Genomic DNA, 57,671 nt, shown 5'->3' with positions numbered 1-57,671 from the left:
CCAAACGATAAACGCTTTTATATCAACGATACCGGCTGCGGCAATACCTTAAACCTCAACCATCCACGCATGTTGCAGTTGGTGTTAGATTCGCTGCGTTACTGGGTCGAAGTGATGGGCGTCGATGGCTTTCGCTTCGATTTAGCCGCCTGTCTTGGCCGTGAAGCCTATGGATTCGACCCAGGTTGTGGTTTTTTCGATGCGCTGCTACAAGACCCTGTGCTATGCCGGGTGAAGCTGATTGCCGAGCCTTGGGATATTGGCCCAGGTGGGTATCAGCTGGGTAATTTTCCGGTGGCCTTTAGCGAGTGGAATGACAGATACCGTGACACTATGCGGCGTTTTTGGCGGGGTGACCACGGTATGTTGCCCGAGTTTGCGCGGCGATTTCATGGCTCGGGGGATTTCTTTGAGCATAGCGGCCGGCCTCCTGCCGCCAGTATCAACTTTTTAACCAGTCATGATGGTTTTACTCTTAAAGATTTAGTGAGTTATTGCGAGCGGCACAATTGGGCCAACGGTGAAGAAAACCGCGACGGCCACCATGAGAACTTCAGCCATCACTACGGAGTAGAAGGCGACACCGATGACGCCACCATTCTCGCGCTGCGCGCCCGCCAGCAACGTAATCTATTGACCACATTATTCCTCTCCCAAGGGGTGCCCATGTTACTCAGCGGCGATGAGACTGGCCGCACCCAAGGCGGGAATAATAACGCCTATTGCCAAGATAACCCCTTGAATTGGTTAGATTGGTCAGCGGAGGGCATAGATAGATCATTGCTGAGTTTCACCTCACAGTTGATTGCCTTGCGTAAACGCTTTCCGCTCTTGTGTGCCAAACGTTTTATCCATGAGCAGCTAGTGGCCAATGCCTTCGATTGGTCGTCTGAGTCATCTTCAACTCAAGCAGCAAGCCCTGTATCAACCCCATCGGGGGCGAGGCTGGATTGGTTTAGTCGCCAAGGTGAACCTATGAGCAAAAGCCTGTGGAGTGAGTCCATGGGCCGCAGCCTTTGCGTGGTGTTATCGGGCAATTTAACTGCCAGTCAACCACAAACTCAGGCTGACACACTCCAAGCGCTGCTGTTGATGGTCAATGCCGATGAGCATCCCTTGGCTTTTACCCTGCCAGTTTTTGACGGTTTAGGGCCGTGGCAATGCCTGCTGCATACCCAAACCGACCCACAATTTTTAACTCCCACTGAGCCGCTGGATGCTCAGTCCTCACCGACGCGGTACTTGCTACAGGATCGCAGTCTTATGCTGTTTCATGCTGATTTTATAAGGAATTAACTATGAGTCATAACAGTGAGCTGAGCCCAAATACCAGCGGCGTTCCCCCAAAAAAACGTGCCACTAAGGCCGCGCCGAGTAAGCCAAAAGCGACACTCGAACCCTGCGAGCCCTGTGATGCCCTGCCCGCGACCTTTAATCGCCATGTACGTTACGGATTAAGCCGCGGCGAAGTGGCTCACGGTGAGTTATTTCAAGCGCTGGCACTCAGCGTTAAAGAGCAAATGTTGGATGAGTGGCGTGAGACGCGCATCAAAGATAGCTGCTATGACAACAAGCAAGTGGCCTATTTATCGCTGGAGTTTCTGATGGGCAGGGCATTAGGTAATGCCTTGTTAAATCTAGATTTAGAGCAAGATAGCCGCGAGGCGCTTAGCCAATATTCCGTGTCTCTTGAGGAGCTTGAAGAGGCCGAACATGACGCAGGATTAGGTAATGGTGGCCTTGGGCGGCTCGCCGCCTGTTTTCTCGATAGCTGCGCCAGCATGGATTTATCCGTCACGGGTTATGGCATTCGTTACGAATACGGCATGTTCGCCCAGAAGATTGTCGATGGCTATCAGGTAGAGCGTCCAGACCGTTGGCTGCGTGAGGGCAACCCGTGGGAGGTGCGTGTTCCGCACCATAATGTGACGGTAAAATTCTTTGGTCACACCGAATCCTATGTGGATAAACAAGGGCGCAGGCACATGATTTGGGTCGATACTCAAGATGTGCTCGCCGTGGCCTATGACATGCCCGTGCCCGGTTATCGCAATGGCCGGGTGAATAGCCTCAGACTTTGGAAGGCCGAGGCGACGGATGACTTTGATTTAGCGGAGTTTAACCAAGGGGATTACACAGAGGCGGTGGCGTGCAAGAACCTCGCAGAACAGATCACTATGGTGCTGTACCCCAACGATGCCAGCGAAAACGGTAAGGAGCTGCGACTGCGTCAGCAGTACTTTTTATCCTCCGCCAGCCTGCAGGCGATTTTAAAGCGTTGGGTGCATCACCACGGCCATGACTTCAGTGAGTTTGCCGCGAAAAATGTGATCCAACTGAATGACACTCACCCGAGTATTGCCGTCCCCGAATTAATGCGGCTGCTGGTGGATGAATATGGCCTCGAATGGGACGCCGCTTGGGCGATTACCAGCCACACAATGGCCTATACCAATCATACATTGTTGCCCGAGGCGTTAGAGCGCTGGCCCGTGCGTATGATGGCGCTGATGCTGCCGCGAATTTTAGAAATCATCTATGAAATCAACGCCAGATACCTAGATTTAGTTGCCCATCATTGGCCGGGAGATGGCGCTAAACTGGCCAGCATGTCGATCATTCAAGATGGCCCCGATCCCCATGTGCGCATGGCGTACCTAGCCATAGTGGCGAGCTTTTCGGTAAACGGTGTGGCGGTGCTGCATACCCAATTATTAAAATCGGGTCTGTTTAAGGATTTTTATAGCCTGTGGCCGGAGAAGTTTAACAATCGCACCAATGGCGTGACGCCAAGACGTTGGTTAGCCCACTGCAATCCCGCGCTCGCCAAACTGTTAACCAGCCATTTAGGCAAGGGCTGGGTGACGGATTTAAGCCAGCTGACGGCGCTCAATGCTTTAACCCAAGACACCAGCTTTATTCAAAAGTGGCGTGAGGTGAAACAAGCCAACAAGGTGCAACTCGCTGAGATGATAGCCAAGGAATGTGGCGTCGAGTTTGACCCTGCGATGCTGTTTGATGTGCAGGTTAAACGGATCCACGAGTACAAGCGTCAGTTACTCAATATTCTGCATGTGATCCATCTGTACCATCAAATCCAGCAGGGGCACACGGAGCATCTAGTGCCACGCTGCGTATTGATTGGCGGTAAAGCGGCGCCCGGTTACTTTATGGCGAAACTTATCATCAAACTCGCCAGTAATGTTGCCCATATGGTCAACTGCGATCCTGTGGTGGCGCCTTACCTGCGCTTTGCGTTTCTGCCCAATTACAACGTCAGTGCCATGGAAAAAATCTGTCCCGGCACCGATGTCTCCGAACAAATCTCCACCGCGGGTAAGGAGGCCTCTGGCACGGGCAATATGAAGTTCATGATGAACGGCGCACTCACCATAGGCACCTTAGATGGCGCCAATATCGAGATGCTTGAAGAGGTGGGCGAGGATAACTTTTTCCTCTTTGGCCTCAACGCCGAGCAAGTGACCCAAATGCGCTGCGATTATCAACCGCAACGGATTATCGCCGAGTCCCACGCCTTATCCGAAGTCATGGCCTTACTCAAGAGTGGCCATTTTAACCTCCTAGAGCCAGGGATTTTCGACCCCATTATCGCCTCGATTGAAAGCGCGGATGATCAGTGGATGACGGCGGCGGATTTCGACAGTTACCGCCTCGCCCAAGAAGCAGTGGCTAAGGCCTATAAAGATCCGAAAAAGTGGACGCAAATGAGTATTCGCAACACGGCGGCCAGTGGTCGCTTCTCCAGTGATGTGACGATTGCTGGCTATCGAGATGATATTTGGAAACTGTAACGGAGAGGTTAATGAGCAAAGGAATGCGCAGTGGTATGCAATCCTGCGGCCTTAGGGCGGCAGGGAAGAGTGGTTGTGAAGCAATCGGCACTGATGTGCTATTTGGGGAGTAGAGCCTATGTCTAATGTACGTTATATCAGTAATTTAACTCGTGAAACCTATGCATTGATTCTGGCTGGTGGCCGAGGCTCGCGTTTACATGAACTCACCGACTGGCGTGCTAAACCCGCGCTGTATTTCGGTGGTAAGTTTAGGATCATCGATTTTCCGCTGTCGAATTGCATCAACTCGGGGATCCGCCGCGTTGGGGTGGTGACCCAATATAAGTCGCACTCACTAATTCGCCACGTGATGCGTGGTTGGGGCCACTTTAAAAAGGAATTAGGTGAGTCTGTGGAGATCCTGCCCGCCTCACAACGTTACTCTGAGAATTGGTATCAGGGCACGGCTGACGCAGTATTTCAAAATATCGACATCATCCGCCATGAGCTGCCCAAGTACGTGATGGTGCTCTCAGGTGACCATGTATATCGCATGGATTACGCTGGCTTACTGGCCGCCCATGCCGAGTCCGGCGCCGATATGACAGTCTCCTGCCTCGAGGTGCCTGTGGCCGAAGCGGCGGGCGCATTTGGGGTGATGGAGGTCGATGACGAGATGCGCATCCTAGGATTTGAAGAAAAACCTAAGCATCCTAAACACTCCCCTGGCAATCCCGAGAAGTGCCTCGCCTCGATGGGCAACTATGTGTTTAACACTGAGTTTTTGTTCGAACAGTTGAAGAAAGATGCGCAAAACGCCAATTCCGATCGCGATTTTGGCAAAGATATTATTCCCTCGATCATAGAAAAACATAAAGTGTTTGCCTATCCCTTTAAGAGCGCCTTCCCCAACGAGCAAGCCTATTGGCGCGATGTGGGCACCTTAGATTCCTTCTGGCAGGCCAATATGGAATTGTTATCGCCCACGCCCGCCTTAAACCTCTACGATGCCAAATGGCCGATTTGGACCTATCAGGAGCAATTGCCCCCCGCCAAGTTTGTGTTCGACGATGACGATAGACGCGGCATGGCGGTGGATTCGATTATTTCCGGCGGCTGTATCATCTCGGGCGCGACCGTGCGCCGCAGCGTATTGTTTAACGAGGTGCGGGTCTGTTCCTACTCAGTGGTTGAGGATTCAGTAGTGCTGCCCGACGTGGTGGTGCTGCGCCACTGTAAGATTAAAAACGCCATCATCGATAGGGGCTGCATCATCCCCGAAGGCACAGTGATAGGTTATAACCACGACCATGACAGGGCAAAAGGCTTTAGGGTGTCCGAGAAAGGCATCACCTTAGTCACCCGCGATATGCTAGGGCTGCCCGTGGGCTATGAGTAAGGCCAAGTCGATAATCTGCTTGAATATTAACCCTGTTGGAGTATGAAGTTAGGTGAAACGCATATTAATGGTCGCGGCGGAAAATGGGGCGCTGAAAGGGGCGAAAGTGGGCGGTATGGCGGATGTGATCCGTGACTTGCCCCACGCGCTTGCGGGTGTTGAGATCCAAGCCGATGTAATTATGCCAAGCTACGGATTTTTAACGGGCCTTGGGGCCAAACTTATCCATGAGTTTGAGGTGAGTTTTGCCGGGCGACAGGAGCCGATTAAGTTGTATTGGCTGACGCACCCCAAGGTGCAGGGCGCCAATATTTATTTGCTGGAGCATGGGCTGTGGCAATCCAGTCCCGGGCAGATTTATAGCCAAGGCACGAGTGACCGCCCCTTTGCCGATGATGCGACTAAGTTTGCGCTGTTGTGTGCAAGCGTAGCCAAAGCCTTAGTGGCGGGGCTTGTGCCTATGCCTCAGCTTTTACATTTGCACGACTGGCACACTGGATGTTTAGCCATGCTGCGGGCGCTGGCGCCCGAGTATCAAGCATTGCAAAGCATAGAATGTGTGTTTTCGATTCATAATCTTGCGCTGCAGGGGATAAGGCCGCTGAGCCATGATACCTCAAGCTTTGCGGCTTGGTTTCCTCAATTATTCGCCCAGTTAGATGAGGGCCAACGCGCCCAGATTATCGATCCCCGCTATCCCCATTGCATCAATCCGATGCGGATGGGGATAACGCTGGCGGATAAGGTGCATCTCGTCTCACCGACCTACGCCAAGGAAGTGTTGTTTCCCTCCCGCCCCGAGTTGGGTTTCTTCGGTGGTGAAGGCTTGGAGGCGGATTTACAACGCAAAGCTGAGCAGGGGCGAGTGCTTGGCATTTTAAACGGTTGCGAATACCCAGAGGCTTTAGCGCAAAGCTCCCTCGAACGTATGGGATTAACTGAGTTTAAGGCGTTACTGAGTTGCATCGAGTCGGCCTTAGTGCAGTGGCTGGGTGGGCGAACTCGGGTGAGTGGCGTCGATATGATTGCCTTTACGCGGCTGCAAGCCCTGTGGCGCCAAGCCTCTGTGGGGGAGTATCCGGACTTTCTGTTGACCTCGGTTGGTCGGCTGACCGATCAAAAAGTGTTGATCCTGCGGCATATTTTACCTTCTGGCTTATCGGTATTAGAGACATTGCTGCAACAGCTGCAACAGCTGCAACAGCTGCAACAGCTGCAACAGCTGCAACAGCTGCAACAGTTGCCGCAAACGCAGCCTAAGGCTCTGTTTGTGTTACTGGGCAGTGGCGACCCTGAGATAGGGCAGTTTTTTCAAACTCTTGCGGCTAAGTATGCCCATTTTGTGTTTCTGCAGGGATACCATGAGGAGCTCTCACAGTGTCTTTATCAACTGGGTGATTTATTCCTGATGCCAAGCTCCTTCGAACCTTGTGGTATTAGCCAAATGCTCGCCATGCGTAGCGGTCAGCCTTGCCTAGTGCATGGTGTGGGCGGATTGCGGGATACGGTCGAGGACAATGTCGATGGCTTTGTGTTCTATGGCGAGGATATCAAGGCGCAGGGTGAGGCGTTACTAGCAAAGCTTGCCGACGCATTGGAGACATTTGGCGCTGGTGATTGGATGCAATTCAAGCGTAATGCCAAAGCGCGGCGCTTTGATTGGCGTAGCATAGCCCTCGAATACAATAAACAACTCTACAACATTTTGTGAGTTACCCCTTGTAATTAGACCATGATTTGTAAGCAATTCTGCTACACTTGTGAGGGAGAGTTTTCGTAAGATAATCCGTTCCCTCATTTTTGGAGTTGCTTCCACATCCATGGATAAAAGCATTTTCTTACCCTTAGTACAAAATGCGGCGTTATTGCTCGCCTTGGTGTTTTTGTACGATGCGATTCCTAAAAAGCATCAGCGGCAGTATTTTTTGCTGTGGCGGCTGGGGATCGGATTACTCATAGGTGGCATTGGCGTCACTATTATGAGTACCCCATGGATGTACGAACCCGGCATTATCTTCGATACCCGCTCTGTGCTCCTATGTGTCACCGGTCTGTTTTTTGGCGGTTTGCCCACCGCCATCGCCGTTGTGATGACAGCCATTTATCGGATCAGCATTGGCGGCGCCGCCATGTGGGTTGGCTTAGGGGTGATTATTTCCTCAGGCTTGATTGGGGTGATATGGCGCCAGCAACGTAAATCTTACCTTGCCAATATCTCTGGCAGAGAAATCTTCAGCTTTGCCTTCGTCGTGCATATCGTCATGTTATTGTGGTTCTTTTTGCTGCCGGACAAGGTTGCCATTCCCGTGCTGCAAAAAATCATGTTGCCTGTGCTAACCATTTATCCCCTCGCGACTTGGCTACTGAGTCGTTTGCTGTCCCGCCGTTTTGAGCTCGAGCGTGACGAGCAGATCCGTTTGCAGGATGATTTTCTATTCCGCAGCCAATTTAACGTCGGCAACATCGGGATTGCCATTACCGGCGTCGATCAAAAGTGGATCAAGGTGAATCCCAGGTTGTGCCAGATGCTGAAATACTCAGAAGATGAGCTGCTGCATATGACCTGGAAACAGCTCACCCATCCCGATGATGTCGAGGCGGACATAGTCAAGTTTGAGCTGATGCTGGCGGGTAAAATCGATAACTATGAAATGGATAAACGTTTTATCGCCAAAGATAACTCGATTGTATATACCCATATGACGGTCGCCTGTAAGCGCGCGAATCATCAAGTGTTATTGGTGATTGCGGGTTATTTGGATGTCACCGCCCAGACTCTGGCCGATAGGGAAGTGCTCGCCAGTCGTGAGCAACTCGAGCTGGTGTTAAGCAGTAGCGATCTGGGCGTTTGGGACTGGGATATCCGTAATGACCATATCGAGCGTAACGCCCGCAGTGCCGATATTTTAGGTTGCGATATTGATATGCTCAACGCCAATAGTCGCCAATGGATGGACTCGATTGTCGCCGAGGACAGGCCCAAGGTGCTGCACTCGATTGAAGCCCATATTCGCGGAGAAACGCCGCAACATAAGATGGAATATCGCTTAAAAACCCTTAACCGCGATATCCGCTGGATTTTAGATACGGGCAAAGTGGTGAGCCGCGATGCCAACAACAACGCCTTAAGAATGTGCGGTACCTATACCGATATCACCGAGGCCAAGCTTATTGAAGAATCCCTAAAGCTGTCGGCGCTGGTCTATGACAACAGCTCCGAGGCCATGAGTGTGCTCGATGAAACGGGGGTGATCATCACAGTCAATGCCGCATTTACCGCGATCACGGGTTATAGCGAGTCAGAAATTCGTGGTCAGCATATTCGCCTACTTTATTGCGATCTCAACGGTCACGGCTTTTATACTGAGATGAATAATGAAATTCGCGAGAAGGGCGAGTGGCAGGGGGAGATGCGCCAGCGACGTAAGAACAATGAAGAGTACGTCATTTGGCTCACCATCAACACCATCAAAGATAAAGATGGCCAACCTTACCGGCGTGTGGCGCTGTTTTCTGATATTACGGATAAAAAGCAGAGCGAGCATTTGATCTGGAAACAGGCCAACTACGACACGCTAACGGGCTTGCCGAATCGGCGCATGTTGCTCGAATATTTAGGCGCCGAGATCAAGAGTGCCGACCGCAATCGCAATCATTTTGCCTTGATGTTCCTCGATCTGGATTATTTTAAAGAAGTGAACGACACCCTAGGCCATGCGATGGGGGATCTATTGCTGATTGAAACCGCCAGTCGCTTAAAATCCTGCGTGCGGGATGCCGATGTGGTGGCGCGCCTCGGCGGGGATGAGTTTACTGTGGTGCTCAGTTCAATGGTGGATCACAAGGGGATAGAGCGGGTTGCCGAACATATCTTAAGGCGCATTGCCGAGCCCTATGTGCTGGGGGAGGAAACCGCCTATATCAGCGCCAGTATTGGCATCACTCTGTATCCCGATGATGCGACTAGTATCGAAGGTCTGCTCAAACATGCGGATCAGGCCATGTATGCGGCGAAAGATCAGGGCCGCAATCGTTTCAACTATTTCACTCCTTCGATGCAGGAATACGCTAAGTATCGGATGCGCTTAATCCAAGATTTACGCCAGGCAGTGGTGAGCAAAGAATTTGAACTGCACTATCAACCCATAGTGACCATGACCACGGGCGAGGTGCTTAAGGCAGAAGCGCTATTACGTTGGTTTCATCCGGAGCGGGGTTATGTTTCCCCTGCGGAATTTATTCCGGTTGCTGAAGATACTGGGCTGATTGTCGAGATTGGCAACTGGGTCTTTGAGCAGGCGGCGCGGCAAAGTGCCCTGTGGCGTAAAACCTTTGGAGTCGATATCCAGATCAGCGTTAACAAGTCACCCATCCAGTTTCGCGATGAGGGTACACTGCTGCACAATTGGCTGGAATTACTGCAGAAATTAGATGTCACCGGCACGGGCGTATGCGTCGAAATTACCGAAGGGTTACTCCTTGATGCCAGTATGGGCGTCACCGAAAAACTCTTGGCCTATCGGGATGCGGGCGTACAAGTTTCCCTAGACGACTTTGGCACAGGTTATTCGTCCTTGGCGTATTTGAAGAAGTTCGATATCGATTATTTAAAAATCGATCAATCCTTTACCCGCAATATCGACACCGATGAAAGCGACCAAACCCTGTGCGAAGCCATTATCGTTATGGCCCATAAGCTGGGAATGAAAGTCATCGCCGAAGGGGTCGAAACCGAGGCGCAGCGCCAAGTGTTGCTGACTGCGGGTTGTGACTATGGTCAGGGCTATTTATTCTCTAAACCCGTGAGTGCCACAGAGTTTGCGAGCAAGTATTTGGTTAAAGAGGCTTAGTTGATAGCTGTGTAACTATTCTCCTGCACTTATGGTTATCTTTTGCCTATAAATGCGCCGCAAATTTTGCTAGACTCCGCGGCCCCGTAAAGGGCTATATGGCGGCTGATTCGAATAGCAGTTGATTCGTGTAGCGGTTGATAAAGCCGCTAACAACGCCGCACTTTATGGAACCAAGCTGTACTCAGCGGTTTTGCATTCACACTTCGCACTAACAAAAAGAGCTTTTATGAAATTTGACACACTCGGCTTATCTTCCCCTATTTTGAATGCGATAGCTGAGTGTGGCTATCAGCAGCTCACGCAAGTGCAGCAGCAGGTGATCCCCCTCGCGCTCGAAGGAAAAGACATTATGGCCTGCGCCCAAACGGGCACGGGTAAAACCGCATCCTTTGCCTTACCCGTACTTGAGCAACTGTCAAAGCAGCCAAATGATAAGCCTCTGCTGCGTGCGCTAGTGATGACACCTACCCGGGAACTGGCGATTCAAGTTTGCGCTAACATTCAGAAATACAGTCAGTTTTTACCCCTGAAAACCTTAGCCGTTTATGGCGGCGCGAACATGAATCCGCAGCGTAAAGGGGTGGAGCAGGGGGTGGATATTTTAGTGGCAACACCAGGGCGACTATTCGACATTATTGGCCAGTTCCATTTAGATCTCTCGAGTGTGACCACCTTAGTGATCGACGAAGCGGACCGCATGCTCGATTTAGGCTTTGTGCGCGACATTGAAAAGGTAAAACGCCTTATCGCCACTGAGCATCAAACTATGTTGTTTTCAGCCACCTACAGTGATGCTGTAAAGCAGCTTTCCCATAAGATGCTCAATCAACCCGAGTGGGTGAATGTGGCCGAAAATACCACGGCATCCACGGTTGAGCAGCTAGTTTATCGAGTCGATAAACGCCGCAAGGCCGAATTATTGTCTGAGCTTGTCGGGCGCAACAATTGGCGTCAGGTGCTGGTATTTGCCAGCACCAAGGAATGCGCCGAACATCTATTACAGGAACTCACCCTCGATGGGATCAGCGCAGGCGTGTTCCACGGCGATAAAACCCAAGGCGCGCGTAATCGCGTGCTCGATGATTTTAAAGCGGGCAAACTGCGGGTGCTGGTGGCGACCGATGTGGCGGCGCGCGGCTTAGATATTCAAGCGCTGCCCTTAGTGATTAACCTCGAATTGCCATTCCTTGCGGAAGACTATGTTCACCGAATTGGCCGCACCGGCCGTGCGGGACTCTCGGGGCGCGCGATATCATTTGTGTCTCCAGCCGATGATGAGATGCTGGCTGAGATTGAGGCCTTGATTGGCCAAACCCTGCCAGTGACGGTACAGCCCGGTTACGAGGAAGGCACACCGTTGCCTGCCCGTTACCGTGAGGCGCCGACGGCCACCACTAAGACTGCTAAGTGGAATTACAAGAGCAGTCGCAATACGGGGGCTAAGGGCGCGGGCGGTAATGGCACTAAAGGTCATGGCTCGAAAGGCAGCGGCGCGCGGGGCAAGGGCGGCTTTGGCGGCAACGCCGGATTTGGTCAATCGAGCGAAAGCCAAGCGCGGGCGCGTAAATCGCCAGCCCGTGAAGGTAAATACGCTAAAAATAAGCCGAATACTCAAAAGGGTAAATAATCCCTCAGCTTCTACTTATCCATTTATCAGCGCGCCATTGGCGCGCTTTTTGTTGAGCTTTTACGGGATAATCCCTACACTCGAGTGCCCTCAATTCTGTTCGTTGCCATGAGAGTGTCGTCCATGATAGTCAAAGCCATTCCCACCAATATCATCACAGGTTTTTTAGGCGTCGGTAAAACTAGCCTGATTAAACAGCTCCTTAAAACCAAACCCGAAGGCGAAACTTGGGCGGTATTAGTGAATGAGTTTGGTGAAGTCGGGATTGATGCTGGGTTGATGGATGCCAGCGACAGCGGCGTGCAAATTCGTGAGGTGGCGGGTGGCTGCATGTGCTGCGCCGCAGGTGTGCCGACTCAAGTGGCCATTAATCAACTGATCGCCCGTGCTAAGCCCGACAGATTACTGATTGAGCCAACGGGGCTTGGGCATCCCAATGAGATTATCAAAGTGCTCAGTGCGCCCCATTATCACAATGTTATCAGCTTGCAGAGCACACTATGCCTTATCGATGCCCGCAAATTACGGGATGAACGCTACCGTGGGCACGACAATTTTATCCAGCAGTTGCACGTCGCCGATGTGATAGTCACCACGAAAACCGACTTGTACCCCGAGTTTGAAGCGGTAGAGGGCGGACACTTGGTGGACGACTTAAGCCAATATCTGAATGAGTTACAGCTGAGTGATACTCGCGTGATTGAACATAATACGTCACAGGGATTATCCACAGCCTTGATAGACAGCCTTAAACAGCCACGTCGTCAAAAGGCATCGATGGGAAAATCCGCAGCTTTTACACCAGTGGTAGCAGCTTCAAGTCTTTTGCGTAATAGCCGCGACAATTTAGGATTACAGGGCGTTTTTGCCGAGGAGGCGAGCGAGCAAACATTTCAATTCGATGCGCGCGGCCTAGTGCGTAAACACAATCAGGGCGAAGGTTGTTTTAGTTGCGGCTGGGTCGTTGAGCCAATGCAAGAGTTTGATTTTGATAAACTCATGCAGTTTATCTCGGCGCAGACTCAAGGTCATCCTGCACTTTTGCGGTTAAAAGCGGTGATGATCACCAGCGATGGTATTGCCGGGATCAATTGGAGTGATGGCGATATGGCGGTGACTGAGCTGGACGATAGCCTAGATTCGCGCTTAGAAATGATCGCGACCCAAGCGCTAAATTGGGATGAGATTGAGCAAGGCTTGTTGGGTTGCTTAGCGCACTAGGCTAAGTGAGCCAGTTAATCTGAAGTTGGGAGTCGTGTTACTCGGTCAGCATAGTATCTGGGATAGACACGCCTCTTGCCTTTGCGAGGTTCGCTAATTCACCGCTTTGCACCATATCCTGCAAAAACAGATCGAAACTATCCAGAAGCGGTTGAAATTGTGCGTATTTTGGAAATGCCATAAAGCCATCTTGAGTATCAATCGTGGGTGAAAGTGGCGCGATAGCCTGTGGGATCTTGATTTGTGCCAGTAAGGCTTGAGTGTTACGCACATTGCTGGCGAGCAGGTCGAGATCGCCACGGGATAAGCGCTCTATACCACTCTTAAGATCGGTAAATTCATTGACGGTGAGCGACTTAGTACGCTCGTTAAACAGATAGCCGTAATTCCAGCCCTGCATCTTACCAATTCTTAATCCACGGATACTGGCGTAGTTACCATCCCAAGGTGTGGGATTGTGGGTTCTGGCGTAAAAGACAATGTCATCGCGGTAAAAGGCGAGGGAGGAAAAGGCTAAAACTTTCTGCCGAGCCTCGGAAATGTAGGGGCCAATCAGAATATCCGCTTGCCCTCGTTCGACCATAGATTGGGCGCGGCGCCAAGGCGCAAGTTGATAGTGAATCGTCACTTTTTGCTGTTCGGCAAAGCGATTCAGAATGTCCACCCCTAAACCGCTGTATTCACCTTTGGCATTCTGTTCAAAAATCTGGCTAAACGAGGTACCGACGGCAAGCAGCTCCTCTGCCTGTGCGGGCGGGCACAGGCTTGAGAGGATAAAAAGGCTGTAAGCGATAAGCACTCTTTTAAATGCCATTGACGGTTCCTTTATGACTACTATAGGAATTTAGTTCAATTTCGAGGTAGTTATTAGGTAAATGTTCTTTTTCCTCAATACTGGCAAATTGTACACCGATTTTTATGCTTATTCGCAGTTTGCAAAGCGACATTACAGAATAAGAGTGTTTATTTAAATGGAAGATAAGCGAATCAATTTATTAGTATTTTACGAGCTTTTTAATCTGGCTATACCTGTTTCAATTTGTATCTTACCAAGTTTGATAACGGGTTTAGGATGTTGATATTCAGGCAGGCTCAAGCAAACTGAGTTATGCTGCGCCGCCAATAGGTATTTTTCGATAAGAAGTGAGCCAATGAAATTACAGCAAGTAGATAAAACGGTTTACCGCAGCAATATGAACCTGTTTATGGTGGCCTTAGTGCTGGGGCTGATTGTTTTGTCCATAAGTTTTGGGGCGGGATTGATTGCGCTTTTTGGCGTAGAGGCTGTGCCCGGTGAGCCGACGGGGAATTTCCATTGGAATCTACTCGGGGTGATTTTGGCGGTGTTACTCTGTAGCGCCATAGTGTATCAGCTTAAGAGTAAACCCTTCTTTAGAGAGATTTATTACGTTTGGCAGTTAAAGCAGCTGCAAAATCGAATTTACCGTAAGCTGAATAAAATTCGGGCCGCGGCGGCGACTAATGATGTAAACGCCTTGATTACATTGCTGTTTTACTTCACCAGTTTACGCCAAGTCTATCTGCTGGATGATAATACTTTGACCTTATCCAGCGTTGATAAGGAGTTAAACCAACTGCAAGAGCAGTGCAACGCCTTGGGGTTAACGCTCTCGGCCGAGCAATTTGAAGTAGCGCTGTTAGCGGGTTTTTAGTGGCATTTGTGCCAAGCATTGTCACATCCAATAAAAAAGTGAGTGCCTACACACTCACTTTTTTCGAACTTACTTTTTAGATAAGCCTATTGGGGTAAGAACTTACGTCTCTTATTACGCCCTAGAAGACCCTGCCCATTAGTGTGCGGCTTGCTGCGCCCGTTGCAGCGTCAGTAACCACTTACCATAGATATAAATCCCCACAGCCGAAATGGTGCCGATCGCGGCAATAATATACCAAGCCATGCCGATATTGTGGCTGTGGTAGAGCAGCTGAGTCAGATCATGGGCGTTTTCGCCAGTAAAGCTGACTAAGGTGGTAAAGGCTTCCCCTTGCGGGATAGCGTTCACATCCGCTGAGCTCATGCCGCGCTCGAGTAATAACTCGCGTGAGAACAATTCTTTCGAGGCAAAAATCTCATAGAGTTTTGGGCCGAAATAGCCTTCTAAGCCCCAACCAATCCCTTGCGGTAGCATCACAAAACCAAGGTACATGGCTTTTTTACCTTCGGGGGCAATGTTACCCATAAACTCGTTTTTCTTCGGGCTAATCATCATCTCGCCGATGGAGAACATGGCAATGGCAAGCACAATAAACCAAGCGGCATGGAAGGCGCCGATAAACACAAAGGCTAAGATACTGAGTAAGCAGCCAATTAGCATTGCCGTGGTGATGCGGTACTTGGCGGTAAGGGCGGCAATTAAAAAGCAGCTGGTCATAATCAGGCCGGCGTTGAGGTTCAGCATGCCTTCTGGCATCACCTTAGTACCTTCGTTATTTAACCCGAGCCAGAATTGTAAAATACCGTTGCTGGTGCCTTCGCTGCCAAACAGGCTGGTCACAATCACGCTGGTATCGACCCACTCCGAAATATGGATGGGCAGTACGTCGAACAGGGAGTTATACAAAAACCAGAAGCCTGCAAACACTAACATGTAGTAGATGACGATAGGTTTTTTCAGTTCATGCCAAGCGTCGCGCCAGAGCGCTTCTTGTTTAATTTCGCCGGATTTAATTTGCTGATTACGGGCGATGCGCTCGGCCTTACCCGGCTCGGTATAGGTCAATAAGAACAAGAAGTTTAACGAGATAATCGCGGCGCAGGCGTAAAACACATTATCCCAAGAAAGCTGGCGCATATGCACAGCAACCAATGGGCCTAAGAAGCCACCGATATTCACCACTTGGTAAAATATCCCCCAGGCCATGGAGGTGTTATTACGATTGGTTGAGAGTACTAAGGTGCCTTGAATGCCGGGTTTAAATATCCCTGTGCCGATGGCGAGTAACAATGCCCCCGATAAGAAGCCCCAAAAGGTGGGGAAAAACGCCATGGTCAGATAGCCCATGATTTTAATCACGGTTGAGCCGAAAATGGTTTCCTTGTAGCCGACCCTATCGGAAATCCCGCCAGTAAACACGGGCACAAAGGTCTGCATGATGGCCCAGAGCGAGATAATGATGCCATAGTCGCTGAGGCTGATCCCCAGACCGCCCGCCGACTCGGGGGCTTTGGCATATAAACCCGCACTGGCTTTGACACCGTAATAGGCGATACGCTCGACCAGCTCCATGCCGCCCACTAACCAAAAAATATAACTTAGGCTAGTGATCGAGGCCCACATGCCTAACTGCTTGACTTCGCGCAGATCATTCTCTGCATTTGGACTATTGTGACTCATGTCCTTCCCTTTATTATTGTTATTGAATTTAATTCCACTAATTCATTATTAATTAAATGGTTAACTCAATTGTTTAGGCAAATAATGCCTAGGTAATTAACCGATTTCGGGCAATTTAAGCCTACACTTTACCTAATTAAGGGTTAAATACCAAAAAAGTAGTGAAAAATGATGAGTTTCGCCACATCTGTTATTAAGTGATGCTCGCTTGTTGCAATCACGGAATAAATGTGTGCAAGCAGTAAGGTATTGTGCTGATTAGTTTTTGTTACAAATCCTCCTCATTCAATCCCTTTGGTATTAAGGCAAAATTTAGGTACAATCTTCTGCCGCATTTTTGTTCATCCACTATTTTATCTGTGCGAATACAGCTTATCTGTGTGAATACAGTCAGAATAATGTGAATGCGAGCCCTGCCTTTATTTTTGTGAGATTAGGTTATGACTGCAATTTCCCATAGCGCAACGGACCAACGCCTGCTGCAAGAGCCGATTGCTAAGCTTTTCTGGCGCTATACCATTCCAACGATCGCCTCCATGTTGGTGACTGGGGTGTATGTCACCATTGATGGTATCTTCGTTGGCCATTATCTCGGTGAAACCGGATTAGCGGGTATGATGCTGGCCTATCCCGTGGGCGCGATACTCTATGCTGTCGGCGCCATGATAGGCATGGGCAGCGCGGCGTTAGTCTCGATTAACTTAGGGCAAGGTAATGTCGCCAAGGCGCGTAAGTTGCTCGGCAATGCCTTTAGTTTATGTTTACTGGCGGGGGCATTTTTTGCCTTAATCGGCGGGATCTTTTCTCGGGATATTTTAATTGCCCTCGGCGCCGAGGGGGAGATACTCGAAAACGCTAACGAATACCTGTTCTGGTATTTTGCCTTATGTCATTTCCCTATTATTTCAATGGCATTTACCACCTTGCTGCGTAATGACGGTCGCCCCTCCATGGTGACCTTTGTGCTGATCTTAGGTGGTGTGCTGAACACCTTTTTAGATTGGCTGTTTATTGTGGTGTTTCCCTTTGGTTTGGCCGGGGCGGCGATTGCCACCATGTTGTCCCAGGCCGTGACTGGTTTACTCTGCCTGCAGCATTTTTTTGGGGCGCGCACTCAGCTCAAAATCAATCTTGAGCAGATGAAGCTAAAGCTCGATAACTGCCTCAATATTGCCCGTGTTGGCTTGCCAAGCTTTTTAATGAACCTGTATTTATCGATTGTATTGACCCTGCATAACACCGCCTTTTTATGGGTCGGTGGCCCTCTGCATGTGGCGGCATACGGGGTGGTGAGTTACACCGAAGCATTCTTCTATCTGATTTTTGAAGGCATTGCCCTCGGCACTCAACCGATTTACAGCTTTAATGCGGGGGCAGGGCGCTTCGACAGGGTTAAGCAGGCACGCAATATCGCCTTTGGCATGACCTTACTCACCGCCGCACTTGGCTTAGTGTTGATTTATTCCCGCCCCGAATGGTTGGTATACCTGTTTGCCGGTGACAACCCAAGCTTAACGCCGGTCGCGATTGAAGGCATGCGTTGGTATTTCTGGGGCTTACCGATGGAAGGCTTGATTCTTGTGGGCGCCAGTTTCTTCCAAGCGATTAATTGTTCTAAACAGGCCTCGATACTCACAGGGGCGAAACTGCTGCTTATCGCCGCCATTATCTATTGTTTTGCCTGGGCCTTTGGCGTGATTGGCGTGTGGGTGTCGCTCGCGACCTGTAGCACTATGCTGGTGATTTGGATGTGTATTGCTATGGAGCGGCTTCAAGTGAACGCTAAAGTCTGATGCTGTTTACGCATTATCTTTACCTTCGAAACCGACTTAGTACTGGCGTGTCGGCATGCGCTCTGTTACATTTCGCTGGTTTAATCCCAGCTTAAATTTAGCGCAGTTTTTAGCGTGTTTTTTATACTAAAATACGGCGGCCGACTGACGGTAAAAGCGTGCGGATAGGATAGAATTCTGGGCCTTTTCAGGCTCGTCGTTTGTTATTTATGTTTTATGAGGCTCTTATGCGCACCGCTGCAGTCATCTCTATGCTGTTGTTTGGCGTGTTAACCAGTGTTAATGCCAGTGCCAAGGATAATGAGCTAGTGTTTGCTAGCGATTTTGAGGGTAACCGCTTATCCCAACCTTGGTCTTGGATCATGGGCTGCCAATTTGAGGGCGCGGAGCCCCACAGTGGTGAGAGCGCATTGTTATGTGCCGAAGGCAATAGCAGTATCGTCAGTAAATTCCCTGTCTCCGAAGCGGGCCTGTTGGAGTTTTGGGTTAAGACCCAAAATATCCAAACCCAATATCGGATCAATGTACTCACATCGCCGGTATTAAAACTGGATGCCCAGTGGCAGCATGTGGCGCTAATCGATATTACTCCTGCGACTACCGAATATTTGGCCCACAGGGTGTCGATTGACGACCCGAGCCGCCAGTATATTCGCCTCGATATCGAAGCCATCAATGGCCCCATCAGTTTGGATGACTTAACCCTAGATAAAATTCGACTCGATATCGCGCTGCAAAAGAACGAGCAAAAAATCATTGGCGGCATTTTAGATAAGCTTAAAGAAGACAAAAACTACGAGGTTCAAGCCGAATCCTTTAGAACTTTGGGTAAAAACTACGCTGCCCAGCTCGAAAGCCAAAGACAGTACCTCGAATATTCCAATGCGATTTACTCGAGCATCACCTTTGTATTGGCGACTTCTGAACGTAATAAAATGTCTAACCCATTGGGTTATAACACCTTTAGGTCAGTCTTAACCGATGCTAAGCGGGTGGCATCGCCGATTCAACAGGCGCGTTTAGGCTCTATGGTCAAACCCTTTGGTGACTTAGCTACGGCTACCTTAAATGTGGTGAGTGCGGGCGCTTATTCGGCATTTGCCGAGCCCTTTAAATCTTTCCTCGCGGCCACTTTTGACCGCTCAAACTATGACAACAGCGACTTAAGCCGCAGTGATAAAAAGTTTGCCGAGGAAAACGGTCTTAAGATTTATCAGCAGGCCGAACGCTTTATGGCTGAAATCGAAAAAGAGTTGCAACAGGTGACGGCGCTCGATAACGATTTAGTCAATATGCAGAAGAACTTAGATACTTTCCGTAAGGATTTAGATAAGCATCTGCGCAGTTACCTGCAGCATGCCAGCATTGCCCGTACACCCGAAAACTACAGTAAGGTGATGAGCAAAGATGAGCAAACGCGGGCGCAAATTATGGCCGATGTGAATGCCAATATCAGCGCCAAGGCCGACGCCTTATTAGCCGCAAATAGCAATGCTGAGTTGGTGCAATACATGATTAAAACTACTGAAAAAATGGATGAGTTTCAGGAGTTTAAAGAGCGATTCAATCAAATTGCTTCGGCGATGTTAACCTTCTACGATCGCTTCGAGCGCTCGATTGCCGTCGAGCAAAATCCCTTCACCGACCCAAGCGATAGGGCGGTATGGGAACAACATGCCCAAAGTGCGCGCAACTATATTCGCCAATCGAAGGAAGCCTTTACTAAGGCCTTTATGTAGCGGATGCTTATCGCCAAGTGGTCGTAATGGTCTCAGTCACTTGGCTTTTTCGATTTTTCTTTGGGGTTATTAAGGATATAACAGGACGTCAGAAGCATATTCGGTTCGTTGGCAAGGATGATGAGTAAACCCTATACAAGCACTCGATTTGACACAGATACCGCCACCATGGCGGTTTTCGATCCCGCGGCATTAGCCCATCGCTGCGAAGATACGGCCGATTGGTGGTCTGTGCCGAGTGATGAAATTTCAGAAATCAATCAAGGTCATGTGCTATTCGTCGGACTCGGTGCCGATGGCAGTTATGAGGTCGAAATTTTCCGCAAGTTAGGTGAGGCAGGACTTCATGGGAAATATCTTTGTGCAAACTTAACCGTATTGTCTGGATGTTTGTATATAGGCGCTGCTGAGCAAGTGCCTGCGGGAAATTTAGGCCCTGAAACGACCTATGGAGGCGCGTTAATTTATGCCATGCGAGGCCATATTGAGGTGAGAGTTTACCGGCAGGCTCCCAACAAATTGGTCGTGGAATTTGAGTCAACCTCAGATGCTGTGCTGAATAAGTTTACTTCGAGTCCAACGCTTTAAGCGCAGACTTAATTGTTTCGTCTAAGGTTCTATCCAATAGAAAAGCCGCCTAACAAGGCGGCTTTTTTGTAGGTGTGTTGGGTCATTACTCCCATGGATATTCGCAGTCACTATAGACTGTGTTTACATTGAGGCATCGTCGGTTATTTTTTCTGCACATATTGCTGTAGCACAGCCAACATGGATGCGCCCGATAAGCCGATCATTAGGGCGCCATTTACCGCTTCGATTGGGCCTAATAATTTCCATTTTTCACTCATCACAATATCGCCATAGCCTAAGGTCGCGAAGTTGACCCCAGAATGATAAATCGCATCATGCAGGTTATTGAACTCGCCGAGAAAGAGAAACAAACTGCCCCAAGCGACGATTTGTAAAAGGTTACCCAGCATTACTATGCTGGTGATACCGAAGAGTCCTAATACTCCTGCGACTAAACTATCGTGGTCTAGTAGCCGTTTATTGTAGAAACGGATGCACCACATAGTGGCAAGAGATTGCAGTAACATATTGATTAATATGATAGGTAGGCCAACCACTAATGCTGATAACATTCTATTCTCCTACGGGGGCTTCTGAGGCTGGGCGGCCTGCTGGCCATTTCTGCTCCAGTGCGATAAAACACAACCAACCATAACCAGCGACCAATAAATAGAGGCTGCAACGCATGGCGGCCGCTAGCCATACATCTTTACCATTCGCGCTGTCGGCAATGGCGGGGCCAAATAAGATGAGGGCGGTGATCCAACTATTGCTCCAAAAGGAAGGGGGAAACCCCGTTGGCACTAATTGAATAAGCCGGCGAGTCAGCCACATGGTCATTAATCCTAGCATCAGCACTAACATCAATAACGAAGGCCAAATACTGAGTCCCATCCACAGGGCGAATGCCAACAAGGCGCCCATTAAGGTAGAAAGCACTAGCTCTCTGCCTGCTTGTTTGGCGTTTAGCAGAGTACTTTGCTGCGCTAACATCACTGTCTTCATCACGGCGGGAATATAAAACGCCGGATCGCTTAGCGCCAGCAGCCATACAGGGATCACTATGATGGTGGCGCGTAGGGCCAACCGCTTGGGATGCTCAGGGGGCAATAGGATAGGTTTTTCTGCTGCGGTCACGGGGGCTGGCGGGAACAAGGCATGGGCGATGCCATTCACTAACGTGCCAATCAATACCCCGATGGCGATGAGCTGTGCGATCGCCAGCGCCACGGCTTGCTCTATTAAGCCTGCAATCGGAATGAGGGTAATCGCCATCGTCAGCAACATGGCCAATACGCCTTTGCCTGTGACCGAAATAAGCATTAAAAAGTACAGCAGTAATGCGACTAACAGCACCGCGGCTAAGGTGTAATAACTCAATAAGGGGACTAATAAGACGCCCGCAGTCATGATAAGCGACAAGAGTACACCGCCAATAAGGCCTTTTTTTAAGCTGAGCGCTTCGCCGGGCATGCATAGGATGACCCATGCCATAATGCAGCCCAGGTGGGGCATGGGCAGGGCTAGACCAAAACACACAAACGCCGCTAATGAGATGCCAAGGCTAATTCTGAGTACTGTACTGTCTGCGTGATGCATATCAGGCCTCAATACAGGTAGGAGAAGAGGCTCATTACCCGAATATACAGCGCACCGAGCGGGTTCATCAGGCCATGTTCTTCGGTATAAACCAAGATGTCGGCTTGGCCTCCCACACGCAGGTTAGCTGCAGGTGGCATATCGTCCGCTGAGAACGACACTTTAACGGGGAAGCGTTGTGCTTGGCGCAGCCAATCGCGGCTATTACTGACAGTCGGCAGTGAACCGACGGCCTGCTTTTTACCATCATCCACACCATAGCCAATACTGCGTATTTGGCCGCTAAACAGTTGTCCAGGCATGCTGTCGAGCAGGATAGAGACTCTGTTCCCCACTTTAATATTGCCGAGATTGTTTTCGGTCAGATCCGCCGAAATCCACACATCGTGGATAGCTATCAGGGTCATTGCGGGGGCGCCCGCGTTGATAAACTGCCCTACATCGGTGTTTAAGTCAGTGATCACTCCACGGCTTGGGGCGACGACATGGGTATTTTGTCTATCGCGATCGGCTTTATTCACCGCCGAACGAGCACTTAATAGTTGTGAGTTGTTTTCACCATTCACTCCTGCGGCCTCAATGGCGCGCCTAACATCGGCTTCGGCGGCTGTGACTTGGCTGCTGGCAGTTTCTCGCGATGCTTGTGCGATTTCGAGTCGGCGTACTGAAATAGCCCCCGGGTCTTGGCGATAGAGGCGTTCTTGTCGCTCGGCATCTTTCACTGAATTATTGTAAGACGCGCGCATGGCTTGTAATTTCGCTTCCGCCGCCTTAACGCCTTCGTTATTGGCTTTAACGCTATTTAGTACTGTTTCATAGTCCGACTTGGCTTTGGCAAGGGCAATATCATAGGGCTCAGGATCGATATCGAATAAGGGATCACCCTCGGCGACATCTTGATTATCCTGCACATAGACTTTCAAAATCTGCCCCGTGACTTCGGTGGCAATCGGCACCACAAAGGCTTGGACCCTTGCTTGTGAGCTATAGGGGGTCATTCTGTCGGCCAAAAGGTACCAAAGCAGTAATATTACTATGAGTGCCAGAAGGCCAAGGGTGGCATATTTACTCGCCTTTCCCGGAGTCGCGGTACTGTCAGTCATTCACAATTCCCTTTTGAATAGTCGATGTAGGCTGGGCATTAGGTTGAGAACCCGCTTGGGGCTGATTTGCATCGAACCGTGGGTTATCGAGATAGGGCACCCATTCATCACGCGTGCGAAGTTTTTGATCAACAGCGGGAGTCACTAACGGACGCTGCCGCCCTAGTTCCCATCCACCACCAAGTGCTTTGTAGAGGGTGATGAGATTGCCAATATGGGCGCCGCGACTGTTAACGAGCCGTTCCTGTTGGCTAAAGAGGGCGCGCTGCGAATCGAGTACACGTTGAAAATCCGCCATTCCTTCACGGTATTGGGTGTTAGCAATTTCGAGTGAACGACTCGCCGCTTCACCTGTTTGTGTCAGTAAGGTAATTTCGGTTGCGCTGTTGGCATAAGCGATGGCGGCATCATCGACTTCCCGCGCGGCCTTAAAAACGGTTTCACGGTAGCGTTCGTGTAACTGCTCAAAGCGCGCATCTTCCACTAAGATTTGGTTGGTTAATCTCCCGCTGTCGAGGATATTCCAACTAATGGATGGCCCAGCCCCCCAAGAGAAAATGCTATGGCCGCTGCCCGTTGCACTTATCCCAAGCGTGCCAGCTAAGGTGATGGATGGATACAGATCGCTCTCGGCAATGCCAATCAGCCCCGATTGGGCGGCAAGTTGACGCTCGGCGGTTCTGACATCGGGGCGGCGACGTAATAAATCGGCTGGCATTTCAGCAACTAAGGCCAATTTCCCCTGGGGGAGTACGCCCGTATTGCTCGCCATTTCGGGTAATGCCCCAGGCGCCCTTGCCAGCAGGGTGCTGAGTGCATTTTGGCTTTGGCGCAGGTTCGTTTCTAGCTGAGGGATGGTCGAGAGCGTACTGAGATACTGCGTCTTGGCCTGCTGCACATCCAGCTCGGCGGTATTACCGCTGTGAAACTGGTGCTGAGTGATTTCTAAGCTGCGCTTTTGGATCTGCGCATTCTCATGGGCAATTTGCAGCCGCGCCTCTAAGGTGCGAATGCTCACGTACAGCTGTGCCACTTGCGCAATCATCAACACTTGCACATCGTCATATTGGGCGATAGTGGCAAAGTAGTTGGCATCGGCAGACTCGATACTGCGTTGAAACTTGCCCCAAAAATCCAGTTCCCAGCCCAGATTAAATGCCGCGCCATAACTGCTGCCTGAGGTGCTGTTACCGCTTTGGGTTTGGCCTGCGCCCAGCCATTGGGCTGTGGCTTGGGTTAACTGGGGATTTTTAAGGCTTTCAGCGATACCCAACTGGGCTTGCGCTTCGAGAATGCGCAGCCCTGCGATCCGCACATCGGGATTTTTCTGCAAGGCCTCGTCAATCAAGCTGCTTAGCACTGGGTCGTTCAGTTGCGACCACCATTGATGATAATCGCTGGCCGCTGTCGCACCGCTAAAGAGGCGTGAGCTCGCGCTCTGCCAGCTTTGGACTTCTGGCACATCGGGCCGTTGATAATCAGGACCGAGCACAGTACAACCGCTGAGCAGAGCACATACCCCGCCTAACACGAGGCGGGGAACAAAGTGATCAATTGTCATCTTGCTCTCTCAATCCCTCTTCGAGACCTTCATCTACCCACATCATAAAGATGCGGTAGCCGATAGACAGTAGCGTGGCGCCAATAAACATCCCTAAAATACCGCTGGTGGCCATGCCGCCTAAGGCGCCGATGAGCACCACTGGCATGGGAGCATCGACCCCACGGCCGAGGAAAATAGGCTTGAGTACGTTGTCCACCGCACCCGCAAGGATCAGCAACACGGTATAAATGATACTGCCGACTGTGCCGTTATCGCCCGCCATCCAGATATAAGCAATCGCTGGAAGCGTCACTAATAGCGCGGGGATTTGGGCAATCCCTAATATCAAGACCAAGATAAAGAAGATACCCACCAAGGGGATACCCGCGAAGGTCATCACAATGCCGATTAACAAGGCTTGAATGAAGGCCACACCAATAACGCCTAAGGCGACGGCACGAATGGTTGAAGAGCAGATATTGACCAGTTTGGCGCCGCGCTCAGGACCTGCAATCCGAGTGGCAATCCGAGCCGAACTTTGTGCACCGGCGTGGCCATAGGCCATCATTATGCCTGCGATGATGAAGGAAAACATACTCATCAACAGACTGGCACTGATGCTGGCTAACGTATGAATGACTTGCTTGGCAGCATCCCCTAAGTGCGGTTGTAAGCTTTTGACTAACGAGGGTAAATCGGTCGATGCTTTCAGCCAAAAGTCATAAATCTTAGCGCCAACAAAGGGAATATTGGCAATGCTTTCCTTTGGAGTAGGGACTTCAAGGGTGTTTTGATTCACGCGCTCAACCAAGCTACCCATATTATCGGTCATGGAGCTAACCATCATAATGGTCGGTAAAACTAATATCATTAACCCTATAACAATCAGCAAAGTAGCGGCTCGACCTTGCTTATCACTCAGCCGTTTAGCGATACGCTGGTGAAAGGGATAAATGACCACGGCTAAAATCACTGCCCAGAGCATGATATTTAAAAACGGGGAGAAGATGGTGTAGCAGAAGGACGCTAGCGCGAGGAGCATGCCAAACTTGATAAACATGTCCATAAATTTAGTGACGATTCGATTTTCAACCGCGATTAGTTCGTTGTTTTCCATTCCGTTGTTACCTCAACGAGTTATAAACCTATAACTTGAATCATCTGTATTGCTACAGAACGGCAGATCCCTGATGTTACTGTGTTGGTGAAGACGATTTAGTACTTTATAGCGGCCCGCTAACCGTAACGCTATTCAAGGTGGCAGACTGATAAATCCCCTGTATTTAGTAGAGTGAGCCCTCATTCCAGCTCTCGATATTTTGGTAAGTTACATATTAGTTCATGTTTGTGAATTATTTGGTAAATTTCACCATTAAAGTGTGATGACCATCTAATAAAACGTCCTGTTAGTCAGCAGGTTGGCAAGTCAGTTATAGATTATTGATTGCTCATTTACGCTGCGAATGTATACAACATCTTGAGGCCAATATAGCCGTGATTGCCTCGCTGAGTGATAGATACCAGCGGAAAATACCTACTTAAGAATGTTAAGAGTACTGAGATGAGTTATCTAAAATAATAATGACTGAATAAGTTTTGAGACTTGAGTCGTTTTAATTTAAGCAGAGTTTTAAATCTTTATCTAAGCGATCTATTTTTTCGCTCATGCCCCAAAACTAGTAAGTTTGTCGTCAGGTGTGCAGGATGAATTGTCATTGTTTCCCCAGTGACACGCCGCCCTTTTATTTTACAAGAAGTATCCCTATAGGCTCGACGGCGGCATTTGCAATACATGGAAGTGTAAATGCCGCGTTCACATGGCCGATGATGTTCCCAACATCATAGTGGCATTTCCCATATCCCTATGGGTCAGATGTGAAAGAGCGGCCATGCCGCCAACGGTCACTGTTGCAACAATGCCAATCTTAACGACCATTGAACTGTTCATTGGCTAAAAGCTTTTTGCCCCAAAGCTTGTTAGCACACGTTCGCTCTGGACTTTACGAACGAGTTACCTTACAAAATCTCATCTATTAGCCCTTCACTTTAGTGCTTCTCTATAACAGCCCAATTATACAGTCATATTGTATTACGCTAGTTTTTGAGGGTTTTGAGAGCAACATCCGTACGTGTTTTTTCGGATGGTGTATTTGTAAAAAATCTGATAACTTCTTTACATACAGATAGTTAACTGTACGCGTTTTTACTGCTCTAACGTTATAAACGCGCATGCGCAAGAATAAAATGTTATAAGTTATTAATAATTAGGAGTATCCATGAATCAATTAGAGTTAAAGGAACTTTATCTTGGTCAGAATGATGGTAAAAAAGAAGCAATATACAAAGATAATTTTGAGGAGTTTTTCATAAACGAAAATGGGATTTTTGACCAGATCCAAAGGAAAGAAAAATTTCTTGTTTTGGGAAGAAAAGGATCTGGGAAAACATTTTTGGCCCATTACATGAAAAAAGTTTCAAGCAAGAATAAAAGCTGGAATTGTGAAATTAGATCATATAAAGATTTTAAGTTTCAAGAGTTAGTTAATTTAAAAACAGAGGATGTAAAGCCGAATGAGTACTATGAAATTTGGCGATGGATGCTCCTTTTAGATTTATCTCGTTCAATTCTAAAAGATTCTAATATGAAAGAAAATGAGCATAGAGATAAGATTGAAAGCTTTTTTGAAGAAAACTATAAATCTATTGATATAGATAGTAAAAGAATAATAGAGATAACAAAAGCTAATAAAATTAGAGGGAGTGTTTTTAGATCATTCATTGAATCGAATTTCGGTGACAAGATTGAAACTGGAAGTTATTTAGACTACATAGAAGCTTTAGAGTATTCTGTTGTGCAAGCATTGAAGTTTAGTGACACAGTTCATAATATACTCTATGATGAATTGGATGATAGATTTAGGAATGATGACTATTATAAAAATTCAATTCTTAGTTTGATAAAATCCGCTGATAACCTTAACCTAAAGCTTATAGAGAATGGAATAGATGCTAAATCTATAGTGCTTTTAAGAACAGATATATTTTCTATTCTTAATGACCCTGATTTGAATAAAATTAAGCGTATTAACACAATCACAATTGAGTGGGATGCTAAAATTAGCAAATCTTCTCCTTTGATAAAGATGATAATAACTAAAGCAAAAAAATCAAGTGCTTTACTTAGTTTTGCATCAGATCATGCAGTATTCGATATATTATTTCCTGACAATGTCAACAATATCCCTACAGAAAAATTTTTATTGGAAAGGACTTTCTTTAGGCCTAGGGATATAATCACATTTTTAAACTCTATAATCGAGAAATATCCATCCCATAGCTCTTTTAAGTTTCAGACTCTTGCCAATGCTAGGGCTGAGTATTCTGAATATTTGCTTGATGAAGTTAGAAATGAAATGTCAGGTCATATGCCAGATGTTGAAATAGAAGAGTCACTGAAGTTATTAAAGAATTTTAATCGGCATTATTTTTATTTTAAAGATATAGTTAAGTATTATGAAGATAATGTTTTTCATTATAAAAACATAAAGATTGAACAGTCATTAATACATCTATATAAATTTAGTGTATTGGGCAACGTATGGAAAAATAATGATAGAGGTGGTAAGACATATCAATCATGGGCACATCGTGAAAATAACTCTGACTTAGATTTTAGTAAACGTATGGTAGTACATATTGGTTTACGAGAGGCATTATCGATGTAATAACTTATAACTAACGCCTCAAGAGGGACTGTCAACGCATGGCGTTTCCAGTCCCAATGAGTCGCAGTGATAACGACTGTTGTGTTTGAGTTTAGTGGTAACGCGTTGCCAGCCCCTTAGGCGGGCGTTATCTCCATAGAAATTTGAATCCGAAAGAGCAAAGGGGCTATCACGTTTATGTCCCAAAGCATGCTGTGTATTTCTTTAAAACTTACAGGTTACACTGATACCAAATAGGTGAACCATGGTGATTAGCGAGACGACCGTCCGCCCCATGGACGGGGCGGTCGAGCATCCACGGATGGACTTGCTGCGTGTCGGTGAGTGAACACCATGGCAAGCCTGAGTTAGCGCATTAAATCCAACGCATTTTTGTCCCAAATCGTGCATCCCAATAAAAAGCCGCCTATTAAGGCGGCTTTTTATGGTTTAGCGCGCTAGCAATTAAACCAGATACACATTTAAGCTGCAGGCACCGTGGGCGCCGACGACTAAGGCTTGTTCGATATCGGCGGTTTTTGAGGGACCTGCGATAAACACACCAAACTCACCCGCATCTAAGGTAATGTCCTTCGCGGCTTGATGCATGTTGGGCACAATTTTTGTGGTTGGTAGCGCTAAGATCAGGTTTTCACAGATAAAAGGCGTGACTCTGTGGCCTAAATTCTTATTGTTCACCCAAATGGCGCCATTTTCGGCAACGCCTACATCCCCAGGAATTACCGCATAATCGATATCCCTAAGCTCGTGTGCCGTTGGAGGTACTTCACGATTTGCCGTGACGCCTTCAACCAATGAGATAACCTGTAAGCCTTGGGCGACAAGCTCATCCACTTTGGCTTGCAGTGCCGCTAGGCCGCCTTCACGGTGCAGTGTGCCCGCCACGGTTTTAAGATTGGTTTCAAACTGACCTACCAGATCTTCAACCCGCGGGGCGACATCGATGCTTGGCATAGGGTGGTTTGTTAAAGCCGACAGTTTGAGCGCATTGAGAATTTCGTGCTTACTAGACATCTTATAGGCTCCTGTGTTTCTTAAACCAAGCTTCGAAGCTGGAGTTGGGGGCAACGGGCAGTTCACGGTATTTACCCCAGGCACCGCTAAAGGGCTTGAGCAGACTGCCGGGCAGAATGCGCAGTGCAGTACGGGCCGCGCCCATTGAGCAATTGAGCAGGGTCGTGCTTGCCATAAATTTGCCCACTAGTGGCATATAACCGTTTTTGCCGTAGGGGAGTTGTCCAGCTTCGGCTTTAAGGCGTCTGTGGTGGAAAATAATCTTATCGAGCGGCACCTTAGTCGGGCAAACATAGGTACAGCTGCCACACAGGGTACAAGCCCAAGCGATGGAGTTAGTGTCATCATGCTTGGCACCCACGGCAATCCCAATCGGGCCGGGAATGGTGTAGTTGTAACTGTAACCACCGGAGCGGCGATACACAGGGCAAGTATTTAAACAGCCACCGCAGCGAATACATTTCAATGATTCGGCAAGGATTTTATCCTTGAGCATTTCAGTACGGCCGTTATCGACGATGATCACATGCATCTCACCATCGACCTGTGGACCACGGTAGAAGGCGCTATAGGTGGTGACGGGTTGACCGGTCGCGTTACGCGCTAGGGTGCGCAGTAGCACGGCGGCGCTGTCGATATCGGGGACAATTTTGTCGATACCCATTGAATGCAACTGTAACTTGGGCAGGTTAGCGCCCATGTCGGCGTTACCTTCGTTGGTACAAACGACCACGGCGCCCTTATCGGCAATCGCCATGTTTACCCCTGTCATGGCTGCATCGGCGCTGAGGAATTGCTCACGTAAATGGGCACGGGCGGCGCGGGTCAAATATAGCGGATCGGACTCGCCAGCCTTAGTGCCTAATTTGTCATGAAACAGATCGCCCACTTCTTCTTTCTTCATGTGGATGGCGGGCACCACAATGTGCGAAGGCGGCATTTTTGCCAGCTGAATAATCCGCTCGCCCAAGTCGGTATCGATGACTTCAATCCCGCGTTGCTCTAAGTAAGGATTGAGGTGACATTCCTCGGTGAGCATGGACTTAGACTTAACTAACTTCTTCACTTTATGGCTAGATAAGATGTCGTGCACGATACGGTTGTGCTCGGCGCCATCCTTTGCCCAGTGGACTTTGATACCATTGGCAAGGCAATTTTGCTCAAAGGTTTCAAGATATTGTGCAAGGTTGGTTAAGGTATGCAGTTTGATTTCGGAGCCTAACTGACGCAGTTGTTCCCACTCGGGTAAGCTGCCTGCGGCGCGGTCACGTTTTTCCCGCAGCACCCAAAGGGCCTTTGAGTGCCAGTCAACACGGGTTTCATCACGGCAGAAAATATCGGCCTTGTGGGCGTGAACCTGTGAACCCGTTGCCTCGTGATTATGTTGATATGCCATAGTGGGTCTCCTAGAGCGCGGCGTTAAGCACTTGCGCTATGTGGCGAATTTCAATTGGCAATTGTTGTCTGCGGATCATGCCATCGAGGTGTAATAGGCATGAAGGGTCGAAGCCAACCACATATTGCGCGCCTGTTGCCGCGTGGGCTTGGGCCTTGTCTTTACCCATCTTGGCGGATACGGCGCCTTCATCAACGGCAAAAGTACCACCAAAGCCACAGCATTCGTCGCGACGGTCTGGATAGACAATGTCGATTCCGGCGATATTGGCGAGCACGGCTTCTACCTTGTTGAATCGTGGACCCATTTGCTCGCTCGGTGTGGCAAGACTCAACATACGAATGCCGTGACAGCTCAGTTGCAGACTGATCTTATGGGCAAAAGGCTTGTTGAACGCTGGGATTGGGGCGACATCGTGGAGGAACTCGGTCAGCTCATAGAGTTTGTCGATAACGGCTTGGGCTTCTGGGCTGTTGTCAAACTCGTGGAAGTTTTCTTTGGCGGCCACTAAACAAGAGGCGGCAGGGCAAACAATGGCATCACATTCCACACCCTTGAAAGCATTAAGTAATTTCAAGGTAGTACTGCGTGCTGCATCGAAGCAACCCGAGTTGGTCATAGGTTGGCCACAGCAAGTTTGGCCTGCGGGTAGAATCACTTGGTGTCCGAGCTTTTCCAGTAATTCCAGGGTGGCAATCGCCACATCTGGCATCATTTGGTTAACGAGACACGGGATGAAAAGAGCGATTTTCATTGTGTTTTTCTCTTTCTTGTTAGTGAACGACATTGCCTTGCATTGTGACCCCAAAGTCCACACAAATGCTAAGGTAGTTGATCAAATATAGGCTTATCTTAAGTAAATAAGTAGCGCTAATTTAGTAAATGACCTTGTTGATTTTTGCAAAAATGAGAATATTTTAATCTGTTGAATTTAAACTGTTTATATTGGTTTTTATTTTGTGATTTATCTCCTGTTTTTAGTGTTTTGCTCGATAAATGAGAATAGTTTTCTTCTAAAGAAAAACGGGGCTAACCCTAGCCCCGTTTATTCAGTGTTTTAGCGGCTGCACTCTTCGAGCAGATACGCTAAGTGGCGGTAGGAAATGCCACTGTGCTGCGTTAGGCCGACCTCACACATACGGTTGGCGTAATAGCCTTCCTTAATCTCGACAGGTATGAGCTTTTTAATATTACGCAGGGCGCTGGCGTTGATTTCTGGCTTATACAGGCCTTTTTCACCGGCGTAACCACAGCAGTCAATGCCCGCAGGTTTGTGTACTTGGCTCGAACAAGCATCGGCAATGGCTTGCATCTTAGGCTCTAACTTCATCTTGCGAGCACTACAACCTAAGTGCAGCGCCACATTGACCTTTTTGTTGATGCTCAGCTTATCCAGCAGCTTGTCGTGCATAAACTCAACCAAGTCGGTGATTTGCACCTGAGGGTTACCCGTGAGGGTACGATAGGTACAAGACAGCGCATCGACTAATACCGGGATTTTGCCGCCATTACTCATCTGGCTGACCACATCGATAAGCTCTTGGCGTTTGGCGTCGGCGTTTTTAAAGTCGCCCTTAGATTCCCACATCTGGCCGCAGCATAAATCGCGGGTCTTCTCAGGGGTAATGACGTTATAGCCCGCACGTTCAAGCAGGGTCACAACCACCTCGGGTAAGGTACGATTATCGGGATCCTTAGGTGTTGGTCCAAAGGTGCGACCACCACAGGCAGGGAAGTAAACCACGGTTTCTTGGCCTGCTTTGGCGGGCGACGGTTTAGGCAGTTTGCCGCCTTTGGGGAAATCAGGATTCCAATAGGGCACTTCTTTAGAGAGTAAGCGGCCGGTTTTCATCAGCGCGTTGGTGATACCATCGCCGGTGATTTTATGGATAACGCCAAGCACATCAAAGCCCGTACTGATCACTTGGTTGACGGCGCCGAAGTGTTTGGCTTGGAAATCCAACACTTTTTGCTCAGTGGTGCTGATATAGGGCGTGCGCAGCTTACGCACTAACTGACCCATGCTGTTGTCGACAGGGCAGGCGATAGTACAGAGCTGACAAGCCGCGCAGGTATCGATCACATCATACTTGGCATCGGCACGCATTTTCTCGGCGGCGGCTTTATCGCCAGATTGCTCTAAGCGCTCGATTTCACGCAGGGTGGCGATACGTTGACGTGGCGAGAAGTTGAGCGCCGAAGTCGGGCAGGTTTTTTCGCAGAAACCACACTCGATACACTTATCGACAAAATCATCGACCACAGGGCATGGCTTGATGTTTTTCACGTGCACAGTGCTGTCGTCGTTTAAGATCACGCCGGGGTTGAGCAGGCCTTCTGGGTCGAAGATTTGCTTGATGCGTTTCATCAGAGTGTAAGCATCTGCGCCCCATTCCATTTCCACGAAAGGTGCAACGGCGCGGCCAGTGCCGTGCTCGGCCTTCATCGAACCATCGTATTTATGGATCACCATCTCGGCCACGTCCTGCATAAAGCCTTGGAAGCGCTCGATATCGGCTTGGGAGGCGAAGGTTGGGGTGATAATAAAGTGGAAGTTCCCCGCCAGTGCATGGCCGTAAATCACGCCTTCGGGATAACCGTGCTTATGGAATAGCTCGGTTAAATCGGCGGCTGCAGCGGCTAAATGTTCTACGTTAAAGGCCACGTCTTCGATAATGACTGAGCTGCCCTTTGGTCGTTCGCCGCCAATAATGGGGAACAGGCCTGAGCGCATTGCCCAGTATTTGCTGTACACGTTGGCGTCGCTACTGAAGCTAATCGGACGCTCGGTTTTGATGTGCGCCAGTTTGGCAATCACATCTTGGGTATAGCTTTCTAAGGTTTGGGCATCGTTTGCGCGGGATTCAATCAATAGGATTGCCGCGCCTTCTGGTAGCTCATTGAGCCAGTCTGGCATGCCTTTTTTACCGGTCACGGCCTTGATCGATGCCCAGTCGAGTAATTCGGCGGCGGCAACGCTATCGCCAATAATCGGCGGAATGGCACTCGCCGCATCCACCATGTTGAAGAATACCGCCATCGCCGAGGCTTTAAATTTAGCCTCATCGACCGTGTGGTAAGTGACTTCTTCAACGAAGGCTAAGGTGCCTTCGGCGCCGACGATCAAGTGGTTAATCAAATCGAACGGATCTTCAAAATCCACTAGGGCATTGATGCTATAACCCGTAGTGTTTTTGATGGAGTATTTTTTGCGAATGCGCTGCGCGAGCACTTCATTGCTGCGGGTCAACTTAGCGAGTGAAGCCAGTGAATCGAGCAGTTCGCCGTGGCTTTGGGTAAAGGCGGCCTTAGACTTATCACAACCCGTGTTGAGCTCAGTGCCATCGGCAAATAATAGCTTGGCGGAGGCGATAGTCTGGTAACTGTTTTGCGCCGTACCACAGCACATGCCCGAGGCGTTGTTAGACACAATACCGCCGACCATGGCCGAGGCCAGTGTTGCCGGATCGGGACCGATTTTTTTATTGAGTGGCTTAAGTGCGGCGTTGGCGTCGGCACCGATAACGGCGGCGCCTAAGGTGATCTTATTGCTGTCGGGGCTGATGTCTATGGTTCTAAAACCATCGTGGCCCAAGATCAATAAAATCCCTTCACCAATGGCTTGGCCCGATAAACTGGTGCCTGCTGCGCGGAAAGTCACAGGCACTTTATGGGCGCGGGCGATGGCTAAGGTTTGTTTGGCTTGTTCTAGGGTGTCTGCGTGAACGACGATTTCTGGCACGATACGGAAATAACTGGCATCCGTCGACCAAGCAAAGCGGCGCACAGGGTCATTTGAGACGGCTGATTCACCGAGTTGTTGAATTAGTTCTTTATAAACAGCGTCATAATTAATAGACATAAGTTACTCTCTCAACGCTAAAAATGACTAAGGCCGCCAACGCGGCCTTAGGTTTAGATTGGCTTAGAAGCCACCCCAAAGTGTTGCGATAGTGCCTGCAAGTAACGCGTAGCCAAGGGCAACAGGCATAGTTTTACGGATGATTTCAGATTCTCTACCCGCCATACCCACAACGGTCGCAGCTGCCACTACGTTCATTACGCACATCATATTACCGGCGTTAGCACCGATACCTTGTAGTGCTAATACCAATGTATGGTTCATGCCAATATTGTCCGCCACGCTGTATTGCAGGCTGGAGAACATCATGTTGGAGAAGGTGGCCGAGCCTGACAGGAAGGCTCCAAAAATCCCCACAATCGGTGCCATCCATGCCCAAACTGCGCCCATAGATTGGCCTAACATATCGGCTAAGGCGACGGGCATAGACGCAAGACCTGCACCATTAACACCTGAGTTTAAGAAGATTTTCACCATAGGCACGGATGCGCCTAATGAAATGATAGTCGGTAACATAGACTTGCATGAAACGCCGATGGATTGCTTAATCGCAGGGCTTTTCATCTTGAACAGGAAGAAACCTAAGATACACACGGCCACGAAGAAGGCGCCAGGAGCATATAAGGTTGCAAAACTGGCTTTAAGCTCTGTGCCCATTAGGCCAGTCCAGCTGATGTTGAAACTGGATAACCAGGCTTTGAGTGGTGCTACGGTGCGTGAAAGCACTAATAGCGCAGCCATGATGATATAAGGTGTCCAAGCGGCAATTTGTGAGAACTTAGCAGTTGTCTCAATTTTTGCACCTTCTTGGCTATCATTTTCGGCAAAGTCATTCCAAGGGGTTTTGGGTAATAGGTAGCCTTTACGGGCAACAGGGATGACTAAGGCCATACCGACCAATGAACCGATAACAGATGGGAATTCAGGACCCGCTAAGTAGTTGATAATCCATGCTGGAACGGTAAAGGCAAGACCAGCGAAAATCGCAAATTTCCAAATCGCTAAACCTTCTTTAAAAGACTTATTGCGACCGAAGAATCCTGTCAGTATGGTCACCATGACCAGTGGAATTAAGGTACCTGTGATTAAGTCGATAGTGATCATATGCATCACGATAAAGCGAGCATAACCAACGTAGCTACCGCCATGGGCTGCAAACTGCTCAGCTGCTAAGCTCACACCACCTTGAGTTAAACCTTGCTCCATACCAAATAGCACGGGTAAACCAATCGCACCGAAGGATACGCAGGCCGAGTCGGCAATCAAGGCCACAACAGCTGCGGCAACTGGGGGAACGCCCAGTAATACCAGCAGCGGCGCACCAATCGCGGCGGGCGTCCCAAAGCCCGCACTACCTTCGATAAAGGCTCCGAATAACCAACAGATGATGATCACCTGCACACGGGCGTCGGCACTGATGTTCGTGAAGCCTGCGCGGATGGTATCCATTGCCCCTGAGTATTTCAGGGTATTGAGCAGGAATACCGCGCCGAAGATGATGGTTAATGGCGTGATGGCTGACAGCAGTCCTTCGAGAACCGATGCGGCTAATAGTGTGGTATCCATTTGCCAAATAAACACGGCGGCCAGCGCTGTGATTATCATGGAAATGGGCATAGCTTTGGACGCTGGCATTCTGAGTAATACGAGAAAGATCATTACACTGATTACTGGCGTCAAGCTGGCGAGGAGTTGAAGTATTGTCATGCTTGCCTCTACATAAAGTGGTCTGTCTTATTATTTATATTTGGATCTTACTAGTGTTTTCCTGTCAGACTCTCCGACTGATAAATCAGCAGGTTTCACTGCCAATACCATGAGTCACAACATTCTGTGGTGTGTACTAGACGCTATTCGGGGCTTAACTAATATGATCTAGATCATTTTGGCTGCTGTATAGAATGCTAATTTACAGTGCTGCGGGAGGCTTCTCTCATGGGATTTTCTTAACTGTGATCCATATCACTTGAAGGTGGTTTTTTATATTTCGATATTGAGATGTTTCGCTAATTTCTATTCCTTAAGGTTATAAAAATCGACATATTCACTAAATTAGCTATCAGTATTGCAATTAACTGATCCATTTATTTCATTAATGAGCACTTAATGGATTTTTAAGACAATATTAAGATGTGACTTATATCTCGCTTTGGAGTGAGTTGAAAAATCACTAAGTTAGATATTATTTATTAACAGTATGAATAAATAGTTTTTTATTGGGTTTTACACCGCGAGGGATTATGAGGGATGGATCACGTTTTAGTAATAGCTAAATTTCGCGTGATGAATATCACTTAATGAAATTTGTTTTAATCTGAAATTTAATAACGGTTAATAAAGCAGTTTACAGTCATGCAGCCGCAACACTCCATTCTGTTAACAACTGCCGTTGGCCATTATCTTTTGCTACTTAACCATGTAAGTGATGTAAGCGATGTAAGCTTTGATGGCGTTTTAGGCCTTATTATCCAGCAGATTAAAACAGCTTACTGCCCCAGCCGAGTTTACTGCGTAAGACATGGAAGTAGTTATGGCCTTTAGGGTGGATCAGCCTGAGTTGCTCGGAGCTGCGGCGCACTATGATTTCATCGCCGGGCAATACTGCTAAATGCACGTGGCCATCGCAGCTTACCTCTAAATTCTCACCATTTTCAGGGGAAACGACCATTTTAATGGTGCTGCAGGCATCGACCACAATCGGGCGACACGACAGTGTGTGCGGAAACATGGGCACTAAGATTAATGCCTGTAAATTGGGGGTAAGAATGGCGCCACCCGCCGATAGGGCATAGGCGGTTGAGCCTGTTGGCGTTGAGACTATCATGCCGTCGGCGCGTTGGCTGTACATGAATTGATTGTCTATATAGACTTCAAATTCAATCATATGGGCGATTTTACCCGGATGAAGTACTGCTTCATTCACTGCGGTATTACTCGCTTTTAACATGCCATGGCGATAGACCTCGGCCTCGAGTAAAAAGCGGTGTTCGGTATCAAATTCCCCATCGAGCACTTTGGCTAGCGCTTCTTCAAAGGCATCGGGCGGTAAATCCGTTAAAAAGCCCAAGTTGCCACGGTTTACCCCAATCACGCCCACATCGAAGCGGGCCAGCACTCTGGCGGCGCCCAGCATATTGCCATCACCCCCCACGACTATGGCTAAATCGCAGCGAGCGCCAATCTCTAATAAATCGACCGCGACGATATTGGTCCCTAACTCACTGGCAACGCGCTCTTCCACGAGGACTTCATACCCTTGCACCGTCAGCCAGTGATGCAGACGTTTGAGGGTTTGATTTGTCCCTGGGTGGTGTGGCTTGCCAATCAGGCCAATGGTGTGGAACTTTGTGGTCATATTTATGCTAGATCTGGCCTTAGGCCTTGAAACGTCAAAATTGATCCCCATAATATGCCCAGAGTATTTAGAAACAAAGCATTTTTAGCTGGAGTGAAAATGAGCAACGAGTCGATTAAAGCAGAACAGGATCTGATCCAAGAGGGTGTAGAGTCTGAAGTTTCTACCGAAGAAGCGAGTCTGATTGACGAGCTTACCCAAGCCAATTTCCGTATTGAAGAGCTGGAACAGTTACTCGCTGACGCTTTGGCGAAAGTTGAAGAGCAAAAAGATTCAGTTATCCGTGCTGCTGCCGAAGTAGACAACATTCGCCGCCGTGCTGCGATGGATGTGGAAAAGGCGAACAAGTTTGCATTGGAAAAATTCGCCAACGAATTACTGCCAGTGTTAGACAATATGGAACGTGCGCTGCAAGGTACTAATCCGCAGGATGAAACTACCAAAGCGCTGTTCGAAGGTGTTGAGCTCACGCAAAAGAGTTTCTTGACCGCCGTGGCTAAGTTTGGGGTAAAACCTATCGATCCACAGGGGCAAGCCTTCAACCCTGACCAACATCAAGCCATTGGTATGCAGCCAAGCGCTGAGTATCCAGCCAATACTGTGATGTTAGTGATGCAAAAGGGTTATGAGCTAAACAGCCGTTTACTGCGTCCAGCCATGGTGATGGTGTCACAGGGCGGCCCTAGCCAAGAGTCAGCTTCAATCAACATTGAAGCCTAAGCTAACGCGCTGAGCGTTAAGTAATAAAAAGGACTGCAAATGCAGTCCTTTTTATTTGTCTGTTTTTTGCCTGCTAATCGCAATTCATCACGCTTTGCACTGTTGCTGGGAGCTAGGCTCCCATCAACACTCAATCGGCAAGAAAGGCATTAATTTGCGCTAACATACCTTCGGCATCGAGTTGTAAATCATGGGTCACTTCTTCTGGAGAGCCATGTTTAATAAACTCATCGGGTAGGCCGATTTGCAGCACAGGTTTAGGCATTTTAAGCTTTTGCAGCAGTTCTAATACACCAGAGCCTGCGCCGCCCATAATGGCGTTTTCTTCTACTGTGACGATCACATCGTGGGTTTGCGCCATCTCTTTGACTAAATCCACATCTAACGGCTTCACAAAGCGCATATCGACGACGGTGGCGTCTAAGCTTTCTGCGGCGGTTAAGGCGGCGGCTAAGGTGGTACCAAAGTTCAGCATGGCGATACCTTTGCCTAAACGCTTAATTACGCCTTTACCAATTGGCAGCGCCGTCATGGCTTCTACCTGAGTCGCGCCTGTGGCGCTGCCCCTTGGATAACGCACAGCGCTCGGGCCTGCATCATAGCAATAACCGGTATAGAGCATTTGGCGACATTCATTTTCATCCGATGGCGCCATGATCACCATATTCGGGATGCAGCGCATAAAGCTTAAATCGAATGCCCCTTGGTGGGTTGGGCCGTCGGCACCGACGATACCGCCACGGTCAATGGCGAACAATACAGGTAAACGTTGTAGTGCCACATCGTGGATCAGTTGATCGTAACCCCGTTGCAGGAAGGTCGAGTAAATGGCGACCACAGGCTTAAAGCCTTCACAGGCAAATCCGGCCCCTAAGGTCACCGCATGTTGCTCGGCAATGGCGGCATCGAAATATTGTTTCGGGAAGCGTTGTGAGAACTCCACCATGCCCGAACCTTCACGCATAGCAGGGGTAATGCCTAAGACTTTTTCGTCCTGCTCGGCTATATCACATAACCATTTGCCAAACACTTGGGAGAAGGTTGGCAGTCCTGGCTTAGTGGCTGGCTTCTTAAACTGTGATGGATCAAATTTAGGTACCGCGTGCCAACCGATAGGATCTTTCTCGGCGGGCTCATAACCACGGCCTTTTTTGGTCATGATGTGCAGTACTTGTGGGCCCTTTAGAGAGCGCATATTGCGCAGGGTTTCCACTAGGGCATCGACATCGTGGCCATCGATGGGGCCGATATAGTTAAAGCCTAACTCTTCAAACAGGGTGCCTGGTACAACCATGCCCTTGAGGTGTTCTTCGGTGCGCTTGGCCATCTCTTTGATGACCGGCATGCCCTTGAGCACTTTCTTGCTGCTTTCACGAATGGTGGTGTAGAGACGGCCTGACATCAGTTGCGCTAAATGATTGTTGAGCGCGCCGACGTTTTCTGAAATCGACATTTCGTTATCGTTCAGCACCATCAGCATATCGTTGTGCAAATCACCCGCGTGATTCATGGCCTCGAACACCATACCGCCCGTCATGGCGCCATCGCCAATCACGGCGACCACTTTGCGGCCAGCCTGTTCTTTTTCGGCGGCAACGGCCATGGCTAATGCGGCACTGATGGATGTGCCTGAATGCCCCACGCTAAAGGTGTCGTATTCACTTTCTTCCCGCCAAGGGAAAGGGTGTAAGCCGTTCTTTTGCCTAATGGTGTGCATTCTGTCGCGGCGACCGGTGAGGATTTTATGGGGATAGGCTTGGTGGCCAACGTCCCAAATCAAACGATCAAACGGGGTGTTATAGACATAATGCAGGGCGACAGTCAGTTCGACCGTGCCGAGTCCAGAGGCAAAATGTCCGCTGGACATGCCAACGGACTTAAGAAGAAACTCCCGCAACTCATCGGCCAATTGAGGTAACAGGGCCTGAGGAAGCTGGCGGAGTTCATTAGGAGTGTTGGCCTGAGCCAACACGGGAAACTGTGAAATGTCCAAACTCATAGCGAGATACTTCGTCTCTTATTATATTCTTCGCTCAATGATATAGCGGGCGAAGTCTGCGATTAACTGGCTATTGTATGGCAATTTAGCCAGCGCTGATAGTGCCTCTTGGATCAGTTGCGCGGCGGTGTCTTTGGCGCCTTGCAGTCCAAGTAGTTGCGGAAAAGTACTCTTGTTGGACTCGGCGTCAGAGCCTTGGGGTTTGCCGAGTTCTTCCGTGGTGGCAATGATGTCCAGAATATCGTCTTGCACTTGGAAGGCAAGTCCTACCGCATGGGCAAATTCCATCATAGTCTGATATTCATCTTTTGGCGCATTAGCGGCGATCAGGGCTAACTCAACGGCGCAGCTGATAAGGGCGCCCGTTTTCATATTATGCAGTTGAGTTAAGGCCTTAAGGTCGATGAGCTTATCAGTTGAGGCTAAGTCAATCGCTTGGCCGCCACACATACCACGGTAACCCGAGGCTTTCGCCAGCGCTCTCACCATGGCGATATGCTGCTCGCTGCTGATCCCCGGCACGGCTTCGGTAACAATTTCAAAGGCTAAGGTTTGCAGTGCATCCCCAGCAAGGATGGCGGTGGCTTCATCGAAGGCGATATGCACTGTGGGCTGACCACGACGAAGGTCGTCATCGTCCATGGCGGGTAAATCGTCATGAATTAACGAATAAGCATGAATACACTCAATGGCGGCGGCGCTGGCGTCGAGCTTTTCAAGCGGCACGCCAAACATTTGCCCCACACTGTAAACCAAGAAGGGACGGATACGCTTACCGCCTAATAGCGCGCCGTGGGTCATGGCGGCCTTTAATTGCGGCGCAGTGTCTTCGAGTGTGCTGAAACGTTGTTTTAATTGGTCATCAACCCGTAGTTGATATTCTTTTATTGCATTGACTAACACGCTTATTCGCCCTCAACGGCATAGGGAGAGAGGGGCGCATTTTCATCCTGCTTGAGTAAAATGGCCACTTTTTGCTGAGCTTGCTCGAGTTTTGCTTGGCTGTTACGCACCAGATTGATGCCACGTTCAAATTGTTTTAACGCATCATCCAGAGAGACATCGCCCTGTTCTAATTCGGCAACGATGCGCTCGAGTTCACCAAGGGATTCTTCAAAACTGAGATTTTCGGGTTTCTTCGCCACGTTAATAATTCCTTTGAAAGAGCGGACACAAGGTATATCAGGGCGACTCAAGGGTCAAATTCAGTCGACGGATATTTGCTCAATAGCACGCTTTGTTGCTGAATTTTTTTCAGAAAATAGAAATTGTCGCTAAACTTGCTTAGTGCTTGTCCGATAAATGACAATAATAGCATTATGCTTTTAATCATCCTTTGACATCATAGAGTAAGGCTCAGGTTAAAACCAAAGTGTAATCCCTATGCGGATGACATTTTGTGTTATTTTGCGAATAGAGTCAGTATCATGTCGTTTATACCGAATATTGAGGAGCCGTTGTGGATTTAGCTACAGTTATAGGACTAGTCGGGGGCTTTGGTTTTATCCTTTGGGCTATGATGACCAGCGGCGGCCTGGCAATCTTTATCGACGTACCCTCAGTGTTTATCGTATTCGGTGGTTCATTCTTCGTCGTAATGATGAAATTCAATCTCAAACAGTTTTTGGGCGCGGTAAAAATCGCCGTCAAAGCCTTTATGTTTAAGATTGATAAGCCTGAAGATCTTATCGAACAATCCGTGACTATGGCGGACGCCGCCCGTAAAGGCGGATTCCTTGCCCTTGAAGAAGCGCAAATTTCCAATAGTTTTATGCAAAAAGCCGTCGATATGTTGGTCGATGGTCACGATGGTGAAGTGGTGCGCGCCGCACTTGAAAAAGACATTGCCCTCACCGAAGAGCGCCATCGCAACGGCATTGCGATTTTTAGGGCATTTGGTGACGTCGGCCCCGCGATGGGGATGATTGGTACCTTAGTGGGCTTGGTGGCCATGTTATCCAACATGTCGGATCCTAAATCGATTGGTCCTTCGATGGCGGTGGCCTTGTTAACGACTCTGTACGGCGCCGTGGTCGCGAACATGGTGTGTATCCCCATTGCCGATAAACTCACCCTACGCATGGGTGAAGAAATGCTGAACCGCAACCTGATTATGGACGCGGTATTAGCCATTCAAGATGGTCAAAACCCGCGGGTGATTGAAGGTTTCTTGAAGAATTATCTTGCTGAAAAACAGCGGAAAATCGATACAACGGACGGAGAGTAGCCCATGGCTAAGTGCAACTGTCCACCGCCCGGAGCGCCGCTCTGGTTGGCAACATTTGCCGATTTGATGTCCCTCTTGATGTGTTTCTTCGTGCTGCTGCTGTCATTCTCCGAAATGGACGTGATGAAGTTTAAGCAGATCGCAGGCTCGATGAAGTATGCCTTCGGGGTGCAAAATAAGGTCGAAGTCAAAGACATTCCTAAGGGGACGTCTGTGATTGCATTGGAGTTTCGTCCTGGCCGTCCCGATCCCACGCCGATTGAAATCATTAACCAACAAACCAACGAAATGACCGAACCCGTATTGGATTATCAAGCGGGCGAAGACGATAGCGCGGGTGGTGTGCAGCAGCAAAATGGTTCGCAGCGGGGCGGTGAAGCCTCGGCGACGGCCCAAGAAACGGCGGATGCGGTCAAAGCGGAAGCCGCAGCGGCGCAGGATAAAATCAATCAGCAAGTGAAGAAAATGGCACAGGAGCTCAATAATGAGATCACCGATGGGGCGATCGAAATTGAGTCACTTGGGCAGCAAATCATTATCCGTATCCGCGAGAAGGGCTCATTTGCCTCGGGATCGGGCTTCCTGCAGCCGCGATTTAAACCTGTGGTGCGCTCGGTCGGTGAATTGCTAAAAGATGTGCCGGGGATTATCACGGTATCGGGTTACACAGATGATATGCAGATAAGCGATGAGCTCTACAGCTCGAACTGGGATCTCTCGAGCAAACGCGCTGTGGCGGTGGCCGATGTGCTGCTGCAAGTGAAAGGCTTCGATCCTAAGCGGATGAAAGTGGTCGGTATGGCGTCGAATAATCCAATCGTGCCCAATGACTCACCTGAAAACCGCGCACGAAATCGTCGAGTTGAGATTGCCATTGAACAGGGTAAAGCCAAAGAATCCGAAGAGATTCAAGTAGGTAAATAGCTTTTAAACCAAATCAGTGATTCGATAAAAACGCCGTGACTTGCTCACGGCTTTTTTATTTGTGATTTTTTGACTATAAGTTCAACTGTGCATAAGCGCACGCCACGAGCAGTCCGAGTGTTGAAACAGGTGCGCCAATCGCCGTGAGTTTGTTATAATCCGGCGATTATTCTTTTAACCAATTTTGCTGTTTACAAAATTGCCCGCGGAAATCCCATGAAGTTTATTGTAAAGCTGTACCCAGAAATCATGATGAAGAGCAAGCCCGTGCGCATGCGCTTCACCAAAATGCTTGAAACCAACATCCGTAACGTGCTCAAAAAAGTTGATGAAGATGCCAAAGTGCAACGTCAATGGGACCGTATTTGGGTAAAGGTGCCAAATGATAAACCTGAATTAGCTCAGGCCTTTGGTGAGCGTTTAGCCTGTATTCCTGGGATCGCCCATGTGGTGCAAGTGGATGAATACAGCTTTACCTCAGTCGACGATATCTACCAGCAAGTCTTACCCGTTTACCGTGACCAAATTGCCGGTAAAACCTTCTGTGTGCGCGTTAAACGCACAGGCTCACACGATTTTAACTCTATCGAAGTCGAGCGTTATGTCGGTGGCGGTTTAAACCAGTTTACCGATGCGATTGGCGTGCGTTTGAAGAACCCAGAAGTGACAGTTAACCTCGAAATCGAGGGTGATAAACTGTATATGGTGACTAAGCGTATCGAAGGCTTAGGCGGCTTTCCTATGGCGACGCAGGAAGATGTATTGTCTTTGATTTCGGGCGGTTTTGACTCAGGCGTGTCGAGCTACCAATTTATTAAGAAGGGCGCTCGTACCCATTACTGTTTCTTCAACCTCGGTGGCGCGCAGCATGAAATTGGCGTGAAACAAGTCGCTTACCATTTGTGGAAAACCTATGGTGAATCCCACAAGGTGAAGTTTGTGTCTGTGCCGTTCGAGCCTGTGGTGGCTGAGATTTTAGAGAAAATCGACAACGGTCAAATGGGCGTGGTGCTCAAGCGTATGATGATGCGCACCGCGGCGCGTATTGCCGAGCGTATGGGCATTCAGGCGATTGTGACAGGTGAGAGTTTAGGCCAAGTATCGAGCCAAACCTTGACCAACTTAAACGTGATTGACCGCTGCACCGATATGCTGATCCTGCGCCCGCTGATCGCCATGGACAAGCAGGACATCATCAACGAATGTCGCCGTATCGGCACCGAAGATTTTGCTAAATCTATGCCCGAATATTGCGGTGTGATTTCGCAAAAGCCAACCGTTAAGGCGGTACTGGCCAAGGTTGAGGCTGAGGAGACCAAATTCTCTGAGGACTTGATTGACCGTATCGTTGAGCAGGCCGTGGCCATTGATATCAGGGAGATAGCAGAACAAATGAATACGCGTATCACTGAAACTGAAACCGTTGTTGCTATCGACACCAATGAAGTGGTGATTGATATTCGCGCCCCAGAGGAAGAAGAGAATAAGCCGCTGGAGATTGAAGGCGTGGAAATCAAGCGCATTCCTTTCTTCAAATTAGCGACTCAGTTTGCCGATCTCGATAAGCAGAAGACTTACCTGCTGTACTGCGAGCGTGGGGTGATGAGTAAATTACAAGCGCTATACCTGATTGAACAAGGTTATCACAATGTTAAGGTTTACCGCCCTTAAGCGATAGCCAGTAAAACGCGAGCTAAGGCCAAACATCAACTTTGGCCTTAATGCGTATGAATTGGGGCCTCGATGCGCCAATAAGCAGGTAAACGAATACAAAAAAGCCGCATTGGAATGCGGCTTTTATTTTACTGATAAGCTGTGCAATTTATTCGGTCTTGACCACTTGCTGGGCCGGTAACACGTCATCGGCAAGCAATAAGGTTGGATCCTGCAGCGCTTCTTCATGCATTTTCTCCATCGTCGCAGTCAGTTCGGCATTGATGCTTGCCTGTAAATCACTGGTGTCGATGATAATTTCTGCATCGATAACATTTGCGCTGACATTGGCACTGAGTGCGCTGACTAACACTAACGCAAAAGCAGATTTTAAATTGAACATAGTCGCCTCCGGGCTGACAAAGTATTGCTGTCAGACATTCCCATCACCCGTTCGAGATTGTCCAACTCATGTGTTTCGTTGGCGCAAAATTTAATCAAAAACGCTGGCCTTTACAAACGATTAAATGTAACAATGCGGATTAGAAAAACTAATTAAAAATTGAGATAGAGATCACTATGTCAAGACGCTTACCACCACTGAATGCGGTTAAAGCATTTGAGGCCGCCGCACGGCATTTGAGCTTTACTCGAGCGGCTGAAGAATTGTTTGTGACTCAGGCTGCGGTGAGTCACCAAATTAAGGCGCTGGAAGATTTTCTCGGATTAAAATTATTTCGTCGAAAGAATCGTTCGCTGCTACTGACCGAAGAAGGCCAGAGCTATTTTCTCGATATTAAAGATATCTTCACCCAACTGGCGGATGCGACCGACAGGCTACTTGCACGGAGCGCCATTGGTTCGTTGACCGTGAGCATGTCGCCAAGCTTTGCTATTCAGTGGCTGGTGCCGCGCCTGTCGAAGTTTAGTGAAAAAAATCCCGATATTGACGTACGAATTAAGGCGGTAGACACAGAGGCTAGCTCCTTAACCGACGATGTCGACGTCGCCATTTATTATGGTTTAGGCAATTGGCCAGGGCTTCGCGCCGATAAACTCCGTAATGAAGTGCTGATCCCCGTATGTTCGCCCATGCTGTTAAATGGCCCTAAGCCCTTGTCTAAGCCGGAAGATTTAAAACACCACACGCTGCTGCACGATATGAGCCGTCACGATTGGCAGGCTTGGTTTAGACAATGTGGCATTCACGATATCAACGTCAACCAAGGGCCGATTTTTAGTCACTCTTCCCTCGTTTTGCAGGCGGCAGCCCATGGCCAAGGTGTGGCCTTAGGTTATAGCGTACTCGCTCGCCCCGATATTAAGGCGGGGCGACTGGTGTGCCCATTCCAAGAAGTGTTAGTGAGCAAAGATGCTTATTACCTCGTCTGCCAACAGAACCATGCCGAGCTGGGTAAAGTGGTCGCGTTTCGTGAGTGGATGTTAGATATGTTTGCCGAGGAGTCACGCAGTGAGTTGTTGCCCGGATAATCCCTTGGTTAACGAGGATGTTGCGTCAAGTGCCTATGTGTTAGAAGGCGAGCCCTCAGACACCTTGATTTTATTTGCCCACGGCGCGGGGGCGAATCGAGACTCAGATTTTATGTGCCAAATGGCCGCAGGTCTTGTCGCAGAGGGTTTTCAAGTGATGCGCTTTAACTTTCCCTACATGCAGGCCAATGCCCTAGATGGTAAAAAGCGCCCGCCTGACAGAGCGCCAAAGCTGCTCACCTGTTTTAGTGAGATGCTCGATGTGGCGCATGCTCAGCCTGAGGTTAAGCGTGTGGTCTTGATGGGCAAATCCATGGGTGGACGCATGGCGGCGTTACTGGCCTGCGATAGCGCGCAAGCCAGCCGTATTGATAGGGTCATTTGCTTAGGTTATCCCTTTATTCCACTTAAGGGTGGTGAACCTAGGTTAGAACCTCTAAACGACTGCCAAGTGCCTGTGTTAGTGCTACAGGGTGAGCGGGATAAGTTTGGTTCTCAGGTGCAGATCCCCACTTGGCCGCTTAACAGTAATATTCAAATTGAATACTTAGCCGATGGGGATCATAGTTTTGTCCCAAGAAAGTCGTCAGGCACGACCGAAGCGGCTAATCTTGCATTGGCTGTTGATTTATCAGCAAAATTTATTGGCTAGTGCTTATTCTTAATATGGCCTAAAGCGCTCAGGCGTTACTGCTAGAGCGTCGTCTGTTGTAAAGCCTATTGGTTTTTGGAGGTAAAAATGCGTAAAGGATTGTTGTTACTCGCCGCGGTAAGCGGATTTTTTGCGGTTGCGCTAGGTGCCTTTGGTGCTCATGGACTCAAGGCTGTCGCGCCGCCTGAGCTGATTGATGTGTTTAATCTAGGCGTGCAATATCATTTCTATCATACCTTTGCGCTGATTGCCGTGGCCTTTGCCGGGCAGTGGTTAACCTCACGTTTGCTGGATTGGGCGGCGTATTTGTTTATTGCTGGCATAGTGCTGTTTTCTGGCTCGCTCTACGGTTTAGCACTGGTCGGTAGCAAATGGTTAGGCCCTATTACCCCAATGGGCGGTGGCTGTTTCCTCTTAGGTTGGTTATTGCTGGCTGCGGCCGTATGGCGCCATAAAGTGGTGGATGGTAACGAGTCATAATACTTGTGTGGCGCAGCCACTGCGCTGTGCGTTCACACTGCCAATCACACAAAAGCCCGATAGCAAATCGGGCTTTTGTGCATTGAAATTGCTATACTGGCGCCCAAATCGATAGTCGGCCATGTTTATGGCTTGGATTTCTTAAGGATCTCCATGAAAAACCTATTTTTATTTTGCCGTGCAGGCTATGAGAAAGAATGCGCAGCAGAAATCCAACAGCGAGCCGCCGAGCTCAATGTGGGTGGCTTTGTTAAGGCCAACAACAACGATGCCTACGTGGTATATCAATGTTTTGAAGAAGACGGCGGCGATACCTTAGTGAAGCAACTGCCGTTAGATTCACTGATTTTTGCCCGTCAGATGTTTGCCGCAAGCGAGCTGTTGGCGGATTTACCTGAGTCTGATCGTGTCAGTCCGATTGTGGCGGCGCTCGGTGAGGTGAGTAAAGCGGGTGAGCTGAGGGTTGAAACCCCTGATACCAACGAAGCGAAAGAGCTGTCGGCATTTTGCCGTAAGTTTACCGTACCTTTGCGCCAGCATTTGAAAAAATCCGGCAGTTTACTCGCGCAAGAAAATCCTAAGCGTCCGATTATCCACGTGTGTTTTATCGGCCCAGGTCGTGCCTACGTAGGTTATTCCTTCAGTAACAACAGCTCACCCTATTTTATGGGGATCCCGCGCCTGAAAATGGCTGCCGATGCGCCGAGCCGCTCAAGCTTGAAACTCGATGAAGCCTTCGCGCAGTTTGTGCCTAAAGAAGAGCAAGAAGTGCGGGTTCGCAGCGGCATGAACGCAGTGGACTTAGGCGCTTGCCCAGGCGGCTGGACATATCAGTTAGTGCGTCGTGGCATGATGGTCTCCGCAGTCGATAATGGCCCTATGAACGAAAAGCTGATGGAAACCGGACAAGTGAAACATTTCCGCGAGGATGGTTTCCGCTTCGAGCCACAGCGTAAAAACATTTATTGGTTAGTGTGTGACATGGTTGAAAAACCCGCGCGCGTGGCTGAGCTGATTGAAGCTTGGGCCATCAATGGCTGGTTTAAAGAAGCGATTTTCAACCTCAAACTGCCGATGAAGAGCCGTTATAAAGAAGTGATGGCAATTTTGAATACCATGCAGGAAATCCTCAAGGAAAACGGCATCAACGAATTCCAGTTACAGTGTAAGCATTTATACCATGACCGTGATGAAGTGACTGTGCACCTGTGGATTAGACCGAGCCAGGCTTGGAACTAATCAGCGGTTTTTAGCGTTCTGTTAGTGAGTGAAGCCCCAAGTCATGTCTGGGGCTTTTTATTTGGCAGTTCTGCAAGATTGCGGCTATAAAAAAACGCACCCTAGGGTGCGTTTTTTGTTTCGCGCAAAGCGATTATGACAGACGGTCAAGCACCGCTTGAGTGAAGTCAGTCGTACCGTGGGTGCCGCCTAAATCGCGAGTAGTACGGTCGCCTTCTTCAATCACTGCCGATACGGCTTTACGGATCAGATCGGCTTTATCGGCCATGCCTAAGTATTCCAGCATTTGGATAGAGGCTAAGATCACAGATGTTGGGTTCGCGAGATTTTTACCTGCGATATCTGGCGCACTGCCGTGAACCGCTTCGAAAATCGCTGCGTCACGGCCAATGTTGGCACCAGGAGCCATACCTAAACCACCGACTAAACCAGCACACAGATCCGACAGAATGTCACCAAACAGGTTGGTGGTTACGATGACGTCGAAGTTTTCTGGGTTCATCACTAACTTCATGCAAGTCGCATCGACAATCATTTCTTCGGTTTTGATGTCTGGGTAGCGTTGGCTCACTTCACGGGCCACTTTCAGGAACAGACCTGAAGTTGACTTCATGATGTTTGCTTTGTGCACGATAGTGACTTTCTTACGGTTTTCTTTGCGGGCCAGTTCATAGGCGAATGTCGCGATCTGCTCAGCACCTTGGCGAGTGACGATACTGGTTGCTTCAGCTGTGGTGCCGTCTTCAGAAACTTTTTGACCGTGGCCAGAGTACATGCCTTCGGTGTTTTCACGCACTGTGATGATATCAATGTTTTCATAACGGGCTTGAGTGCCTTTGAAAGACAACACTGGACGTACGTTAGCGTACAGGCCGAATTTCTTACGTAATGTCACGTTGATAGAGGTGAAACCTTCGCCGACCGGTGTAGTTAGCGGGCCTTTCAGGGTGATGCGGTTTTTTTCGATCAGTTCTAAAGTACGCTGCGGAAGTAGTTCACCCTGCTTCTCGAGAGCAGTTAAGCCGGCATCGGCAAATTCATATTCAAAATCACAACCTGCTTTATCAAGAATTTTTAAGGCTGAATCAATAATACTTGGGCCAATTCCATCACCTGGAATTACGGTTATCGTTCTTTTTGACATGGAGAAGTCCTTCCACGGTTCGTCGTTACTGCAATTGTCCGACCCGGGATTAGCCGGGTAACATGACTATGAATTTGGTGTTTTTTCTCCCCATTATTTTAACCGTCTTTGGTCAAACTTCACAGGAAATAGTGAGCAATATCACGATTTTTTATCGGGTATAACTTGTAAAAATACTGGGTTATAACGATGATGGAGGACCAATGGTTAAAAAAGTCTACTTTAGTCTAACAACTACATAAAAGAGGAAGACATTGAAGTTATTACCTATCACATCGCTAGTGCTTTTATCCCTCGGAATACTGCCCAATGCTCATGCAGAAACCAGCACTAAACCGCTTACCCTGACCGACATTATGCATTTTGAGTCCCTCGAGAAGCCCGTTATCGCTGACAATGGTCAAGTGTTGGCAGTCGAGGTGGCGCCGGATCGTGGCGATAGCCATGGTTTAATTAAAAATCTGCAAACAGGAAAAGACTTTCAGATTGAAGGCGGCTCAGACCCTATCGTGAGTCACACTGGCCGTTATGTGGCGATGGCCGTTAAGCCTAGCTTGCTTAAAGTCGAAACCAGTGATGCTAAGGCCAAGAAAAAGCTCAAAGCCGATATGGTGCTGCTCGATACCCAAACCGGTACGCAAACCAAATTTGAACGGGTAAAGGAATTTGTCTTTAGCGACGATGGCGCGCATTTAGCCATTTGGTTTGAAGCCGACGAAGAGGCCAAGAAAGACGCCAAAGAGAAAACTGAAGGCGCCGATGATAAGCCCAAAGCCGAGAAGGTGAAGGTCGATAAGTTCGACCAAGGCCGTCGTTTGAGTTTAGTGAATTTGTCTTCGCCATCGCAGCGGGTGGATCTGGAGCATGTGACCGCCTATCAGTTTGATAAAGACAGTCGCCGCTTGGCTGTTGCGGTCAATGATATCGAGGCGAAACAACATCAACTGCAACTGATTGATTTGAAAGACTACAAAAAATCAACGGCATTTGAATCTCAAACTCAACAAATTGGTGCGGTTTCACTGTCGAAAAATGGTCGCTGGCTGGCCTTTACCCAAGGGGATGCTAGTGAATTACCCTATGGCCGCAGCTATCAGTTAAGCCTAGTCGATATCGCTTCGGGCAAAGTTCGCCCCGTGCCAAACACCAAAGAGTGGACGTTAAACCGTTACGCCAGTTTAAACTTCTCCCTAGACAGTGAGCGACTCTTCTTTGGTCGCGTGCCCGAGGTGAGCCAGCAGCTCAGCCTGAAGAAAATCGCAGAAGAAAAAGACCTTTACGACAAAGAGATAGTCACAGGTCAACGTGGGCTTAAGGTCTGGCATGGGGACGATCCACGGATTAAACCCCATGAAATCAAGCAATATGATAAAGAGCAAAAGCGCACTTATTTAGCCGTGCTGCATTTAGGTTCAAACAATGTAGTGCAGCTTGGCGATAAAACGGTGCCGGATGTGACTCTGTCACAGCATAAGCGTTATATGCTGGCCAGCTCAGACTTACCCTATCTCAAGATGATCACTTGGGCGGGCTTTTATCAAGACTATTACTTGGTGGATATCAACACGGGTCGCAAGTTACCGCTGTTAACCCAACAACCAAGCGATGCTGAGCCGAGCTTATCGGGCGACGGTAAATATGTGGCCTATTATCAGCAAGGTAATGTGTATTTATATGATATTGCCGAAGGTCGTCGCACCAATCTGACCAAGTCTTTAAAGGTGAGTTTTGCCGATGAAGACCATGATTATCCCTCCAATGCGCCGGGTTATGGTTTTGGCCCTTGGCTGAAGGACGACGCAGGTTTCCTCGTCTACGACAAATACGATGTGTGGCAGTTTAATACCGCATCGAAAAGCGGATTTGCCTTAACCGCAGGGCAGGGACGCGCTCAAAAAATTCAATATCGTGTTGAAGGTTTAGTCGATAATCCCGATGAGCCAACCACACTAGCTTACAACGCCACTGTGCTACTGCATGGTTACAGCGACAAGACTAAAGCCGATGGTTTTTATCAAGCGACCTTAGGCGAAGCGGGCGTTAAGACTTTGATGGAAGGCGAGTATAAGCTAACTGTGCTTGGGCGCAGTAAAGATACGGATACCTTAGTGTTCTCTAAGGAGCGCTTCGATCTGTTCCCTGACTTGTATACCGCTAGCTATCAGACCCCACAAAATGCCGTGAAGCAAACCGATTTAGACAAGCAACGCCAAGCCTTTAATTGGAGCCAAGCCGAATTAGTGCATTGGACCAATGGCGATGGCAAGCCGCTCAATGGCGTGTTGATTAAACCGACTAACTATCAAGCGGGCGAGCGTTATCCTGTGCTGGTTTACTACTATCGCTTTATGACTGACAGACTGCATGCCTTCCCGCAAATGAAGGTTAACCACAGACCAAACTTCGCTTGGTATGTGAATAACGGTTATGCGGTATTCTTGCCGGATATTCGTTTCGAGATCGGTTACCCCGGCGCCAGTTCGGTTCAAGCGCTGACCTCGGGTGTGCAAAAGCTTATCGGCATGGGCGTTGCCGATGCTAACGCCATTGGTTTACAAGGGCATTCTTGGAGCGGTTATCAAACGGCGTTTGCCATCACTCAAACCAAGATGTTTAAAGCCGCGGTAGCTGGTGCCCCAGTGGCTAACATGACCAGTGCTTACAGCGGTATTCGCCATGGCACTGGGCTTGCGCGCCAATTCCAATACGAAACGGGCCAAAGCCGCATAGGTGAAAGCCTCTTCGCTGCACCGCAAAAGTATATTGAGAACTCGCCAGTATTCTATGCCGATCGCATTCAAACGCCGCTGATGATCATGTTTGGCGATAAAGACGATGCGGTGCCTTGGGAGCAAGGCGTTGAAATGTACTTGGCGATGCGCCGTGCGGGTAAAGATGTGGTGTTTTTACAATATGAAGATGAACCCCATCATCTGAAGAAATACCCTAATAAGCTCGATTACAGCATTCGGATGATGGAATATTTCGACCATTATCTTAAAGGTAAACCCGCGCCAGCCTGGCTAAGCCAAGGCGAAGCCTATGTCGAATATAAAGCCGATGATGAGTAACCGTCTGTTTTAGGTTTATCTATAAAAAAACGCCACCGTAAGGTGGCGTTTTTTTATGGGAATAAAGGACCAAAGCGAGCGAGTTTTTACTCTAATAAGTTGCTTTCGGATTAAGATATCTATTGAGTAACGTCTTAAACACTCGCTGGTTTAAGTTTGTGACTTGTTGGAGCCCAAAAGATCACAGCTTTACCAAGCCCACTTGTTTTTATTGGTTATGTGTTGGTATTAGCACTGCCATAAAAAACTTGCAGAACCATTACAACGGCAGACGAACGAATACGCCACCCCACCTCCGCCAAAATTCATTTCTGTTTCCCAGTTTGGTCCTTGTTCTAGTTGAGCGACAAATTCCATTGGTTCATTACATGCAGTGCAATTGGGTGTTTCATCACCTTGAATCCATGCGGGTTCACCGGAAATTTGACCTAATACCTCTCGAGGGCTAACGCCATTTTCTTCCGCCCATTCTCTTCTTGCTGCTTCGTAGTCATCTCCATCGACCGATACTACCTGAGCTGAGTGTGCTGTATCTCGAAGCGTTTTGCCTTCAGATGGGACTTGGACAAATTCAAGGTCAAATGGTTTTATTACGATTACAGCGTTGCCGCCGCCATCAGCATCCGAATCGTCGCACATTCCAGGATCGTTTTGGCACATAAAAATTTGATGTAATTCTTCTTCAACCGAGATTTTCGCCAAAAATTGCATTGGAAGGTTACAGCAAGCACAAGTCGGCCAGTGAAAATCTTCACCTTTATTCTTAACTGGTTTTCCACCAAAAGAGGTTTCGCTCATTTCGGCCAAATCAGATTTATTTATCAATAGGTTAATCATATTAATTACTTCCGTTGTATAAATTACGCTTGAATAACGCCGAGCCACTAAACGGCTTCGGCTTGAATGAGTTATTAGGCCCCATCTGGAGAATGGGCAGACAAGAGTCTCTCGACGTCCCGAGCGCTAATGCTAGCGCCGTTGAACACAAGATATGGGCTGCTCTCCAAAAGAGAGGGGACCTCAGCACGCCAAGCTCGGTGCAGGGATAATTCATGTGCTGCAAAGCCCAGCTTGTCATCGAGGAAGAACTCAAGTTTGCAGATCTCATCGCGGCGGGATCAAGCTCCGACACCTGTCGTACAGGGTAAGCGGCGTTCTTATGTATCCATTCAACGTCGATGTGTTCCATGGGGCCTAACATGTGATTAGTGCACGTTTACTTTGTTAGATCAGTAAAAGTACACAATTAACCATTTGTATATAAAGAACTTATCAGTTTCCCCTTTAATAAACCATCCTGAAACGCACATCCTCGTTTTCGAAATCGATTAACTAAAACCAACGCTTAAATAATTAATTGATTCCAAATGTTTTTATTTGTTAGCGGTTGAGTTGATATGCACTAACCTTGGCCTAAAATCACTCAAAAGTATCTAAATTCGAATACGACTGTATACCTTGCATGGTAAGTAGCCGTGCGATAGTTGTTGCAGATGCCGCCATCGACCCTGTAGGGATGATTCTTGTTAAATAAATCGGCAGCTTGTCACAGGGGAAGTAATGGCAATGAATCGGTATTACATTGCCATTTGGGGATATTGTTTAAACGCTCACGATATTTAGCTTAGGGATGATAGTTATACCAGAGCTAAATCAATTTTTGCTTGAGCTTTCGGCTTCTTTGGCGGTGCGGCTGACGATATCGATGCCGGCTTCGAGGTACTGTTTATAGGTATCATCGCCCCATGCCACGAGTTTATCGTCTTTAAAAATTAGTGGGGTGCATTCTTCTTTGGTGGTCACGCCATCGGATTTTTCATGGTGTGTACGATAAAAGAGCACTTGTAGTTGGCCATCTTTAAGGGATTTGGCTTCTGTAAAATCTGCCTTGCCAAAGAGGCTTTTGACGGTGGAAATGTCCTGTCCTAGGGTTAACTCATTTAATTTCTGGCTGTTATAGACTTGTCTATCTTCCCAATCCATTTCATCCGGGGTGGGCTCATATACCAGCACCACAACAGCGACGAAGGCGACATACGCGGCAAATATACTGCCAATAATGACCGAAGTTTTTGATTTCATTGAATCTAATTCCTTTGCATATCCAATGTACTATCTGGCAAGTCAATAAAATACGCCTTTGATGGCCTAACGTAAACGGCTTTATTGCAACTTAGTGTTAACAAGGTGCGTTAATCGAGCTGCGGCGTATTGGCGGGGCCATTGACCCTAAAATCCTTGAGGTTGATGTTTAAGGGCAAATCGATTTGCAATTGGGCTAATTTATAACTGAGGCGAGCCATATCTCGTCCTTCGGCCAGCTTCTTAGCTTGTTTCGCGCCAAGATTGGGCAGAGAAGAAAACAGCGCAGCTAAGGTTCTGAAGGTTCGCAGCAACTCAGCCGCTGATTTGGGGCCTATGCCTGCGATGCCGGGGATTTTATTACCGCTATCACCCGCCAGCGCCATTAAATCAAGAAATTGGCTACGATCGACTCCGAGCTTTTGCTCAAGCTCTGTGATGTTGAGGTATTGCTGATTAAAATGATCCCATTGACTGATACGCGGATGATTGAGTTGGCTAAAGCCTTTATCGGTCGACACGATAACGGCTTCACCTTGGGCTTTGGCGGTTTTCATCGCAAGGGTGGCGATAACATCATCGGCTTCGGCGGCGGCATAAATTGATTGGATTTGTACGCTTTTAAGGTGTTCCTGCAGTGCAGGTAAGCCCGCGGCCAGAGGCTCGGGCATAGGTTTACGGCCCTTTTTATAATCGGGATAAAGCTGCTTTCGCCAAGACATCTCATCACCATCCCAGACGATAGTGACATGGGTTGGGTGGTGAATGCGCAGCAGTTTAGTGCAGGCGACACTCACACGCTCCGTTAAACTGTCCATATCGTTCTCATCTGGGATCGCCGCATAAATCCGGCGAACTAAGTTGAGACCATCGATAATTAAAAACTTATTCATTGGCGGTTATTGTTTTACTTCACTATTTGATAGCAGGGAATATAAGCGCTTCCCGGCAGTTTCATCCTATGTTGGGCGACAAAGGCCCCCAGCAAATTGTCCATCAGCTCCATTAAATGTGGGTCCCCTTTTATGTGGAAGGGGCCTAAGTGCTCAATCTGCTTGATGGTGTCTGATTTTACATTACCCGCCACGATACCCGAAAACGCTTTGCGTAAATTAGCGGCTAATTCCGCTTTATTAGCTTGAAAATGTAAATCTAAGTTAGCCATCACCTCATGACTGGGGATAAACGGCAGTTGGAACTCGGGTTCTATCTTCAGTCCCCATTGATATTGATAGGCATCACCGGTGGCGCGGCGATGGTTTTTCACTTGTTCCATGCCTTGCTTCATCACTCGGGCGACTTCGGCGGGATTGTCTATGATGATTTGATATTTTTGCTGCGCCTCGGCTCCTAAGGTGGCGGCGATAAACTCATCAATTTTAATAAAATAATCCGCGCTCTCACTGGGACCCGTCAGTACCAGTGGGAAGGGGGTTTCCTGATTTTCTTTATTGAGCAAAATCCCCAGAATATACAGTAGCTCTTCGGCGGTACCCGCGCCGCCGGGGAAGATAATAATGCCATGGCCTAAGCGCACGAAGGCTTCGAGGCGTTTTTCGATATCGGGCAAAATCACCAGCTCGTTCACAATTTGGTTAGGCGGCTCGGCGGCAATAATACTCGGCTCAGTAAGACCAATATAGCGGGCATTTTTAATCCGTTGTTTCGCATGTCCAATGGCGGCGCCCTTCATTGGGCCTTCCATCGCGCCTGGGCCACAGCCAGTGCAAATATCGAGTTCCCTTAGGCCGAGCTGATAACCCACCTCGCGGGTGTATTGGTATTCGACGGCATTAATACTGTGGCCGCCCCAGCAGACGACCACATTGGGGTCTTTCATCGGTGCGATGGCGCGGGCGTTACGCAAAATATCGAACACTACGTTTGTAATGTGGCTGGCGTTGGTCAGATTGATATGTTTAAGGGTGTCGTACTTGTCGCTGATATAAAGGATATCCCGCAACACTGAAAACAAGTGTTCTTGGATCCCCGTGATAATTTGGCCATCGACAAAGGCTTGTTCTGGGGGATTGATAAGCT

At 48.6% G+C, this 57,671-nt stretch carries 44 protein-coding genes (2 of these 44 running past the window's edge); 21 read left to right on the top strand and 23 right to left on the bottom strand.

From position 1 onward, the window contains the following. The 7 genes from glgX to K0H59_RS14735 form a co-directional block, all read left to right on the top strand. On the top strand, positions 1 to 1,296 hold the 3' portion of the coding sequence (glgX, locus tag K0H59_RS14765; protein ID WP_220053552.1) for a glycogen debranching protein GlgX. 963 nt of this gene lie to the left of the window's left edge; the window shows 1,296 of its 2,259 coding nt (coding positions 964-2,259); its start codon lies beyond the left edge, outside the window; the stop codon is at positions 1,294 to 1,296. Positions 1,297 to 1,298: 2 nt separating this feature from the next. Further along, positions 1,299 to 3,812: a glycogen/starch/alpha-glucan phosphorylase gene (locus K0H59_RS14760; RefSeq protein ID WP_220053551.1), complete on the top strand. Its 2,514-nt coding sequence runs from the start codon at positions 1,299 to 1,301 to the stop codon at positions 3,810 to 3,812. A gap of 118 nt (positions 3,813 to 3,930) precedes the next feature. Beyond that, positions 3,931 to 5,193 (top strand): glucose-1-phosphate adenylyltransferase, encoded by a 1,263-nt coding sequence (gene glgC / locus K0H59_RS14755; RefSeq protein ID WP_011717793.1) that lies wholly within the window; start codon positions 3,931 to 3,933, stop codon positions 5,191 to 5,193. Positions 5,194 to 5,260: 67 nt separating this feature from the next. After that, entirely contained in the window at positions 5,261 to 6,904 is a 1,644-nt protein-coding gene (locus K0H59_RS14750; RefSeq protein WP_220055613.1) for a glycogen/starch synthase, read from the top strand. A gap of 109 nt (positions 6,905 to 7,013) precedes the next feature. Next, on the top strand, positions 7,014 to 10,043 hold the full coding sequence (locus K0H59_RS14745; protein WP_220053550.1) for an EAL domain-containing protein: 3,030 nt from the start codon (positions 7,014 to 7,016) through the stop codon (positions 10,041 to 10,043). Between the two features lie 229 nt (positions 10,044 to 10,272). Then, positions 10,273 to 11,673 (top strand): DEAD/DEAH box helicase, encoded by a 1,401-nt coding sequence (locus K0H59_RS14740; RefSeq protein WP_220053549.1) that lies wholly within the window; start codon positions 10,273 to 10,275, stop codon positions 11,671 to 11,673. Between the two features lie 123 nt (positions 11,674 to 11,796). Continuing rightward, positions 11,797 to 12,894 carry a GTP-binding protein gene (locus tag K0H59_RS14735; protein ID WP_220053548.1) on the top strand — a complete coding sequence of 366 codons (1,098 nt, stop codon included), beginning with the start codon at positions 11,797 to 11,799 and terminating at the stop codon, positions 12,892 to 12,894. Positions 12,895 to 12,931: 37 nt separating this feature from the next. On the opposite strand, the gene K0H59_RS14730 is transcribed toward K0H59_RS14735, so the two are convergent. Continuing rightward, a complete protein-coding gene (locus tag K0H59_RS14730) occupies positions 12,932 to 13,708 on the bottom strand; it encodes an ABC transporter substrate-binding protein (RefSeq protein WP_011717788.1) in 777 nt (258 codons plus the stop codon). A 337-nt stretch (positions 13,709 to 14,045) separates the two neighbouring features. On the opposite strand from K0H59_RS14730, the gene K0H59_RS14725 reads away from it, so the two are divergent. Next, entirely contained in the window at positions 14,046 to 14,567 is a 522-nt protein-coding gene (locus tag K0H59_RS14725; RefSeq protein WP_220053547.1) for a DUF3087 domain-containing protein, read from the top strand. A 138-nt stretch (positions 14,568 to 14,705) separates the two neighbouring features. On the opposite strand, the gene K0H59_RS14720 is transcribed toward K0H59_RS14725, so the two are convergent. Beyond that, a complete protein-coding gene (locus tag K0H59_RS14720) occupies positions 14,706 to 16,250 on the bottom strand; it encodes an MFS transporter (RefSeq protein WP_220053546.1) in 1,545 nt (514 codons plus the stop codon). A 440-nt stretch (positions 16,251 to 16,690) separates the two neighbouring features. Between K0H59_RS14720 and K0H59_RS14715 the strand changes: the two genes are divergently transcribed. The 3 genes from K0H59_RS14715 to K0H59_RS14705 all read left to right on the top strand — a co-directional run bounded on the left by K0H59_RS14715 (position 16,691) and on the right by K0H59_RS14705 (position 20,370). Further along, the gene (locus K0H59_RS14715) at positions 16,691 to 18,043 is read left to right on the top strand and encodes an MATE family efflux transporter (protein ID WP_220053545.1); all 1,353 of its coding nucleotides are present in this window, start codon (positions 16,691 to 16,693) and stop codon (positions 18,041 to 18,043) included. A gap of 227 nt (positions 18,044 to 18,270) precedes the next feature. After that, positions 18,271 to 19,782 carry a hypothetical protein gene (locus K0H59_RS14710; protein WP_220053544.1) on the top strand — a complete coding sequence of 504 codons (1,512 nt, stop codon included), beginning with the start codon at positions 18,271 to 18,273 and terminating at the stop codon, positions 19,780 to 19,782. A 120-nt stretch (positions 19,783 to 19,902) separates the two neighbouring features. Next, positions 19,903 to 20,370, top strand: a complete 468-nt coding sequence (locus K0H59_RS14705; RefSeq protein WP_258405849.1) for a DUF6386 family protein — start codon at positions 19,903 to 19,905, stop codon at positions 20,368 to 20,370. Between the two features lie 143 nt (positions 20,371 to 20,513). On the opposite strand, the gene K0H59_RS14700 is transcribed toward K0H59_RS14705, so the two are convergent. The 6 genes from K0H59_RS14700 to K0H59_RS21290 all read right to left on the bottom strand — a co-directional run bounded on the left by K0H59_RS14700 (position 20,514) and on the right by K0H59_RS21290 (position 26,545). After that, on the bottom strand, positions 20,514 to 20,924 hold the full coding sequence (locus K0H59_RS14700) for an ion channel (protein WP_220053542.1): 411 nt from the start codon (positions 20,922 to 20,924) through the stop codon (positions 20,514 to 20,516). Between the two features lies 1 nt (position 20,925). After that, a complete protein-coding gene (locus K0H59_RS14695; RefSeq protein WP_041412701.1) occupies positions 20,926 to 21,951 on the bottom strand; it encodes a DUF2955 domain-containing protein in 1,026 nt (341 codons plus the stop codon). Between the two features lie 8 nt (positions 21,952 to 21,959). Beyond that, complete coding sequence (locus K0H59_RS14690) at positions 21,960 to 23,054, bottom strand: HlyD family secretion protein (RefSeq protein WP_220053541.1); 1,095 nt, start codon at positions 23,052 to 23,054, stop codon at positions 21,960 to 21,962. Continuing rightward, positions 23,047 to 24,615: an efflux transporter outer membrane subunit gene (locus K0H59_RS14685; RefSeq protein ID WP_220053540.1), complete on the bottom strand. Its 1,569-nt coding sequence runs from the start codon at positions 24,613 to 24,615 to the stop codon at positions 23,047 to 23,049. The genes K0H59_RS14690 and K0H59_RS14685 overlap by 8 nt, the downstream gene beginning before the upstream one ends. Beyond that, entirely contained in the window at positions 24,605 to 25,714 is a 1,110-nt protein-coding gene (locus K0H59_RS14680) for an AI-2E family transporter (RefSeq protein WP_220053539.1), read from the bottom strand. The genes K0H59_RS14685 and K0H59_RS14680 overlap by 11 nt, the downstream gene beginning before the upstream one ends. A gap of 696 nt (positions 25,715 to 26,410) precedes the next feature. Next, positions 26,411 to 26,545, bottom strand: coding sequence for a hypothetical protein (locus tag K0H59_RS21290; protein WP_258405848.1), 135 nt, complete (start codon positions 26,543 to 26,545; stop codon positions 26,411 to 26,413). 328 nt (positions 26,546 to 26,873) lie between these two features. Here K0H59_RS21290 and K0H59_RS14675 point away from each other — a divergent pair, with 328 nt between their 5' ends. Continuing rightward, positions 26,874 to 28,322 carry a P-loop ATPase, Sll1717 family gene (locus tag K0H59_RS14675; protein ID WP_220053538.1) on the top strand — a complete coding sequence of 483 codons (1,449 nt, stop codon included), beginning with the start codon at positions 26,874 to 26,876 and terminating at the stop codon, positions 28,320 to 28,322. A 444-nt stretch (positions 28,323 to 28,766) separates the two neighbouring features. On the opposite strand, the gene K0H59_RS14670 is transcribed toward K0H59_RS14675, so the two are convergent. The 6 genes from K0H59_RS14670 to nadK form a co-directional block, all read right to left on the bottom strand. Continuing rightward, positions 28,767 to 29,336, bottom strand: a complete 570-nt coding sequence (locus K0H59_RS14670; protein ID WP_220053537.1) for an LUD domain-containing protein — start codon at positions 29,334 to 29,336, stop codon at positions 28,767 to 28,769. A 1-nt stretch (position 29,337) separates the two neighbouring features. Continuing rightward, positions 29,338 to 30,732, bottom strand: a complete 1,395-nt coding sequence (locus K0H59_RS14665) for a lactate utilization protein B (protein WP_220053536.1) — start codon at positions 30,730 to 30,732, stop codon at positions 29,338 to 29,340. 10 nt (positions 30,733 to 30,742) lie between these two features. Further along, positions 30,743 to 31,486 carry a (Fe-S)-binding protein gene (locus K0H59_RS14660; RefSeq protein ID WP_011626788.1) on the bottom strand — a complete coding sequence of 248 codons (744 nt, stop codon included), beginning with the start codon at positions 31,484 to 31,486 and terminating at the stop codon, positions 30,743 to 30,745. 303 nt (positions 31,487 to 31,789) lie between these two features. After that, positions 31,790 to 34,594, bottom strand: a complete 2,805-nt coding sequence (locus tag K0H59_RS14655; protein WP_220053535.1) for an FAD-binding and (Fe-S)-binding domain-containing protein — start codon at positions 34,592 to 34,594, stop codon at positions 31,790 to 31,792. Between the two features lie 63 nt (positions 34,595 to 34,657). Beyond that, complete coding sequence (locus tag K0H59_RS14650) at positions 34,658 to 36,301, bottom strand: L-lactate permease (protein ID WP_220053534.1); 1,644 nt, start codon at positions 36,299 to 36,301, stop codon at positions 34,658 to 34,660. A 769-nt stretch (positions 36,302 to 37,070) separates the two neighbouring features. Then, entirely contained in the window at positions 37,071 to 37,949 is an 879-nt protein-coding gene (gene nadK, locus K0H59_RS14645; protein ID WP_084789193.1) for an NAD(+) kinase, read from the bottom strand. 99 nt (positions 37,950 to 38,048) lie between these two features. On the opposite strand from nadK, the gene grpE reads away from it, so the two are divergent. Further along, entirely contained in the window at positions 38,049 to 38,669 is a 621-nt protein-coding gene (grpE, locus tag K0H59_RS14640) for a nucleotide exchange factor GrpE (RefSeq protein WP_011717765.1), read from the top strand. Positions 38,670 to 38,799: 130 nt separating this feature from the next. Here the strand turns inward: grpE and dxs are convergent, their stop codons facing one another. From dxs to xseB, 3 genes are read right to left on the bottom strand one after another with little or no spacing between them, the layout of a single operon-like run. Further along, positions 38,800 to 40,668 (bottom strand): 1-deoxy-D-xylulose-5-phosphate synthase, encoded by a 1,869-nt coding sequence (dxs, locus tag K0H59_RS14635; protein WP_220053533.1) that lies wholly within the window; start codon positions 40,666 to 40,668, stop codon positions 38,800 to 38,802. A 21-nt stretch (positions 40,669 to 40,689) separates the two neighbouring features. Then, on the bottom strand, positions 40,690 to 41,571 hold the full coding sequence (gene ispA, locus K0H59_RS14630) for a (2E,6E)-farnesyl diphosphate synthase (RefSeq protein ID WP_011717763.1): 882 nt from the start codon (positions 41,569 to 41,571) through the stop codon (positions 40,690 to 40,692). A gap of 2 nt (positions 41,572 to 41,573) precedes the next feature. After that, positions 41,574 to 41,813: an exodeoxyribonuclease VII small subunit gene (gene xseB / locus K0H59_RS14625; RefSeq protein WP_011623480.1), complete on the bottom strand. Its 240-nt coding sequence runs from the start codon at positions 41,811 to 41,813 to the stop codon at positions 41,574 to 41,576. Between the two features lie 314 nt (positions 41,814 to 42,127). Here xseB and pomA point away from each other — a divergent pair, with 314 nt between their 5' ends. The 3 genes from pomA (at position 42,128) to thiI (ending at position 45,490) form a co-directional block, all read left to right on the top strand. Then, complete coding sequence (pomA, locus tag K0H59_RS14620) at positions 42,128 to 42,895, top strand: flagellar motor protein PomA (RefSeq protein WP_011717762.1); 768 nt, start codon at positions 42,128 to 42,130, stop codon at positions 42,893 to 42,895. A 3-nt stretch (positions 42,896 to 42,898) separates the two neighbouring features. Further along, positions 42,899 to 43,819 carry a flagellar motor protein MotB gene (locus K0H59_RS14615; RefSeq protein WP_011623478.1) on the top strand — a complete coding sequence of 307 codons (921 nt, stop codon included), beginning with the start codon at positions 42,899 to 42,901 and terminating at the stop codon, positions 43,817 to 43,819. A gap of 216 nt (positions 43,820 to 44,035) precedes the next feature. Continuing rightward, positions 44,036 to 45,490 (top strand): tRNA uracil 4-sulfurtransferase ThiI, encoded by a 1,455-nt coding sequence (thiI, locus tag K0H59_RS14610; RefSeq protein WP_011717761.1) that lies wholly within the window; start codon positions 44,036 to 44,038, stop codon positions 45,488 to 45,490. A gap of 151 nt (positions 45,491 to 45,641) precedes the next feature. On the opposite strand, the gene K0H59_RS14605 is transcribed toward thiI, so the two are convergent. Further along, complete coding sequence (locus K0H59_RS14605; protein WP_088210590.1) at positions 45,642 to 45,875, bottom strand: hypothetical protein; 234 nt, start codon at positions 45,873 to 45,875, stop codon at positions 45,642 to 45,644. Between the two features lie 176 nt (positions 45,876 to 46,051). Here K0H59_RS14605 and K0H59_RS14600 point away from each other — a divergent pair, with 176 nt between their 5' ends. The 4 genes from K0H59_RS14600 (at position 46,052) to rlmM (ending at position 49,334) form a co-directional block, all read left to right on the top strand. Continuing rightward, a complete protein-coding gene (locus K0H59_RS14600; RefSeq protein ID WP_023268106.1) occupies positions 46,052 to 46,963 on the top strand; it encodes a transcriptional regulator GcvA in 912 nt (303 codons plus the stop codon). Beyond that, complete coding sequence (locus tag K0H59_RS14595) at positions 46,944 to 47,615, top strand: alpha/beta fold hydrolase (protein ID WP_220053532.1); 672 nt, start codon at positions 46,944 to 46,946, stop codon at positions 47,613 to 47,615. The genes K0H59_RS14600 and K0H59_RS14595 overlap by 20 nt, the downstream gene beginning before the upstream one ends. A gap of 87 nt (positions 47,616 to 47,702) precedes the next feature. Further along, positions 47,703 to 48,095, top strand: coding sequence for a DUF423 domain-containing protein (locus K0H59_RS14590; protein WP_220053531.1), 393 nt, complete (start codon positions 47,703 to 47,705; stop codon positions 48,093 to 48,095). 153 nt (positions 48,096 to 48,248) lie between these two features. Then, positions 48,249 to 49,334: a 23S rRNA (cytidine(2498)-2'-O)-methyltransferase RlmM gene (gene rlmM / locus K0H59_RS14585; RefSeq protein WP_220053530.1), complete on the top strand. Its 1,086-nt coding sequence runs from the start codon at positions 48,249 to 48,251 to the stop codon at positions 49,332 to 49,334. Positions 49,335 to 49,467: 133 nt separating this feature from the next. Here the strand turns inward: rlmM and K0H59_RS14580 are convergent, their stop codons facing one another. Next, entirely contained in the window at positions 49,468 to 50,478 is a 1,011-nt protein-coding gene (locus K0H59_RS14580; protein ID WP_011717756.1) for an isocitrate dehydrogenase, read from the bottom strand. Positions 50,479 to 50,732: 254 nt separating this feature from the next. Between K0H59_RS14580 and K0H59_RS14575 the strand changes: the two genes are divergently transcribed. Next, positions 50,733 to 53,549, top strand: a complete 2,817-nt coding sequence (locus tag K0H59_RS14575; RefSeq protein ID WP_220053529.1) for a prolyl oligopeptidase family serine peptidase — start codon at positions 50,733 to 50,735, stop codon at positions 53,547 to 53,549. Positions 53,550 to 53,777: 228 nt separating this feature from the next. Here K0H59_RS14575 and K0H59_RS14570 read toward each other — a convergent pair whose 3' ends face one another. The 4 genes from K0H59_RS14570 to ppnN form a co-directional block, all read right to left on the bottom strand. Further along, a complete protein-coding gene (locus K0H59_RS14570) occupies positions 53,778 to 54,386 on the bottom strand; it encodes a hypothetical protein (protein ID WP_088210593.1) in 609 nt (202 codons plus the stop codon). Between the two features lie 816 nt (positions 54,387 to 55,202). Further along, the gene (locus K0H59_RS14565) at positions 55,203 to 55,631 is read right to left on the bottom strand and encodes a DUF3192 domain-containing protein (RefSeq protein ID WP_220053528.1); all 429 of its coding nucleotides are present in this window, start codon (positions 55,629 to 55,631) and stop codon (positions 55,203 to 55,205) included. 110 nt (positions 55,632 to 55,741) lie between these two features. Further along, the gene (gene xni, locus K0H59_RS14560) at positions 55,742 to 56,524 is read right to left on the bottom strand and encodes a flap endonuclease Xni (RefSeq protein WP_220053527.1); all 783 of its coding nucleotides are present in this window, start codon (positions 56,522 to 56,524) and stop codon (positions 55,742 to 55,744) included. 14 nt (positions 56,525 to 56,538) lie between these two features. After that, on the bottom strand, positions 56,539 to 57,671 hold the 3' portion of the coding sequence (gene ppnN, locus K0H59_RS14555; RefSeq protein WP_220053526.1) for a nucleotide 5'-monophosphate nucleosidase PpnN. 223 nt of this gene lie beyond the right edge of the window; the window shows 1,133 of its 1,356 coding nt (coding positions 224-1,356); its start codon lies off the right edge, out of view; it ends in the stop codon at positions 56,539 to 56,541.

It is taken from the genome of Shewanella sp. FJAT-51649, from assembly GCF_019457435.1.
Taxonomy (GTDB): Bacteria; Pseudomonadota; Gammaproteobacteria; order Enterobacterales; family Shewanellaceae; genus Shewanella; species Shewanella mangrovisoli.
Note: the sequence above shows the minus strand (reverse complement) of the source record. Positions and strands in the feature narration are given on the sequence as shown.

Coding starts and splice junctions, on each gene's coding strand:
- K0H59_RS14710 (WP_220053544.1), top strand. CDS start 18,271: ATGCGCACCGCTGCAGTCATCTCTATGCTGTTGTTTGGCGTGTTAACC.
- K0H59_RS14655 (WP_220053535.1), bottom strand. CDS start 34,594: ATGTCTATTAATTATGACGCTGTTTATAAAGAACTAATTCAACAACTC.
- rlmM (WP_220053530.1), top strand. CDS start 48,249: ATGAAAAACCTATTTTTATTTTGCCGTGCAGGCTATGAGAAAGAATGC.
- K0H59_RS14615 (WP_011623478.1), top strand. CDS start 42,899: ATGGCTAAGTGCAACTGTCCACCGCCCGGAGCGCCGCTCTGGTTGGCA.
- K0H59_RS21290 (WP_258405848.1), bottom strand. CDS start 26,545: ATGAACAGTTCAATGGTCGTTAAGATTGGCATTGTTGCAACAGTGACC.
- xni (WP_220053527.1), bottom strand. CDS start 56,524: ATGAATAAGTTTTTAATTATCGATGGTCTCAACTTAGTTCGCCGGATT.
- K0H59_RS14725 (WP_220053547.1), top strand. CDS start 14,046: ATGAAATTACAGCAAGTAGATAAAACGGTTTACCGCAGCAATATGAAC.
- K0H59_RS14685 (WP_220053540.1), bottom strand. CDS start 24,615: ATGACAATTGATCACTTTGTTCCCCGCCTCGTGTTAGGCGGGGTATGT.
- K0H59_RS14600 (WP_023268106.1), top strand. CDS start 46,052: ATGTCAAGACGCTTACCACCACTGAATGCGGTTAAAGCATTTGAGGCC.
- K0H59_RS14670 (WP_220053537.1), bottom strand. CDS start 29,336: ATGTCTAGTAAGCACGAAATTCTCAATGCGCTCAAACTGTCGGCTTTA.
- K0H59_RS14720 (WP_220053546.1), bottom strand. CDS start 16,250: ATGAGTCACAATAGTCCAAATGCAGAGAATGATCTGCGCGAAGTCAAG.
- K0H59_RS14690 (WP_220053541.1), bottom strand. CDS start 23,054: ATGACTGACAGTACCGCGACTCCGGGAAAGGCGAGTAAATATGCCACC.
- K0H59_RS14695 (WP_041412701.1), bottom strand. CDS start 21,951: ATGCATCACGCAGACAGTACAGTACTCAGAATTAGCCTTGGCATCTCA.
- K0H59_RS14740 (WP_220053549.1), top strand. CDS start 10,273: ATGAAATTTGACACACTCGGCTTATCTTCCCCTATTTTGAATGCGATA.
- K0H59_RS14580 (WP_011717756.1), bottom strand. CDS start 50,478: ATGTCAAAAAGAACGATAACCGTAATTCCAGGTGATGGAATTGGCCCA.
- dxs (WP_220053533.1), bottom strand. CDS start 40,668: ATGAGTTTGGACATTTCACAGTTTCCCGTGTTGGCTCAGGCCAACACT.
- K0H59_RS14745 (WP_220053550.1), top strand. CDS start 7,014: ATGGATAAAAGCATTTTCTTACCCTTAGTACAAAATGCGGCGTTATTG.
- nadK (WP_084789193.1), bottom strand. CDS start 37,949: ATGACCACAAAGTTCCACACCATTGGCCTGATTGGCAAGCCACACCAC.
- K0H59_RS14570 (WP_088210593.1), bottom strand. CDS start 54,386: ATGATTAACCTATTGATAAATAAATCTGATTTGGCCGAAATGAGCGAA.
- grpE (WP_011717765.1), top strand. CDS start 38,049: ATGAGCAACGAGTCGATTAAAGCAGAACAGGATCTGATCCAAGAGGGT.
- glgC (WP_011717793.1), top strand. CDS start 3,931: ATGTCTAATGTACGTTATATCAGTAATTTAACTCGTGAAACCTATGCA.
- K0H59_RS14715 (WP_220053545.1), top strand. CDS start 16,691: ATGACTGCAATTTCCCATAGCGCAACGGACCAACGCCTGCTGCAAGAG.
- K0H59_RS14760 (WP_220053551.1), top strand. CDS start 1,299: ATGAGTCATAACAGTGAGCTGAGCCCAAATACCAGCGGCGTTCCCCCA.
- K0H59_RS14665 (WP_220053536.1), bottom strand. CDS start 30,732: ATGGCATATCAACATAATCACGAGGCAACGGGTTCACAGGTTCACGCC.
- K0H59_RS14705 (WP_258405849.1), top strand. CDS start 19,903: ATGAGTAAACCCTATACAAGCACTCGATTTGACACAGATACCGCCACC.
- K0H59_RS14675 (WP_220053538.1), top strand. CDS start 26,874: ATGAATCAATTAGAGTTAAAGGAACTTTATCTTGGTCAGAATGATGGT.
- K0H59_RS14660 (WP_011626788.1), bottom strand. CDS start 31,486: ATGAAAATCGCTCTTTTCATCCCGTGTCTCGTTAACCAAATGATGCCA.
- K0H59_RS14730 (WP_011717788.1), bottom strand. CDS start 13,708: ATGGCATTTAAAAGAGTGCTTATCGCTTACAGCCTTTTTATCCTCTCA.
- K0H59_RS14680 (WP_220053539.1), bottom strand. CDS start 25,714: ATGGAAAACAACGAACTAATCGCGGTTGAAAATCGAATCGTCACTAAA.
- thiI (WP_011717761.1), top strand. CDS start 44,036: ATGAAGTTTATTGTAAAGCTGTACCCAGAAATCATGATGAAGAGCAAG.
- K0H59_RS14605 (WP_088210590.1), bottom strand. CDS start 45,875: ATGTTCAATTTAAAATCTGCTTTTGCGTTAGTGTTAGTCAGCGCACTC.
- K0H59_RS14590 (WP_220053531.1), top strand. CDS start 47,703: ATGCGTAAAGGATTGTTGTTACTCGCCGCGGTAAGCGGATTTTTTGCG.
- K0H59_RS14735 (WP_220053548.1), top strand. CDS start 11,797: ATGATAGTCAAAGCCATTCCCACCAATATCATCACAGGTTTTTTAGGC.
- K0H59_RS14750 (WP_220055613.1), top strand. CDS start 5,261: ATGGTCGCGGCGGAAAATGGGGCGCTGAAAGGGGCGAAAGTGGGCGGT.
- K0H59_RS14565 (WP_220053528.1), bottom strand. CDS start 55,631: ATGAAATCAAAAACTTCGGTCATTATTGGCAGTATATTTGCCGCGTAT.
- K0H59_RS14700 (WP_220053542.1), bottom strand. CDS start 20,924: ATGTTATCAGCATTAGTGGTTGGCCTACCTATCATATTAATCAATATG.
- K0H59_RS14650 (WP_220053534.1), bottom strand. CDS start 36,301: ATGACAATACTTCAACTCCTCGCCAGCTTGACGCCAGTAATCAGTGTA.